This window comes from Dapis brunnea BLCC-M229 (assembly GCF_050015995.1).
Lineage (GTDB): Bacteria > Cyanobacteriota > Cyanobacteriia > Cyanobacteriales > Microcoleaceae > Trichodesmium.
In genome coordinates this window covers 32,530-90,200 of record NZ_JBNHEP010000085.1, presented here as the reverse complement: position 1 = coordinate 90,200, position 57,671 = coordinate 32,530, and the positions used below count along the sequence as shown (strand labels likewise).

General features: G+C 35.3%; 42 protein-coding genes (1 of these 42 running past the window's edge). 19 read left to right on the top strand and 23 right to left on the bottom strand.

The annotated features are described in order from the left end of the window. Together ACP6PM_RS09735 and ACP6PM_RS09730 are read left to right on the top strand one after the other, a co-directional pair. Window positions 1–873 carry the 3' portion of a serine/threonine protein kinase gene (locus ACP6PM_RS09735; protein ID WP_426584075.1) on the top strand. It extends 513 nt beyond the left edge of the window, so the window shows 873 of its 1,386 coding nt (coding positions 514–1,386); its start codon lies off the left edge, out of view; it ends in the stop codon at window positions 871–873. Between the two features lie 114 nt (window positions 874–987). Beyond that, window positions 988–1,836, top strand: a complete 849-nt coding sequence (locus ACP6PM_RS09730; protein WP_426584073.1) for an alpha/beta fold hydrolase — start codon at window positions 988–990, stop codon at window positions 1,834–1,836. 990 nt (window positions 1,837–2,826) lie between these two features. Here ACP6PM_RS09730 and ACP6PM_RS09725 read toward each other — a convergent pair. Next, a complete protein-coding gene (locus tag ACP6PM_RS09725) occupies window positions 2,827–3,840 on the bottom strand; it encodes a patatin-like phospholipase family protein (protein WP_426584071.1) in 1,014 nt (337 codons plus the stop codon). A 132-nt stretch (window positions 3,841–3,972) separates the two neighbouring features. On the opposite strand from ACP6PM_RS09725, the gene ACP6PM_RS09720 reads away from it, so the two are divergent. From ACP6PM_RS09720 to ACP6PM_RS09705, 4 genes are all read left to right on the top strand, one after another. Beyond that, window positions 3,973–4,767, top strand: a complete 795-nt coding sequence (locus ACP6PM_RS09720; RefSeq protein WP_426584070.1) for an SDR family NAD(P)-dependent oxidoreductase — start codon at window positions 3,973–3,975, stop codon at window positions 4,765–4,767. Between the two features lie 424 nt (window positions 4,768–5,191). Then, on the top strand, window positions 5,192–5,635 hold the full coding sequence (gene psbQ, locus ACP6PM_RS09715; protein WP_426584068.1) for a photosystem II protein PsbQ: 444 nt from the start codon (window positions 5,192–5,194) through the stop codon (window positions 5,633–5,635). Between the two features lie 739 nt (window positions 5,636–6,374). Continuing rightward, a complete protein-coding gene (locus ACP6PM_RS09710; RefSeq protein ID WP_426584066.1) occupies window positions 6,375–7,544 on the top strand; it encodes an NAD(P)/FAD-dependent oxidoreductase in 1,170 nt (389 codons plus the stop codon). Between the two features lie 420 nt (window positions 7,545–7,964). Then, window positions 7,965–8,531 carry a Uma2 family endonuclease gene (locus tag ACP6PM_RS09705; protein ID WP_426584064.1) on the top strand — a complete coding sequence of 189 codons (567 nt, stop codon included), beginning with the start codon at window positions 7,965–7,967 and terminating at the stop codon, window positions 8,529–8,531. A 115-nt stretch (window positions 8,532–8,646) separates the two neighbouring features. Here the strand turns inward: ACP6PM_RS09705 and ACP6PM_RS09700 are convergent, their stop codons facing one another. Both ACP6PM_RS09700 and ACP6PM_RS09695 read right to left on the bottom strand, forming a co-directional pair. After that, complete coding sequence (locus ACP6PM_RS09700) at window positions 8,647–9,606, bottom strand: 3'(2'),5'-bisphosphate nucleotidase (RefSeq protein ID WP_426584062.1); 960 nt, start codon at window positions 9,604–9,606, stop codon at window positions 8,647–8,649. A gap of 331 nt (window positions 9,607–9,937) precedes the next feature. Continuing rightward, the gene (locus tag ACP6PM_RS09695) at window positions 9,938–10,219 is read right to left on the bottom strand and encodes a hypothetical protein (RefSeq protein ID WP_426584060.1); all 282 of its coding nucleotides are present in this window, start codon (window positions 10,217–10,219) and stop codon (window positions 9,938–9,940) included. A gap of 6 nt (window positions 10,220–10,225) precedes the next feature. Here ACP6PM_RS09695 and ACP6PM_RS09690 point away from each other — a divergent pair, with 6 nt between their 5' ends. From ACP6PM_RS09690 to ACP6PM_RS09675, 4 genes are all read left to right on the top strand, one after another. Further along, window positions 10,226–11,809, top strand: a complete 1,584-nt coding sequence (locus tag ACP6PM_RS09690) for an nSTAND1 domain-containing NTPase (RefSeq protein WP_426584058.1) — start codon at window positions 10,226–10,228, stop codon at window positions 11,807–11,809. Between the two features lie 46 nt (window positions 11,810–11,855). Then, window positions 11,856–11,996, top strand: a complete 141-nt coding sequence (locus ACP6PM_RS09685; RefSeq protein WP_426584056.1) for a hypothetical protein — start codon at window positions 11,856–11,858, stop codon at window positions 11,994–11,996. Window positions 11,997–12,048: 52 nt separating this feature from the next. Continuing rightward, window positions 12,049–13,131 carry an RNA-guided endonuclease InsQ/TnpB family protein gene (locus tag ACP6PM_RS09680; RefSeq protein ID WP_426584054.1) on the top strand — a complete coding sequence of 361 codons (1,083 nt, stop codon included), beginning with the start codon at window positions 12,049–12,051 and terminating at the stop codon, window positions 13,129–13,131. A gap of 98 nt (window positions 13,132–13,229) precedes the next feature. Beyond that, a complete protein-coding gene (locus tag ACP6PM_RS09675; protein WP_426584052.1) occupies window positions 13,230–13,415 on the top strand; it encodes a hypothetical protein in 186 nt (61 codons plus the stop codon). Window positions 13,416–13,814: 399 nt separating this feature from the next. On the opposite strand, the gene ACP6PM_RS09670 is transcribed toward ACP6PM_RS09675, so the two are convergent. From ACP6PM_RS09670 to ACP6PM_RS09635, 8 genes are all read right to left on the bottom strand, one after another. Continuing rightward, on the bottom strand, window positions 13,815–14,603 hold the full coding sequence (locus ACP6PM_RS09670; RefSeq protein WP_426584050.1) for a Uma2 family endonuclease: 789 nt from the start codon (window positions 14,601–14,603) through the stop codon (window positions 13,815–13,817). 161 nt (window positions 14,604–14,764) lie between these two features. Then, a complete protein-coding gene (locus ACP6PM_RS09665) occupies window positions 14,765–16,105 on the bottom strand; it encodes a 16S rRNA (cytosine(967)-C(5))-methyltransferase (protein ID WP_426584048.1) in 1,341 nt (446 codons plus the stop codon). 152 nt (window positions 16,106–16,257) lie between these two features. Then, a complete protein-coding gene (locus ACP6PM_RS09660) occupies window positions 16,258–16,452 on the bottom strand; it encodes a hypothetical protein (protein ID WP_426584046.1) in 195 nt (64 codons plus the stop codon). Window positions 16,453–16,549: 97 nt separating this feature from the next. After that, complete coding sequence (locus ACP6PM_RS09655; RefSeq protein WP_426584044.1) at window positions 16,550–16,708, bottom strand: hypothetical protein; 159 nt, start codon at window positions 16,706–16,708, stop codon at window positions 16,550–16,552. 553 nt (window positions 16,709–17,261) lie between these two features. Continuing rightward, entirely contained in the window at window positions 17,262–17,486 is a 225-nt protein-coding gene (locus ACP6PM_RS09650) for a hypothetical protein (RefSeq protein WP_426584043.1), read from the bottom strand. Between the two features lie 21 nt (window positions 17,487–17,507). Next, entirely contained in the window at window positions 17,508–17,633 is a 126-nt protein-coding gene (locus ACP6PM_RS09645) for a hypothetical protein (RefSeq protein ID WP_426584041.1), read from the bottom strand. A 34-nt stretch (window positions 17,634–17,667) separates the two neighbouring features. Beyond that, the gene (locus ACP6PM_RS09640) at window positions 17,668–17,841 is read right to left on the bottom strand and encodes a hypothetical protein (protein ID WP_426584039.1); all 174 of its coding nucleotides are present in this window, start codon (window positions 17,839–17,841) and stop codon (window positions 17,668–17,670) included. A 380-nt stretch (window positions 17,842–18,221) separates the two neighbouring features. Further along, window positions 18,222–21,857, bottom strand: coding sequence for a DUF3574 domain-containing protein (locus tag ACP6PM_RS09635; RefSeq protein ID WP_426584037.1), 3,636 nt, complete (start codon window positions 21,855–21,857; stop codon window positions 18,222–18,224). 149 nt (window positions 21,858–22,006) lie between these two features. On the opposite strand from ACP6PM_RS09635, the gene ACP6PM_RS09630 reads away from it, so the two are divergent. Then, entirely contained in the window at window positions 22,007–23,212 is a 1,206-nt protein-coding gene (locus tag ACP6PM_RS09630) for a Coenzyme F420 hydrogenase/dehydrogenase, beta subunit C-terminal domain (RefSeq protein ID WP_426584035.1), read from the top strand. Window positions 23,213–24,446: 1,234 nt separating this feature from the next. Here ACP6PM_RS09630 and ACP6PM_RS09625 read toward each other — a convergent pair. After that, window positions 24,447–25,646 carry a calcium-binding protein gene (locus ACP6PM_RS09625; protein WP_426584033.1) on the bottom strand — a complete coding sequence of 400 codons (1,200 nt, stop codon included), beginning with the start codon at window positions 25,644–25,646 and terminating at the stop codon, window positions 24,447–24,449. Window positions 25,647–27,073: 1,427 nt separating this feature from the next. On the opposite strand from ACP6PM_RS09625, the gene ACP6PM_RS09620 reads away from it, so the two are divergent. Continuing rightward, window positions 27,074–27,682, top strand: a complete 609-nt coding sequence (locus tag ACP6PM_RS09620) for an IS607 family transposase (RefSeq protein ID WP_426584032.1) — start codon at window positions 27,074–27,076, stop codon at window positions 27,680–27,682. 140 nt (window positions 27,683–27,822) lie between these two features. Here the strand turns inward: ACP6PM_RS09620 and ACP6PM_RS09615 are convergent, their stop codons facing one another. Beyond that, window positions 27,823–30,273 carry an ATP-binding protein gene (locus ACP6PM_RS09615; RefSeq protein ID WP_426584030.1) on the bottom strand — a complete coding sequence of 817 codons (2,451 nt, stop codon included), beginning with the start codon at window positions 30,271–30,273 and terminating at the stop codon, window positions 27,823–27,825. A gap of 523 nt (window positions 30,274–30,796) precedes the next feature. Next, window positions 30,797–32,167, bottom strand: coding sequence for a diguanylate cyclase domain-containing protein (locus ACP6PM_RS09610; protein WP_426584028.1), 1,371 nt, complete (start codon window positions 32,165–32,167; stop codon window positions 30,797–30,799). Between the two features lie 1,417 nt (window positions 32,168–33,584). On the opposite strand from ACP6PM_RS09610, the gene ACP6PM_RS09605 reads away from it, so the two are divergent. From ACP6PM_RS09605 to ACP6PM_RS09580, 6 genes are all read left to right on the top strand, one after another. Next, window positions 33,585–34,154 carry a transposase gene (locus ACP6PM_RS09605; protein WP_426584126.1) on the top strand — a complete coding sequence of 190 codons (570 nt, stop codon included), beginning with the start codon at window positions 33,585–33,587 and terminating at the stop codon, window positions 34,152–34,154. Window positions 34,155–35,014: 860 nt separating this feature from the next. Next, the gene (locus ACP6PM_RS09600; protein WP_426584026.1) at window positions 35,015–35,755 is read left to right on the top strand and encodes a hypothetical protein; all 741 of its coding nucleotides are present in this window, start codon (window positions 35,015–35,017) and stop codon (window positions 35,753–35,755) included. A gap of 509 nt (window positions 35,756–36,264) precedes the next feature. Next, window positions 36,265–37,008, top strand: a complete 744-nt coding sequence (locus ACP6PM_RS09595; RefSeq protein ID WP_426584024.1) for a hypothetical protein — start codon at window positions 36,265–36,267, stop codon at window positions 37,006–37,008. Between the two features lie 146 nt (window positions 37,009–37,154). Beyond that, complete coding sequence (locus ACP6PM_RS09590; RefSeq protein ID WP_426584023.1) at window positions 37,155–37,871, top strand: hypothetical protein; 717 nt, start codon at window positions 37,155–37,157, stop codon at window positions 37,869–37,871. Window positions 37,872–37,956: 85 nt separating this feature from the next. Next, the gene (locus ACP6PM_RS09585) at window positions 37,957–38,232 is read left to right on the top strand and encodes a glutaredoxin family protein (RefSeq protein ID WP_426584021.1); all 276 of its coding nucleotides are present in this window, start codon (window positions 37,957–37,959) and stop codon (window positions 38,230–38,232) included. A 357-nt stretch (window positions 38,233–38,589) separates the two neighbouring features. Further along, a complete protein-coding gene (locus ACP6PM_RS09580) occupies window positions 38,590–40,089 on the top strand; it encodes a UDP-N-acetylmuramoyl-L-alanyl-D-glutamate--2,6-diaminopimelate ligase (protein ID WP_426584019.1) in 1,500 nt (499 codons plus the stop codon). 272 nt (window positions 40,090–40,361) lie between these two features. On the opposite strand, the gene ACP6PM_RS09575 is transcribed toward ACP6PM_RS09580, so the two are convergent. The 8 genes from ACP6PM_RS09575 to ACP6PM_RS09540 form a co-directional block, all read right to left on the bottom strand. After that, entirely contained in the window at window positions 40,362–40,970 is a 609-nt protein-coding gene (locus tag ACP6PM_RS09575) for a molybdenum cofactor guanylyltransferase (protein WP_426584017.1), read from the bottom strand. A gap of 633 nt (window positions 40,971–41,603) precedes the next feature. Next, window positions 41,604–42,362, bottom strand: coding sequence for a uroporphyrinogen-III C-methyltransferase (gene cobA, locus ACP6PM_RS09570; protein WP_426584015.1), 759 nt, complete (start codon window positions 42,360–42,362; stop codon window positions 41,604–41,606). 396 nt (window positions 42,363–42,758) lie between these two features. After that, on the bottom strand, window positions 42,759–43,685 hold the full coding sequence (locus ACP6PM_RS09565; protein ID WP_426584013.1) for a FeoA family protein: 927 nt from the start codon (window positions 43,683–43,685) through the stop codon (window positions 42,759–42,761). 885 nt (window positions 43,686–44,570) lie between these two features. Beyond that, window positions 44,571–46,391, bottom strand: a complete 1,821-nt coding sequence (feoB, locus tag ACP6PM_RS09560) for a ferrous iron transport protein B (RefSeq protein ID WP_426584011.1) — start codon at window positions 46,389–46,391, stop codon at window positions 44,571–44,573. 1,076 nt (window positions 46,392–47,467) lie between these two features. Next, window positions 47,468–48,385, bottom strand: a complete 918-nt coding sequence (locus ACP6PM_RS09555; RefSeq protein WP_426584009.1) for a FeoA family protein — start codon at window positions 48,383–48,385, stop codon at window positions 47,468–47,470. Between the two features lie 36 nt (window positions 48,386–48,421). Continuing rightward, window positions 48,422–48,811: a FeoA family protein gene (locus tag ACP6PM_RS09550; RefSeq protein ID WP_426584007.1), complete on the bottom strand. Its 390-nt coding sequence runs from the start codon at window positions 48,809–48,811 to the stop codon at window positions 48,422–48,424. Window positions 48,812–49,800: 989 nt separating this feature from the next. Further along, window positions 49,801–51,345 (bottom strand): AAA-like domain-containing protein, encoded by a 1,545-nt coding sequence (locus ACP6PM_RS09545; protein ID WP_426584005.1) that lies wholly within the window; start codon window positions 51,343–51,345, stop codon window positions 49,801–49,803. A gap of 1,269 nt (window positions 51,346–52,614) precedes the next feature. Further along, entirely contained in the window at window positions 52,615–53,982 is a 1,368-nt protein-coding gene (locus ACP6PM_RS09540; protein WP_426584003.1) for an NCS2 family permease, read from the bottom strand. A gap of 674 nt (window positions 53,983–54,656) precedes the next feature. Here ACP6PM_RS09540 and ACP6PM_RS09535 point away from each other — a divergent pair. Further along, entirely contained in the window at window positions 54,657–55,613 is a 957-nt protein-coding gene (locus ACP6PM_RS09535; protein WP_426584001.1) for a DMT family transporter, read from the top strand. A 172-nt stretch (window positions 55,614–55,785) separates the two neighbouring features. Here the strand turns inward: ACP6PM_RS09535 and ACP6PM_RS09530 are convergent, their stop codons facing one another. Further along, a complete protein-coding gene (locus ACP6PM_RS09530) occupies window positions 55,786–57,213 on the bottom strand; it encodes a phospholipase D-like domain-containing protein (RefSeq protein ID WP_426583999.1) in 1,428 nt (475 codons plus the stop codon). Between the last annotated feature and the right edge of the window lie 458 nt (window positions 57,214–57,671).

Genomic DNA, 57,671 nt, shown 5'->3' with positions numbered 1-57,671 from the left:
TATAGAAATACGATTTCTTTGAGTAGAACTTTTGTGGGAACTATTGGATATATGCCTCCCGAACAGTTAAAAGGAAAAGCTAATTGTACTTCAGATTTATATAGTTTAGGCGGAACTTTATTGTATTTATTGACTCATCGTTTCCCAGATGAACTACCTCAAAAAAGAATGAAGATTGATGTTCGTTCTTGTGTAAAAATTTCACCTAAATTTGCTAATTGGTTAGAAGTAATATTAGAACCGATGTGGGAAGATAGATTTAAGTCGGCAAGAGAAGCTTTGAATCTACTTAGTAATAAGTCAAAAATTGTTTATGATGATTATTATGGAGTACAATCTTCTCATACAAAACCTGTTGGAAGTCGAGTAACGTTGGAAAAAACACCTACTAGCTTAATTATTAATATTCCCTCTGTACCTTCTCAAGACAATATCCTTCCCTTATTTGTTTATATCATAATCGTTCTATTTATTATCTTTATATCAAGGTCTTTGATTGTAAGTTTTTTTCTTGTAATTTTATATTTCTTCACGGATGATTTTTTGTCTTTATTTAGCAAAATTCAAATCCAAATAGATAAAAATGAGTTTTTTATTCACTGGAAATTTTTGGTATATAGTCATAAAAATCGAGGAAAAACAGCAGATATATACAAAATTGAACTTGATTATGGAGATATTTATTATGAGCTAGATGATAAAGAATATAGAATAATCAAAAGCTGCTCTTTGTTTGTAGATGCAGAAAAAGGTGTAAAAAACTATAAGTTTGGTGGCTTTCTCGAATCAGAAGAAAATGAATGGTTATTTGGTGAAATTAGAGATTTTCTGGAAGAATTAAAAACTCAGGAAAGTCTCAAAAAAACAGAATAAAAATTATTGAATTAGGGAAAAGTAAACAGGAAATTTATATTCCCCGCCCCCTGTTATCCATAAAATGATATAATCACCAAAATTCGTATATTAGTCAAAAAATTCAGAAAACAAGTGTCAATTGAGAAAAAAAATATAACAGTCAATTCCCTAGAATGGTTTTATCGAGAAGCTCAACCAGATAACGAAACAGATAAATTACCAGTTTTACTATTACATGGCTTACCTTCTCAAAGCCATAGTTGGACTGTAATTATGCCTGAATTAGCTCAAGCAGGTTATCGGGCGATCGCTCCTGACTGGATAGGTTGTGGTTTGTCTCCTAAACTAGATAAAAGAGATTTTCCCTACACACCAGAAGCTTTTATTAACGCTTTAGCAGAATTAATTAATAGTCTAGAAATTGAACGTTTTTATCTAGTTGTGCAAGGATTTTTAGGTTCGATAGGTTTACAATATGCGTTACGAAATCCAGAAAAAATTGAACGTTTAACTATTTTAAATACTCCTATTTCTACTGCTGCAAAATTACCTTGGCAAATGCAACAATTAGGGATACCTTTTGTTGGAGATATGCTGACTCAAGACCCTCTATTTGTAGATAGAACTTTAGAAAAAGGAAGTCGTTTAACAGTTTCCGATGAAGATTTAGATGTGTATCGTAGCCCTTATTTAAAAAGTTCTGCTGCTGGTAGAGCCATATTAGCAATTGTGCAAAATTTAGACTTAAAAAAATCAATGGCAGAAATTGAATCTGGCTTTAAAGGATGGCAGCAACCAACATTAATTATTTGGGGAATAAAAGATCCTTGGTTAGATATTAGTCAAGCTGAAAATTTAGCTAATATTTGTCAGAATGGAAAGTTAGTTAAATTACCAGAAGCAGCACATTATCCCCAGGAACATTGGTCAGGAAATATTATAGATGAACTCCTATTATTTTTGAGGCGAACAGAAGTTTAGAAAGAATTTATTTCAATTTCAATACTTCTTGGAATTATTAATACTCTAAAGGCGGGTTTTAAACATAAAATTATTCCCGTCTAACTTATACCATTGCTCAAAAACTTTTCTATATTTTGTTGAGTAGGGGAGTGGGGGAGTAGGGGAGTGCTTACAAGGGTATGTTTTTTAGAATTATGCCATTGGGTGTGGGAAGGGTGGGGAGAAATTTTCCGCCATTTAATTGTATAAAAAAGAACGCTATTTTGTATATTTTATACTGAATAAAAGTGATTACTCGCCTCTTTGTTCAAAACATACCCTTGTCAGATAGGGGAGTAAGGGAGAAGTAAACATAAGAAGATAACACGCTCCTGGAATGATAATTATTAAAAAAGGTAATTCCACCTGTATTAATTACTTAATAATTGAAGTTTCACCTAAGTGTAGAATTTTTTCATAAGACTTTACTTTAGTCAGCCTAAAAAACAAGAAACTTCATAAATTTAGGTATAGTTATCCTTGTTTGTGAGCTTCCCTTTGTCATCTTCGATTTAATTGGAGATAACTTTACCTATAAACTTTATAATTCAGTTGATTTGTTTTTGTGTAAGCATTCAGGTATAGGGGTTCCATTATCATTTATTTTGTGCATATTCAGTCGTTCAAAACCAGTCTCTAAATAAGCCTAAACGGTTTCTGGAAAGGGATAAATACATATACATGATAATTTGTCAACCAAAGCACCTAAATAGTTACGTTTTTGTTAAACATATATTAATATCAAGCTACAAATTTAACTTATGAATTTTGACTTTTAACTTTATATCAAGTCTCATTAATTAGTAATAATTAAAATGTTTTTCTCTTTTAATAGAGTATCTTTTCAAGGGGAATTTTGGGTAAACAAATTTCCCCCTATTCCCTACTCCCTACTCCCTACTCCCTACTCCCTACTCCCGAAAGTTTTTATTTTGGGTATTCAAACAGACATAATATTAGCTACAAAAGCTACCAGTTAGCCAACAATTTTTCTAACTTTTCTTGTACCTCTACCTTATTAATATAGGCATCTGTCTCATTCAAAAGTGCCCACAAATTTTTTGGCCGAGCATCATCCATTTTCAGCAATGGTTCCTTGAGAGGTAGTTGTAGGCGAATATAGCGTGGTTGAGTGTCATTTTCTGTCCCACCGATGATTTGTTCAGCAACATATCGATGTACATCAGGGGGAGCATCCATAAATACGTCTGCAATACGCAACCCCCACTGAATAAGTCCCCATCCTCGGACTTGCTCCCAGGGTATTGGAGATGCCGGATCTCCAGTACCAATAGATATTACTTTAATTTGCTCAATAATATCTCCTACAGATTTATTAGAAGACTGGCGTAATAACTTGATAGCCTCTGCCACAGCACAAGAAACAGGATTATTAGCACAAACCCCTCCATCAATCAAGGAGTATTCCTGCCCATCTTGTTCGATCCGGTGGGCTGGGAAATAAGTAGGGGCTGAGGCAGAACAAAGACAAATTTCCCACAGTGGGACTTTAGCATACCAGTGATCGTGAAGCCAGCTCTTAAATATAATGGGACTACGGCTAATAGTATCGTAGCTAGGAATAAGAATTTTTAGCGAATCCATTAATTGATCGGGATGGGGTGTAATGTCAGGAAATTTTTTCTCTCCATATTGTTCCCGAAGTACTGCCATCAAGCCTTTGTCTGAAAACTTGGGAGCAGAAAGACCATATTGGAAAATTAATGGTAGCCTTTTGAGTGAGAAAAGAGATTGATAGGGAAATATTTGTAAACCTTTTTCTAGATATAGATTTAGCAATTCTTCAGGGCTTTTCCCTAGTCCAATTCCTACAGCTAATATCGATCCTGTTGAAGTACCAGCTATTAAATCAAAGTGGTTTTTTAAAGGACTACCAAGTTGCTGCTCAATCTCCTGGAGAATCAGAGTAGGCATAACACCTCTAATACCACCACCATCTAAGCATAAAATGCGAAAACTCATAATACTTTCTCCAGTATTAGTTTTGCAATACTAAAAATAATTAGAGGTAAACTAAATAGTAATTTTACATTACTTTTTACTAAAGTTGGCTGATGAAGTATAATTAATTTACAAAATATGATTTTAAGCTAAATGAAAACTGCATTAATTACAGGTGCTTCTTCTGGAATTGGTGAAACTTTTGCTAAAGAATTAGCAGCAAGAAAAAACAATCTAGTATTAGTTGCTCGTTCCGAAGATAAACTACAAAAATTAGCAAATCAGTTGCAAAGTCAATATCAAATTCAGACTGATGTAATAGTTCAAGATTTAACAGCACCAGCAGCAACAAAGTATGTATTTGAAGTAGTTTTACAAAAAGAATTAACTATAGATTTATTAGTTAATAATGCTGGTTTTGGTGACTATGGAAATTTTGCCGAGAGAACTCTAGAAAAGCAAGTAAATATGATTCAATTAAATATTACTGCTTTAGTAGAATTAACACATTTATTTTTACCCGGAATGCAACAACGCAAGTCCGGTGGAATTATTAATGTTGCTTCAATTGGTGGATTTCAACCTTTACCTTATATGTCTGTTTATGGTGCAACTAAAGCATTTGTTTTAAGTTTTAGTGAGGCTTTGTGGGCAGAAAATCAAGATTCAGGAGTGAAGATACTTGCCCTTTGTCCTGGACCAACAGAATCAGATTTTTTCCAAAGAGCAGAATTTCCAAGGTCTGGTGGAGAAACTTCAAAGCCAAAATTGACCTCTGCAGAAGAAGTAGTACAAAATGCTCTTCAAGCATTAGAAAAAAATCAATCTAATGTTGTTACAGGAGGTCTGTTAAATCAAGTAATTGTGAATACTTCTCGTTTCTTCCCAAGAGAGACTTTAGCTAGTCTAGTAGAAAAACAGTTTAAAAGTTTTGAGCAAAATAAGTGAGTAAATATACTTAAAACTTTAGAGAAAAATTAAGTAATAGGACATAGGAATTTTTAAAGAAACATTAGGGTCTGAGATTGCTTCCTATCCTCCCAATGACATGAACCTATCCCACTATTCTTGAAATCCTCATATTTAGGTAATATAAAAATCGTGAAATCCACAAAAATCATCTCAGTGGAATAGACTCATTAACTATTTAGGTTTTGCCTAAGTCTTGAGTAATAGAACTTACGCTTTCCCAACCAAAAAACCGGGTTTATTTCCCAATTATTGTCTTTCAAGCCACCAATTTTGCTTGATAAACCCGGTTTCTGCGTAAGTCTTGAGTAAGTAAATATACTTCCTATTGCCAAAATGGTCATTTCCATCTTAAATCTAAGAATAGAATACTAAAATTAGCTTTGGCAAATAAAAGGGGATTATGTTAAACAAACGGTCGATAGTAGCATGGGTAATGGCACTATTAGTAGCATTTTTGGCAAGTTGTGGTTCTCCGACACCACCGCCAACCTACTCAGATGCTCAATTACAGAAAATAGAACTCTCTGCTTCTGGAATACAAGCTTTGCGCGATCGCATGGATGAACTAGAAAGCCTAATTCAACAAGGTGAATGGGTAAACGTGCGTACATTTATCCACGGACCTTTGGGAGATTTACGGAGTAAGACTACTTATCTGACCCAAAGTCTATTATTACCAAAAGACAAAACACCCGTGCTGGATGCAGCAAAAGAAATATTTGAAGACTTAGAAGATATTGATGTAGCAGCAGCAGAAGGGGATAAAAAGCAAGCTCTGAGTGAGTACAAAGAAGCAGTAGCTGATTTTGACACTTTCTTAGCTTTAGTGCCAAAAAATAGTTAAAGACCTTTCAGTAGTTATAGCTTTCAGCATATGAGATTAGAGTAGAGATGTTCTATTGAATATCTCTACATCTATATTAGACATCTCCAGAAAATAAAATTGCCCTTTATTTAGGATGATATATAGTTGTAAAAATTCCTCACAAAATTCTTTTTAGTACCTTTTTCCTAAAAATATATTACCTGTTCCCAGTTAAGTGTTCCCTGTTCCCTACTAGATGCAAAAAGTCTATATCTTTTTCGGAGATGTCTATTTTAGAGATTTTAATTAGTGCTGTGGTTAGGCATCTTGCCTGCACCCATCTTACCCATATTGCTCATCTTGGCTGCCACCCATCTTGTCTGCACTGTATTAGCGCGTCTAGGTTGAGAATTTGGGTAAGTTTGCTGTAAATTAAGACCTCTCCCCCAAACCCTCTCCTACTCCGAGAGAGGGGTTTTTTCTCCCTTTTCCCTCCTCCCCCCCTTTCAAAGAAGCTATGCTTTATAAACATCTTTCTTAACATAAAACTTAGACATTAGAAAAAGGTTATGTTTATTACCATTCAATGGATATGATAGGAGAGTAAATGTATTTAATTAGAGGCTAAACTCCCCCCATCTCCCTATCATCAAAGCATTTTAGGAGTTCCTTATCAGGGATAGCTTTCACGCGGGGGGCAAGGGGGATAGTTGTGGGGTAGGGGATTAGGTTTTTACGCCTAGACGTTCTAGTAAATTGATATTTTAAATTATTAAAAATGACTCATATAGTAATTATTGGATGTGGAATAGTTGGAGCGGCGATCGCTTATCAACTCAGCAAAATAGAAGGTTTAAAAATTACAGTATTAGATAAACAAATGCCAGCTCAAGCATCTACGGGTGCTGCTCTGGGTGTTTTGATGGGAATCATTAGTCAAAAAGCTAAAGGCAGACCTTGGAAAATGAGGCGCATGAGTGTGCAAACTTATCACAGTTTAATTCCTGAGTTAGAGGCAAAAATCAATCGCTCTATTTCTCATAACCGTCAAGGTATCTTACAGTTGTCTTTGCCTGGGGATGATCTGGATAAGTGGCAAAGATTAATAGATATTCGGGAAGCAGACGGTTTACCATTAGAAATGTGGGATGTGGAACGACTGGACGATCGCTGCCCCCAACTCCAAACATCCGAAGTAACAGCAGCTATTTATTCTCCCCAAGATTTACAAGTTAACCCTGTGGAGTTAACTTTAGCTTTCGTTGAAGCTGCTCAACAAAATGGTGTCAAGTTTCATTTTGGAGTCACAGTTGCCGAATATAAGACTATTTCTCTACCAAAAAATGAATATCGTTGTCGCCAAGTTCATATAAAGAGCTTGGATGAGACAAAAAAAGCTCCTGCGTTACCAGATGTAGACTGGTTGGTTGTTGCTGCCGGGTTGGGTTCATTGCCATGTTTGCAAGGAATAAAAGGGGGTAAACTACACTCCCTGCAACTGAAGCGCAAATCTAATCTTGATAATAGATTTACCATAGTACCTGTATTAGGTCAAGCATTACACCTGCAAGTGCCAGCGCCTTTAGGAAACCGAGATTTTCAGCCAGTGATCACTGGGAATGACGTGCATATTGTACCAGTAGCAGAAAATGAATATTGGGTTGGATCGACAGTTGAATTTCCCAGCGATATTGGTGAAGTGGTAGCTGACTCCAGTTTATTAGATATGGTGATGGCAAGAGCAATTAGTTTTTGTCCAGGTTTAGCAGATGCAACTATTCTTAGGAAATGGTCTGGTTTGCGACCTCGCCCAGAAGGTCAAGCTGCTCCTGCTGTTGGTTATTTAGAAGGGTTTAAAAATGTGTTGTTGGCAACTGGTCATTATCGGAATGGAGTATTGTTAGCTCCAGCGACAGCAGAAGCAGTTGAGAAAATGATTGTCAAATGAATTGAGAATTGAGAAGTTAAATTCTTGCTGTTACCATGTTCATCTATTCTTATTTTCCTTCCTTTTATGTAATTATTATAATTACTATATTTTCTTTCATAATAGGTTTTTACTTAATTTAGAGTGGTTTTCCTGCACAGTAGTAGTGCGTCTAGCTTGAAAAGGTGGGTCAAGAGCGAGTCAATGAAGACCTCTCCCCCAATCCCTCTCCTGCAAGGAGAGGGGAGAAAACTCCCCCTTCCCTCGTAGGGAAGGGGGTTGGGGGGTTAGGTTTTTTTACCCACAATTTTAGTCTAGACGCGCTAGTAGGGAGGTTGCATGCAACCTCCCTACTTTAAATGAAAAACACTGTAAGACATTGGTTCGTCAAAATCAGCTCGTTAATGATAGAATTATCATAATATCTCTATCTCTAAAACTATGATTGTCAACCCAAATACAAATGACATTTCTCCTGAAGAATATTTAGCAGGAGAGGAAGTCAGTTCCGTCAAACACGAATATATTAACGGACAAGTATACGCAATAGCAGGTGCTAGTGATGCTCATGTCACTATTTCCCTCAACCTAGCTTCAGCATTAAGAAGTTATCTGCGAGACAGTGGTTGTCGCGTCTATATGTCGGACATGAAAGCTCATATAGAAACTACCAATACATTCTACTATCCTGATGTTATGGTAACTTGTGATGCTAGAGATAAAGCCTTAGTAAATCATAAAAAATATCCTTGTTTAATTGTGGAAGTTTTATCCGAAAGCACAGAAGCATTTGACCGGGGTGATAAATTTGCCAACTATCAGGAATTACCAACCCTGCAAGAATATGTTTTAATTAACCAAAAACGCCAACGTTTGGAATGCTTCCGTCGAAATACTGAGGGACTTTGGGTATTGCACACCTATACTCAAGGCAGTGAAATTCACCTAGCAAGCATCAACTTTCGCACTAGCATTGATAATTTATATGAAGATGTCACTTTCGCATAAACATAGTTGTAGTAGACCGACACATCTAAAAAGGTGCGTTACGACGGATTGTTAAATGCCACCCGCAATCTAAATTTTAGCCGTCTAACGCACCCTACTAGATTTCTAGAGATGTCTATTCTTTTAAAGCAGATAAAACCTGGTCATGAATTATCCCATTACTAACAACCACACCCCTGTTATCAACCATTTTTGAGCCATCTGCAAAATTTAACGGTTTGCCATGAATATCAGAAACGCGCCCCCCTGCTTCCTCCACGACGATCGCTCCGGCAGCATGATCCCAAATATTTTCCCGATAATTAGGGGACTTCGGTGATGGCAAACGTAAATATAAAGCAGCTTTTCCAGATGCCACAATACCATATTTCGCCTGTGAGTCTACCCTAACTGATGGTTCAGTAATACCTGCTGCCTTTGCTACAGCATTCTGGCGGTCTTGGTCGCCGTGAGAACTTTCCACACTCTCAACGAACCGGAGATTAGCAGTATCATCTGCCTGCACAACCTTTATAGGAGTTAGTTCGCCCCCTACTATTGGCATCATTGCTGCCCCTTCACCCCGCACGGCTACATATAGCATTCCTGGCTGATTATTTTCCACTGGCATCGCCGGACAAGCTAACACCCCGACCTTAACTTCTCCTGCTTCCACCAATGCTAGTGCCACTGCATATTGGTCTTGACGTAAGAACCCTTTTGTGCCATCAATAGGGTCTAACGTCCAATAACGAGGCCCAACTTTACCGTTACCTTGGTTAATCCACTGTACCACCTGTTCTGGGGTAGCATCTGCGATTTGTTCTTTGACATAATTTGTCACTTTTGTCAAATTTTCTGCCATTTCCGGGGTCTGTAACTCAGTTGCATCTTCTTCTCCCACCACTGGATCATCCGGAAACACCTCAGCTAAAGCTTTGCAAATTAACGCCTGAGCGCCATAGTCAGCAATAGTTACAGGGCTTTTATCTCCCTTTTCCATTGCGGGGGGAATATTGCCACGCACTTGTTCGCAGAGTTTAGCTGCTGCTAGGGCAGATTCTATTGCTATTTGTTTTTCGCGTTCGTAAGCCATGAATAGTTTTAAATTAGGTACTATTCATAGCATATATTAGATTTGTCAAGTTAAGAAATAGATGAAATTTTCCGGTGCTGTTTGAGTAAGGTCGCGATCGCCATAATGCTACTTACACCTGTAACTGGAACTCCAAACAAAGGAATTATACCAATTTAAAAAAAGAATGTTACGAATAGTAAGGGGAATAAAAAGACAAATGCAGGATATGCCCTTTGATTAAAAGGATAATTTCCGGCCTAAACAATGGTATTTAAGTCATTCATTCTGACTCCTGACTCCTGACTCCTGACTCCTCAGAAATATCCTAGCTATTTGTAGAAAACATTTATCAAACTGGTATTAGGACAATGGGATAAGTGGCAATGTTTTCCATAAGTGGAATTTGGAGTAATGTAAAAATTAGACCTGTTCCAACAGCTAAAACAAAATCCAAAAGACTAAAGATATGAAAAGCAATGTACTTGTTGTTGTGTTCTGGCAGTAGCAAAATCAGAGGAACTAAAAATCCCACAACTAAATCTCCATATCCTGCATTAAGAACAAATTGTTCGGGCAATAAACCCTGACTCCCATAATGTAAAAAAGCAAATCCAGCTAAAATACGCCACAAGTGAAAATGGGAAGGCGTTTGTCTGGTAGTGAAAGTTGGCAGATTAAAATATTTCAGCCTGGCGAACATCCCCTCAATTCTTTGGCACTCGCTTTTTTAGCTTCTGAGTTATCTGATATTGAACGCGCTACCCAATTAGCTCAAGCTGAGGAATTGATAAAAAAGGGTTCTGAAGGTTTGAGACAAATAATTTCTGTGGCGGATACACCGAAACTGGTGCTGGTAGTAGATCAGTTTGAAGAAGCTTTTACCTTATGTCAGGATACCTCAGAACGTCAGCAGTTTTTTGCCTGCTTGTTTGATGCTTTACCGAAAACGGATAAACTCTGTTTAGTCTTGACAATGCGGGCAGATTTTTTTAGTAAATGTATTGAACAGGAATATAGCGGACTGGCACAACTTATGCAGCAACATGGTGTTGTTGTGATGGGAATGTCATCAGAGGAGTTAAGAAAAGCAATTGTCGAACCAGCAAAACAGGTAGAATTGGAAATTGAGCCAGCACTTGTGGAACAAATTCTGGCAGATGTAGCGGATGCTCCTGGATATCTGCCATTGTTACAATATACACTGACACGGTTGTGGGAGGAAAGAACTGATAATTGTTTGCAGCTCAACACTTATGTTCAATTGGGTGGTGTGATGGGAACATTGCGTCAACGTGCTGATGAGGTGTATGAGGGATTTTCTGAAGAGGAAAAAGCAGCAGTACGACATATTTTTCTGGAGTTAACGCAGTTGGGAGAAGGTACAGAGGATACCCGCAGAAAAGTATTGCAGCCGAATTTAGTTAATGAGCGTTATGGAGAAAAACTGATTGAGACTGTAGTTCAGAAGTTGGCTGATGAAAAGTTGGTTGTTACGACTGAAATAGTAGCAAAAGCAGGAGGAGCAGAGAGAGTAGCAGTGGTGGATGTGGCACATGAAGCTTTGATTCGTCACTGGAGTCTATTGCGGAGTTGGGTGAGTGAAAACCGCGATGCCATTAGAATTAAGCGTAAGATTGAGATGGCGGCTGAAGAGTGGGAAAGTAAAGGGAAATTGAAGGATTATTTGCTTGTGGGGTTAAAGTTGACGGAAGCAGAGAATTTTTTGGGGAATTATGAGAAGTTAGGTTTGCTGTCTTTGTTGGGGAAGGAATTTATTGAGCGCAGCATTCAGCAACGCAACAGAAATAAATGGTTCAGCGTTGGGGTATTTGCTGCTTTTATTGGTGTGGTGGCGGCAGGTTTAGGTTTCTCAATTTATTTTGGCTTAGAATCTCGTAAATTGGCACTTAACTCAGAACTGCAAAGAGAAGCTACCAGTATCAAGGATCGACTCTCGGTAAGAACTACTGCAGAAGAATTGAACCGAGCTATCGCAGTAGTAGCCAAGAGTCAAAAACATCACAAAGACTTAGAAACAAGGGTAATCAGAGAAGTTAATTCTAGCTTGTTGGCAGTTTTAAATAAGATTGGAGAAATTAATAAATTAGAAGATGATACAAGTTCTATCATTGAGATTGATGCAAGCAATTTTGCGCCCTTGTTGCAGGCAGAGATTGATGCAAGCAATTTTGCGCTCTTGTTGCAGGCAGAGAGAGACTGAAGCAACCATTCTGTTGTCCCTCTTTGCCCAGTATAAAGGGCAAAGTTTGTTAATAGACGGATGTCATTACCTACAATTTATTAAGCTTAAAAATAAAGATGCAGCAGAAGCTTGTCTTAAGTATGCAGGTTGGGATGATAAAGCCAAAGCAAAATTTCGGGAGCGCATTGACTTAATCAAAGAATAACGATACAATACCTTAAAAAGCATACTATTAGACAGGTTGCACTTACGCATACATGAAATCCATCAGAACCAAGCTCAAACTGAATAACAAACAGAAAACCCTGATGGCTCAACACGCAGGTTATAGGAGATGGTGTTATAATTGGGCTTTAAGTTTATGGAATCAGGCATATAAAGATGGTTATAAACCAAATATTCGTAAGCTGAGAGAAACTTTTACCAATCACACAAAACCACTTTATCCCTGGATGAAAAACTTGTCATCTAAAGTCTATCAATATGCTTTTATCAACTTGGGTGAAGCATTTGAGAACTTCTTTCAAGGATTAAGTAAATATCCAAGATTTAAGAAAAAAGGTAGGTCTGATTCTTTCACAATTGATAATTCTGGAAGACCCATAGAATTAAATGGATGGAATCACAAATTACCTTTTATTGGTATTGTCAAAACTTATGAACCTATTGAGGCAACAACCAAAACAATCACTATTAGTAGACAAGCAGGTGATTGGTATTTAAGTTTTAGCTACGAATTTACTCCAACTCCAACACCTAAAAAGACCGAAGTTGTAGGTGTAGATTTAGGAGTAAAAACTTTAGCAACCTTAAGCACTGGAGAAGTATTTGAAGGAGCTAAATCTTACAAGAAATTTGAAGGCAAGCTATCTAGACTACAATATCTGAACCGCAATAAAAAAATTGGTTCAGCTAATTGGAGAAAAGCACAACTAAAGATAGCGACATTACATAGACGGGTAGCTAACATCCGTAAAGACACACTTCATAAATTGACAACTTACTTAGCCAAAAACCACGGCACTATTGTCATAGAAGATTTGAATGTTCGCGGAATGTTAGCCAACCATAAGCTAGCGAAATTAATCGCAGACCAAGGATTTTATGAATTTCGGAGACAGCTAGAATATAAGTGCCAATGGTACGGTTCAGAGCTAGTAGTAGTAGATAGATTTTTTCCATCGTCAAAGACTTGTTCTAACTGTGGTCATGTCCAAGATATGCCCTTAAATCAAAGGACTTATGATTGCCCAGAGTGTGGCTTGTCAATAGATCGAGATTTAAACGCCAGTATTAATTTGAGAAATGCGGTCGGCTCGATCGCGAATGCCTGTGGATGAGTAACCGCCGACGGACTCAGTAGAAGCAGGAAGTAAACATCAGATTGTCACTTTATGTGGCGTTTGTATCAGTTTTATAGAGCAGTTGGGACAACACTTTGCATTTGTGGCTCGGTTTAGATGGGCAAAATTTGTTAAAAGAGGGGTGTAATCAGCTACAATTTCATCCTGACCTCGTTAAGCCTGAAAATAAAGATGCAGGAGAAGCTTGTCTCAAGTATGCAGGTTGGGACGATAAAGCCAAAGCGGAATTTCGGGATAGACAACGTTTGTCTAGAGAATAAAGACCCGTTATCAATTATTGTAGGGGCGAACAGAGTCTAGTAGTGCCGTGTCAAGACTAAAATTGTGGGTTAGGAGTGAGCAACCTTGGAGACCTCTCCCCCAACCCCTCTCCTGCAAGGAGAGGGGAGAGTTCCCCCCCCTTCCCTTGCAGGGAAGGGGGTTGGGGGGTTAGGTTTTTTAACCCACATTTTCAAGCTTGACACGCTAGTAGGGTGTGTTTCGCTGCGCGACATGAAAAGCGTTTGCGCAGCATTCCGCAGGAAAGCGTAACGCACCATCTTTTAGAAACACTTAACCCACCCCGCAGATTACTTGATAATTATTATGTGATTTTTGAATTAATAGTGGTGCGTTAGGCGCTAGCCGTAACGCACCCTACTGGACTAACGGATTTGATATTAGACAGAATCAGGATCGACCCCTAACTCTTTTAATTTAGCAGCCAGACGTTCAGCCCGTTGCTGTTGTTGTTCAGCTCGTTGCTGTTGTTGTTCAGCCCGTTGACGTTCTTGTTCAGCCCGTTGACGTTCCTGTTCAGCTACTTCTCCTGGTAATAATACCAAATTTCCTTCGGGGTCATAAAATCGTAACCATACTGCCGACTCTTGCAGAATAGTTCCTTCCCAAGTACCCATCCATAACTCTAACTCCTCGCACCACAACCATCCCCGATCGTTCCGCTGTAGCTCCTGATATTTCTTATTTTCCAGATGCCATCCCTTTAATGACTTCCGATCAAATGGATTAAAAATAAAATAATTTGGAGTACGGAATGTTCGCTCGTAAATATCCTTTTTTTTGCCAATGTCTACACTAGCAGTTGAAGGAGATGTGAGTTCAATTATCATATCTGGATAACGACCTTCTTCTTCCCAAACTACCCATCCTTGACGATCTGTCTTGCCATCAACATCCAAAACCACAAAGAAATCAGGGCCTTTGTAATCGCGATTTCTCGCTTGAGTGCTACTGTAATAAATAAACATATTGCCACCAGCAAAAAAGTCGGTGCGGTCTGACCAATGTTGATACAAGGAATCAATCAGAAGATTCATGGCAATACGGTGACGTTTGCTTTCCAAGAGTTCTCCATCATCAAAGATTAAGTCTGTAGGTGGCATGGGTGGTTCCCAGTCCGGAGTTACTTCGGTTGGTAACTCGGTTTTGGGAGATGTTTCTGTAGTCATTTTTAGCCCCCTCCAATTGTGTTTTCATTATTTAGAATAGCATCGATTAAATAATATCAGTCCAGTAGGGTGTGTTAGCGAAGCGTAACGCACCATTTTATAGGGAAACTTAACCCACCCCACAGATTACTTGATAATTAATTCCTTATGTGATTTTTTAATTAACTTCCTTCTTCCTTCTTCCTTTTTAATTTCACCATAAAAAATCCATCCATTTGTTCTCTATGAGGCCAAACTTTTATCCATCCTTCTGTACAAGGTGAAACAATAAAATCAACAGTTGGCGGTTCAATTTCCCACTCAGAATTATTGCCTAAAAATTCCTCAATAACTCGCTCATTTTCTAAAGGATAAATTGTGCAAGTCGCATATACTAAAACTCCTCCAGGTTTCACCCATTTAGCTGCAGTTTCTAACAACTCACTCTGAAGTTTTGCTAGTTCTTGAATATTCTCTAAGGTTTGTCTCCACCGCGCATCTGCTCGACGGTGTAAAGTACCTAAACCAGAACAAGGAACATCTAATAAAACTCGGTCTGCCTGGTTAATAAATTTTGGTAAATTTCGACTATCACCTGTAGAAATAGAAATAGATTTTAACTGCAATCTCTCGGCATTTTGCTCTAATTTTTTCAGCCGAGAAGCAGCTTTATCAATAGCAAAAATTTTACCATTATCTCCCATTAATTCTGCTATATGAGTCGTCTTACCTCCAGGCGCAGCACAGGCATCAATTATTATTTCTCCTGGTTGAGGATTTAATAAATAACTAACTAACTGAGCGCTACTATCTTGAACTGACCACCAACCTTCGTTATAACCTGGTAATTTTTGAATTTGCCCTATTGCTCCAGTTAATCTTAAAGCTTGGGGAAATTGGGAAATTCTGTTAACAGAAATACCTGTATTTTTAATTGCTGTTTCTACTTCTTCAAGAGAAGTTTTGAGGGGATTAATTCTTAAATCAATGCTTGGGGATTGATTGAACCACGAACATAATTTTTCGGCTTCCGTTAAACCTAATTTTTCTATCCAATATTCAATTATCCAGTCAGGAAAACTATAGGATATTCCTAATTTTTGTACTGGATTTTCTGGCAGATTTATAGTCAAGTCGCGCCGAATATATTCTCGGAGTAAACCATTAACAAAACCTGCTAATTTAGCAAATTTATTTTGTTTGGCTAACTCAACTGTTGTATCAACTGCTGCTGATTCTGGAATTTGTTCTAAATAAGATAATTGATATAAACCAATATGGAGAATTATGCGTAAATCTGGGTTTTGTTGGTGAGACTTCTTTTTTGCTAATTCGTCGATAATAGCATCAAGCGATCGCTGTCTTCTGACACACCCATAAACTAATTCTGTAACTAATCGTCGGTTAGCATCAATTAAGTCATTTTTTCTCAGATATTTATCTAAAGCAAAATCGGCAAAAGCTTGTTTTCGATGTATTTCTTGGAGAATTATAAAAGCTAATTGACGGGGGTTATTATTCACTGGAATTAACTTGAACAAATTTTTGAGGATGGATCAAACCTGCTCTATAAAACTGATATAACCTGAAAAGTTAGTGCATAATTCTGTGAAAACCCCAGAATTATGCACTCAAGGCGAATTATAGTTTCCCATTTACCAATATTTGACAATGATTATTTCCCCAACTCGCTCCACAACGAAACTGGATGAGGGATAACATTTGATTCTGCTTGAGCATTTACTGGTGATGAGTCAGCTAGATAAACACGGGTTGCAGTGTAACTTACCATGAACATCGAAAAGGCTACGAGAAAACTAGCGACAACTCGGTCTAAAGCGGATTTATTCTCAGAGTGCTGAAATTGCATAATTCTAAGTATCCTCAATTACTTACACCTCTATTATCTCAGATATTTCTGTATAAGTAGATACTGTTAATAAAAATTAGATACTCTTAATCAATATTTATTTTTCCCAGGATTGATTAATTTGTAGAGGTAATTGAAGTTGGTCAGTTAGGGATATTGGTAAATCTGCTTGATGGGAAACGATTCCGTGACCTACTCCTGTTATTAGTCCTAAGATTGCTGGAAATATTAGGGAAGCCAAGCTAAAGCTGTTCATTTGGTGGCCAATAAAATTACCTAAATAGTATCTCAATTTACTTCAGTTGAATTCTGTAACAAAATTTACTTTTAACTTAACTTTTCTTAAATAATCCGGCAGAAATGCAAATTTTTGTATTCTAAAGATACAGAAAAAGGAGTCAGTAGACAGGAGTCAGGAGTCAAAATGAATAAATTTGAGACTATTTTTTATGTTGTAATTGTCTTTTTTGTCAAATAAACATTTACCGTAAATTTAATAGTTGTTATTATTCCTAACATTCTTTTTTTAAATTGGTATTACTGGGAAAATTGTCAGTATATTCCCCTCTTGAGAGGATGTCTTGACATATAGCATTTTCAATTAATTTATTCTTTTTTTACCGAAAAATTTTGGTTTAAAGCCTCCCCTTGGATAGGGGATAATAAGCGGTCGTTTGCGGAGCAGTCCGTTAGGATGGGATGGCGAGGTCTCCTCGCCATATCCAATCGACCAAGAGAATAAAAATTTTCATGATTAGTCAATCCTATCCGTTTTCAAGGAGAGGTAATTATTAATTATTAATTATTCATTATTCATTATTGAAAACCTTTTGGTTGGGCAAATTACTATTAATTCCCAGGGATAAAATTCCCAAAATTTTCTCTAAGTTATTAATAAAGTATTCAGTTAGATCGATGTGAACTTCTGCATTTTCTAATTGTAAGAATTTCCAAATATTTCCAGTTGTGACGACGCCGTAAATGGTGGAAATTTGATTGCCTTGTTGCTGATTAAATATTTGTCCTGCAATCATTTCTGCGAGACATTTCCCTAGTCAGGCGTTTAAGTTTTCTTTTTTAGCTTCGACAATGGCAAAAACTGGATATTTAATAAATAGTTGTTCTGGGTCTAGACTGATGAGAAAGTCACAAGTACCATTTAATTCTCTGGCAGTATCCACGTTAAATTCTGTTCCTGAAAACAGGCTAATTTGATTATTCAGGATTTTTCGGAATTCTATTAAAATCGGGGCAATAATCATTTCTGTTTGCGGAGCATTCCGTCAGGAAACGGGCTTTTTCTGTATTAATTGCTAAGGCTAATGGTAAGTTATTTTGTAATGTTTGTTTTAAAAAATCACTTGGTTGAACTTCTGGAATATTGGCCAAAAAATCGATTTTTTCATTGATGGTTAAAGAAAATTATTGTTGGATTTTGGGTAATGTGAAATCGCTGTAAGGCACTTAATTTTTTCTCCTTGAATGTGTAGTTATATCATCTCTGGTTGAATAGTTATAATTAAAGCTTGTAGTAGGGCTTTAGCAACTTCTATAATTTGGGGCTAAAACCCTACTACAAACAAAAACTTTAAACAAAAACTTTTTTATCGCTGATTATCCAGACATGGTAAAAATGGGTCAATAGAATTCGGGTAATTAGTTACCAAACAAGAAACCGGGTTTATTGCCCTGATTACTGTTTTTCACCAAGTTTCGTAAGTAAATAAACAAGGTGCGAGATGCGTTGCAACGCAACCTACAGATAGATTTTATGCTCTAATTAAGAAATCATCCACTGTTGGAAAAACTTCATCAGAAATAGTCGCAAATAAACCACCATTTCCGAAACCATCTTCGCTACCATTAGCATTATAATACAACCCGTTATCAATCGAATTATAAACAATTATAGCTTCACTCTCAGCAACAAGACCATCAACTGAAGCAAATTCATCACCCAGACTAGCACCCGCTTCAGTTGTAATGGCAGTAAATGTTGTCAAGTCTAGTAGAATCATATCCTGACCGGGTACAAAATCGGTAATTTCATCCACACCTAATTCTACTTCGCTGAATGCTTGATTAGCAGCAAAGATAAATTTATCTCGACTAGCACCACCAGTCAAAATATCATCACCTTCACCACCATTGAGGCGATCGCGACCTTGACCACCACTGAGATTATCATTTCCACTACCACCTAATAATGCGTCAAAACCTATCCAACCAATCAAACTATCATCACCACTACCACCCTTGAGAGTATCGTTTTCATAACCACCCTTGAGAGTGTCATCACCAGCACCGCCACTAATACTGTCGTCACCTCGGTTGCCAAGCAGTTCATCATTGCCAGCAAAACCTGCAATAGTATCGTTGCCACCAAGACCACTGATAAGGTTATCACCACTATCACCTTCGAGGTTATCTGCTCCCGAAGTTGTTGCATCTAAAGAAGTTTCAATATCCTCATCAATTACCTGTGCGACACCTGCACCGTTGAATTCCTCCTGATAAGTAGTTAGCACGTCTTGAATTGCGGTTTCGTTAGCTTCGGTATCTTCTAACAGTAAGGTGACAACTTTAGAGAGTTCTGCATCATCTCCTACTTGTCCTTGAGCATCGAACTGAGTCAAACCTGGAAAACGGGATATAATCTCATCAGTTACAAAAGATTGAAATTCCTCGTCTGAAACCTCTCCTCCCTCAAAGTTGCGACCAAAATATAAGTCTGCTTGAATTACTTCCGGTGTCGGATCGTTTTCAATTATATCCTCTACTACTTCAAAAGCTATCGCTACATCTTCATTAACAGTTTGTGCTACCCCACTACCAGAAAACTCTTGTTGGTAAATTCCCAATACTTCTTGAATTGCGGTTTCGTTAGCTTCGGTATCTTCTAACAGTAAGGTAACAACTTTAGAGCGTTCGCTCAAAATGTTGTCATCCGAGTCACGCACTCGTCCTTGAGCATCGAACTGAGTCAAACCTATAAAACGAGATGCAATTTCATCAGTGACAAAAGATTGAAATTCCTCATCGGAAACCTCCCCTCCGTCAAAGTTGCGACCAAAATACAAATCTGCTTGAATCAGTTCTGGAGTCGGATCATTTTCAATTATATCCTCTGCCACCCCAAAACTCACCTGGAAGTCATCTTTATTCACGACTTCTAGAACACCCGCTCCGCCAAACTGTGCTGCATATTCACTCACAACTTGATTGACAGCAGCTTCGTTTTCTGCGGTATCTTCGAGCAGTAAAGTCACCACCTTAGAAGGTTCTGTGAGGATGGTATCACCATCTCGTACTTGTCCTTGAGCATCGAACAGAGTTAAACCGGCAAAACTAGGTGCAATGACATTATTTAAAAAGGTTTCAAACTCTGCTTCAGAAACTTCACCACCATCAGGGATGTTCAGTCCGAAGTACAAATCTTGTTGAATAAAAGGCGCAGTTGGTTCCAAAGTTGTTGCATCTAAAGAAGTTTCAATATCCTCATCAATTACCTGTGCGACACCTGCACCGTTGAATTCCTCCTGATAAGTAGTTAGCACGTCTTGAATTGCGGTTTCGTTAGCTTCGGTATCTTCTAACAGTAAGGTGACAACTTTAGAGAGTTCTGCATCATCTCCTACTTGTCCTTGAGCATCGAACTGAGTCAAACCTGGAAAACGGGATATAATCTCATCAGTTACAAAAGATTGAAATTCCTCGTCTGAAACCTCTCCTCCCTCAAAGTTGCGACCAAAATATAAGTCTGCTTGAATTACTTCCGGTGTCGGATCGTTTTCAATTATATCCTCTACTACTTCAAAAGCTATCGCTACATCTTCATTAACAGTTTGTGCTACCCCACTACCAGAAAACTCTTGTTGGTAAATTCCCAATACTTCTTGAATTGCGGTTTCGTTAGCTTCGGTATCTTCTAACAGTAAGGTAACAACTTTAGAGCGTTCGCTCAAAATGTTGTCATCCGAGTCACGCACTCGTCCTTGAGCATCGAACTGAGTCAAACCTATAAAACGAGATGCAATTTCATCAGTGACAAAAGATTGAAATTCCTCATCGGAAACCTCCCCTCCGTCAAAGTTGCGACCAAAATACAAATCTGCTTGAATCAGTTCTGGAGTCGGATCATTTTCAATTATATCCTCTGCCACCCCAAAACTCACCTGGAAGTCATCTTTATTCACGACTTCTAGAACACCCGCTCCGCCAAACTGTGCTGCATATTCACTCACAACTTGATTGACAGCAGCTTCGTTTTCTGCGGTATCTTCGAGCAGTAAAGTCACCACCTTAGAAGGTTCTGTGAGGATGGTATCACCATCTCGTACTTGTCCTTGAGCATCGAACAGAGTTAAACCGGCAAAACTAGGTGCAATGACATTATTTAAAAAGGTTTCAAACTCTGCTTCAGAAACTTCACCACCATCAGGTCTGCTCAGTCCGAAGTACAAATCTTGTTGAATAAAAGGCGCAGTTGGAGGGACAGGAATTTCCAATAAATCTTCACTAACATCCTCAGCTAATTCTAAAGCTGATTCCCTGATAACATCCTGTTGAGATTCAATTTCACCTGATTCAAAAGATTCTATCAGGAGGTCGCTAGTTAAAACACCAACTAGAGAATCATCTTCGGCAAAAAAGGGAATAGAATAGGTTGTTAGAAATATATCCTCACCTGCACCAGTTACATCAAAGTAGGGAGAACTCCAAACAGCTTCTCCTGCTTCAACTGGTTCTGCATACCAAACAGTTGTAGTATAATCAGTTCCTGGAGGAACATCAGTTCGTTCTAATCCTTCCTCACCTCGGAAAACAAAAGGGGCAGCACTCTGAACCTCTGGGTTAAAGGCAAAAGCACCACCAAAAACAGTAGAACTACCTTCATCATTCAGATAGGTTTCTAAATCCTCGAAAATACCCTCAATATCCTGGTCATCCAAGACTCCATCATTATTTGCATCTGGATTAAATGTTTCTGCAAAACTATTAAGAGCTTCACTAATAGGAGTTTGTTGTCCTCCCAAATCATCAATACTTGCCAATAGCAAGTCGTTAGTAACGATCGCCACAAATTCGTTATTTTCATATAGGGGAATAGAATAAGTGGTTAGAGCTATATCCTCACCTGCACCACGAATATCGAAATATGGCTCGCTCCATAAAGCTTCCTCCATTTCCACAGGTACTTGATACCAAATTGCTTCAGTATAGTCAAAATTGTCAGCAATATCAACTCTCTCTAATCCTGTTTCGCCTCGGAAAACAAAGGGTGAAGAATTTTCCAAATCAGGATTATAGGCTAAAGCAGTTCCGAAAACTGTAGAGTTTTCCTCATCGTTAAGGTAGTCTTCTAGAAATTCGTAAACATCATTGATTGGGGGTATGGTGGCCATTTTTGTCCAGTTATCCTTAATTATCGATTTAGATGGCTAAACCAGCTTTATCTATAAGCTGATAATTGATTTTGAAACTATACAGTGAGATTGATTTGATGACAAGGTATCCTAGATAAAAGTCACTCACTTTAACAAATCAACTTTCTATGACTATTTCAACTCCAAACACTCCCAAACATAAGAAAGCCAAAGCTCTCAGACCAGGTGCCCGTCGCCCCGCCAAAGAACTCTGTAGCGAATGTGGTCTTTGCGATACATATTATATCCATTATGTCAAGGATGCTTGTGCATTTCTTAACCAACAATTCGACAACCTCGAACAACAAACTCACGGACGCACCCGCAACCTGGATAATGATAATGAAACCTATTTCGGCGTTCATCAGGATATGATGGCAGCTCGGAAAAAACAACCTATTGAAGGCGCACAATGGACTGGTATTGTAAGTACGATCGCCTGTGAAATGTTGAACCGAGGTATTGTTGAGGGTGTAGTCTGCGTGCAAAATACCAAGGAAGACCGCTTTCAACCAATGCCAGTTATTGCCCGTACTCCAGAGGAAGTATTGGCGGCAAAAGTTAATAAACCGACTCTTTCTCCTAATCTTTCAGTATTAGAAGAAATTGAAAATTCTGGGCTGAAAAAATTATTAGTAATAGGGGTTGGTTGTCAGATTCAAGCATTACGAGCTGTAGAAAAAAAATTAGGTTTAGAAAAGCTCTATGTTTTGGGAACTCCCTGTGTGGATAATGTGACAAGAGATGGTTTGCAAAAGTTCTTGGAAACTACAAGTAAGTCACCAGAAACTGTTGTGCATTATGAATTTATGCAAGACTTTCGAGTACATTTTAAACATGAGGATGGAACTATAGAAAAAGTACCATTTTTTGGTTTGAATACTAAAAAGCTGAAAGATATTTTTGCCCCTTCTTGTCTGAGTTGTTTTGACTATGTAAATGGTTTAGCAGATTTGGTAGTGGGATATATGGGAGCGCCCTTTGGTTGGCAGTGGCTTACTGTTAGAAATGAGACGGGAAAACAAATGTTAGATTTGGTGATGAATCAATTAGATACTCAATCTGTAATGTCTCAGGGAGATAGACATCAAGCTGTTCAACAAAGTATTCCAGCTTATGACCAAGCTGTAACTTTACCAATGTGGGCAGCAAAATTAATGGGAGTTGTAATTGAAAGAATTGGTCCTAAAGGTTTGGAATATGGGCGGTTTTCTATTGATTCCCATTTTACTCGCAATTATCTTTATGTAAAGCGGAATCATCCAGAAAAATTAGAGGCTCATGTGCCAGAGTTTGCTAAGAAAATTGTCGGACAATATAAGTTGCCAGAATAATTTTTTTATGTTGGGTTTTCAGGTAATATTTTCTCAATATCTACGTTAAGTAGGTAGGGGCAAATCAACCAAACTATGTAACAAAATAGAGCATCAACAAAAACTCTTGATATTCCTTGCTTTTTAAACTATTTAGTGACAAACAAAACATGAATAGTAAAAGAATAAACAGACCTAAAAACCTTATTAGAGTTAGTTGAAATAATAATTATTTGAGGTTTTGTGAATCATTATAAACACCAAAATAAGGATTAACGGAACCTCTTACCGAAAAATTAAGGTTTAAAGCCTCTCCTTTAAAGGAGAAACAAGAAAAATTTTTCCTTTGAGTCAATCCTCTTCTTTTCAAGGAGAGGTAATTATTAATTATTAATTATTGAACTTAGCAGTAATTTTACTATTACAGGACTTAGGCAAAGGCAGTAATTGTAGTAAAAATATCTGAAATAATCACCAAAATACACTATATATACCGGTACTGCGTAAGCCCTGCGTTATTAATTTTATACTCTTTAATTTTACTATTACGAGCATAATAAAATCGCTACCCCAAACGATTTGAATCAGTGAAATTTGTAGTGTCTCTGTAAAACGTTTTTTCATATAGAATCCGGTTATATATAGATAGCGTTTCCCAAGCTAATGAGGTACAGTTGTTTTTCTTCTTTATTTATTCCTACGGAACCAGAATTACTACTCCCTACTTCCTATTCCCAGTTAAGTGTTCCCTAAAACCAGGGAATTTTGTATCTCACGCTTTTTGGGAATTGCTATAGTATATGTTTATTTTATAACTATAACTTCAATATTCAATCTCCCCTACTCCCCCAACTATATAATAAGTATTCAACCGGATTTGATATCACACTAAGTTTGACTAAAGTTTGCTATATTAACTCCTATAGTTTTTGGGAATAATTTTTTTGTTGTTATAATATCAAAAAAGGGTGTTGGTGAATGATTGTATGATTTTTAGTAGGCGAGATTCGCGAATCGTCCGTACAGTAGTCAGTAGTTAAAAGAGCTTTTTTTCTTACTAAGTTCCTATGCAAAATTAATTACACATCCTATAGACTTCCTGTTCCCTGTTCCCTGTTCCCTGTTCCCTCTCTCAACTAGGAAATTCCTAAAAGCACAACTATTTATCAATCTTACTTCGATACGAATTTCATACCTTATTTCACCAAGACTCAAAAAAGATTGGATTGACTCAAATGATTTTTTTACTGGTGTTTTAGATAATTTCAAAGTCATCTGTAGTAAGAATATCTTGAGCAGATGGAATTTCTAAAACTGCGTACTGTTGTAGTGTGTTACTTAAGTCAACAAAGTAAAGATTACCTGTATCTTCTTCGTAGACTATATTACTAACACCATTAAATTCTCCAATATCTTGAACTATTTGTAAGTCCGCAGTGCTACCAGAAATTATCGCATCATCTATCTGAATAATATCCCCCTGTGTAGTACCTTGGAAATTCGTGAGAGTATCAACATTTCCTGGAGCATTATCAAAGATGTAAAAATCTGCCCCACTGCCACCATCAATTATGTCATTACCAATGCCACCAATAAAGGTATCTGCACCTTCACCACCTCGGAGAGTATCGTCACCATTCCCACCTAGGAGGAAGTCAGCACCAATACCACCCTCTAAACAATCATTACCAATATCGCCGAATAATGTATCATTGCCATCATCACCTAATAAAAAATCATTATCAACTCCACCATCCAGGATATCATTTTCTTTTCCACCTCGGAGAGTATCCCTACCCTCTTCCCCAAACAGGATATCATCTCCTTGGTTGCCTTGGAGAAAGTCATTAGCATCACCACCTCTAAGGGTATCATTGCCTAGATTGCCAAACAGGATATCATCTCCTTCGTTACCTTCAACGAAGTCATTATTTTTTCCACCGAATATAGTATCATTACCAAGTCTACCAGCGATGGTATCAAGACCTTCGTTACCCTGAATATAATCATCTCCATCACCTCCATCCACTGTATCATTGTCTTCATTACCATAAATGGTGTCGTTGCCATTTCCACCAGAAAGGTTATCATTATTTTTTCCACCATAGATAATATCGTTACCATCCTCTCCTGTGATGGTATCATCGTCCCGGTTGCCCTGGAGTTCGTCGTTGCCACCCCCACCTCGGAGAACATCATTCCCGTTTTTTCCTTGAAGAAAATCATCCCCTTGACTACCTATCATTGAGTCATCACCATCTCCTCCACAGATGGTATCATCACCCTCTAAACCAACCGCTACATCATTCAGAGAACCTAGTTGGATTCGATCGTTATTAATAGTGCCATTTAAGCGGTTTGGGCGATCGTTGAATCCTTCGATGATTACTGTACCTGTATTAGCATCAACTTGTATACTTTCAGGTAAGGTAGGATTAATTATTATTTCTGACATGGTAATTTTTATTTTGTAGTTTATGTTGACTATTAGTAAGTTATGAAAGAGTTGTTAAATACTCTAGACATCTGGTGAAAATTAAAAATCAAATCAATTGTGATCCAGAAATTATCAATTACTCCCCTCCACCGGAGGGGTTAGGGGTGGGTTAAGTGTTCCCAGTTAAGTGTTCCCTGTTCCCTCTTTTCCGGAGATGTCTTCTGAGTATTTTTTGATAAAAATTGATAACTTTGACTCTAAATTGGCAATAAATTGACAAAAAAATACTATGCTTTTCTGGTTTAGTATTCCTTGTTAAGGAGTTGATTTTGTTAATTTGGTTGTTATATCGAATCCGTCTGAATCGTCATAACTACTAAGTCAAAGTGATTCTCTCTCCTCCTGAATTCTGAATTCTGCCTCCTGACTCTTTTTGACTTAACCAATCTATGACTGTTTAACCGGATTTGATATTAGATAATAATTGCCTTACTTGACAATTTATCTGTTTGATATTAAATAAGTATTTCAACTATCTAGTTTTACTAATTTGAGTTTTTATATCAGGAAAATAATTCTAAAAAATCTTGAACTTTATAATTTGATTGTTCCTGGCTCCGGACTAATATTTTCGATAATAGTTCCTGGATATTATAGATTTATTTATGTATAGCAAATATAACTTGTATTTATCATATTTTTTTGCTAGTTTTTACTTAAGTAAAATCATTTATTGATTGTTTAAAGCCAAAAGTAAATAGTCTAAAAGTAAGACTAAAGCCGTATATTGGGGGTTTTTAAATCATCTCCAATCTCAATTATTGCATAAGTTTATATTGCCTATTTCTCTCACTGAATGGAGTTTATAAATAATTTTAAAATAGAAAAAAATTTATCGATATATCCAACTGTAAAAACATCCGTAAAAATACACAAAATAGAATATTGGTTTTGTTTATTGTGTCATTTCAATCTAAAAGTTTAAGTATAAAATTCAGCTAAGTACAGGACAAAAAATTGCCAAAGTTTTAGATACAAATGGTTTCATTTAAATAGTAGCACTTTAGTTGATTTTTACAACAACTGTTGCGCAACAGTTGATTATTAATTCAATTATGTTTTGAGAGCTTTTTCCCAACTTTCCGTTCCCCATACCTCATTGATGCGCTTTGGTATTAGGTCTGTAGAAGAGGGTAGTCAACAGTATTAAAATAATTATAGCGTTTCTCAGGCTAATGAGGTACACTTATTTTTATTTCTTTTCTATTCCCTATTCCCAGTTAAGTGTTCCCTATTCCCTAAAACATGGGAATTGCTATATTAGACATAGGCGTGATAATTAAAAATCAAATCAATCCCATACGCAGAAATCATTAATTCTTTCCCCTACTCCCTACTCCCTACTCCCTCTTTTCCGGAGAGGTCTATTGTGATATACTAGATTCATGTCTAACTTATTAACCGTATCTCAAGCAGCAGAACTGCTAGGAGTGTCAACAAAAACAATTAGACGATGGGAAACTGAAGGACGGATCAAATCAATCCGTACCGAAGGTGGTCATCGACGATTTACTGTCTCTAACTTAATCGGTAACAAACAAGATAATTCTTTGACCGTTGCCTATGCTAGAGTCAGTAGCCATGACCAAAAAGATGACTTAGAGCGCCAAAAAATAGTTTTAGAAGCATATTGCGCTCAACAAGGTTGGTCTTTTGAAGTCATATCAGACTCAGGTAGTGGTTTAAACTATCGCAAAAAAGGATTGATTAAGTTAATCAAACTGATCTGCTCAGAGCAAGTAGAACGATTAGTCTTAACTCATAAAGACAGATTGCTGAGATTTGGTAGTGACTTAATATTTACTTTGTGTGAAATATTTGGTACAGAAGTAGTAATCATTAATCGTTCGGAAGATTCTACCTTTGAAGAAGTTTTGGCTGAAGATGTGCTCGAAATAATTACAGTATTTTCTGCCAGACTCTATGGTTCAAGAAGCGATAAAAACCAGCAAATTGTTAAGCAATTGAAAGAGGTAGCTAACCAGTTAAAATGAAATCGTTTAAGACTAAACTCAAAGTCAATAACAAACAAAAAACACTGCCCTTAACCTTAAGTAGGTAGGCAAAATTATTTTCGATCTACTTATTAAGTATACAAGTATATTTTTTCCCCTAATCCCTACTCTCTTAATTTTCATAAAATTAATTCGATGATTGTTTTAATTTGCTTGAGTTTAAAATTCTCAACTAAAGAAGTTAACTGATTAGCTAATAAAGAATGTGTTTCTGGTATTTCTGCAATTAGCCCTAAAGCCATATCATCATTTAAAGCTTTACTCGCATAATACAACTTTTCTAACCATTCTGGAGGCATGATAATTAAATCCTCTGGTTTTAAAGCTTCTATTTTATTTGTTTCAGCTTCTTCCTCTTCTTCTGCATAAATATATTCAACTCCTAAATGTTTTTTCATTGTTTCAAAAATCATAGATTCTCGGAAAGGTTTTCTCACAAAATCATCACAGCCTGCTGATAAAATCATTGATTTTTCTTCTTCTAATACACTCGCGGTTAATGCTATGATTTTCGTTTTTATTCCTTGTATTGTGCCTTTAATATATTGAGTTGCATCATAACCATTCATTACAGGCATTTTCATATCCATCCAGATTAAGTCAGGATGCCAATTATGCCATATTTCAATTGCTTCTTGACCATTTATAGCTTCTTTTAGTTCAAATTTTAATGGCTCTAGTAATTTGATTAATAATTGACGATTAATTTCTATATCATCTACGATTAGTATTTTGTAAGTGGGCTGATTCGATTTTAATCTAATGGGATAATGCTCTATTTTTTCTACTTTTACTTCTGTGGAATTAACTATATTTACATTAATATTAAATGCAAAGATAGAGCCTTTTTGGAGTTCACTTTTAACAGTAATATTTCCTCCCATCAATTTGACAAAAGTACGGGTGATAGACAATCCTAGACCTGTGCCTTCTTGACTTTTTTTTCCTGATTCTGTTTGAGTAAATATTTCAAATACTTGATTTAATTCTGCTGCTGCTATCCCTACTCCTGTATCTTCTACAGTAAACAGTAATTTTGAGGTATTGATTGTTTGATTTTTAATTCCTAATACAGATTTTTGAGTTTCTAAAACAGGCAATATGTCTGTGCTACCCTGAGTTTTTACTTTCACAAATATTCTACCCTCAAAAGTAAATTTAATTGCATTATTAAGTAAATTAATTAAAACTTGACGTAATTTTGTTTCATCAGTGCAGATATATCTGGGAACAGTTTCATCTATTTCAAAAATTAATTCTAATCCTTTGTCTTTAGCTTTTATTTCAAAAAGAGTCTTGATTTCATCTAAAATAAAATATAGGTCAAAATTATTAGGTCTGAAACTTTGTTTTCCTGCTTCTATTTTGGCTAATTCTAAAATATCATTAATTAAACTCAGTAAATATTCCCCACTACGACTAATAATCTTGATATTTTCTTGGACTTCTTGACTTAAAGAACTCTGACGTTTCATAATTTGAGAAAAGCCTAAAATTGCATTTAAAGGTGTGCGTAATTCATGGCTCATATTCGCAATAAAACGACTTTTGGCAAGATTGGCAACTTCAGCTTTTTCTTTGGCCTTTCCTAGTTCAGCAGTACGTTCCATAATGCGTTGTTCCAATAGTTCTTCATTTTTTCGTAGTGCCACCGTGGCTTGTTTTACTGCTTCTCGCAAACGTCCTGGTGCGCTTACTAAAATATACATTAAGATACCAACCAAAATAGCGACAAGACTACTACCCAACCATAATCTTCTAGATATGGGGTTATTCTTTTGCCATCCTCCTAGGGGAATTGCTGCTATTTGCCATGAACCATTAGGCAATTTAACGTCTAAAATTACTGGATTTTTGGCAAAAATATCTTTATTTCCCCAAAATACTGCCCCATCTTTTCCTAGTCCATCCTGACCTCGAATTGTGTACTGTAGTTCTCCTTTAGGATTAACTATTCCTGCTTCTTCCAAGAGGATATCGAAATCAATGCCAATACTCACCATACCCCAATATGCTCCACTTTCAGGTTTTTGACCAAAAGGTGTGAGAAAAATGGGTGTGCGGGTAATTAAAACCCTACCTCCTTGAGGAAATAAATCAACTGGACCTGAAACAACCGTATTTCTAGTATTAATTGCTCTTTGGAATGCTTCCCTTTCATTTGGTACTTTTAGAGGTTCAAAACCTAAAGCTTCTTCTTGTCCAGCAAGGGGATAAAGATGAGTGCAAATGGAATCTTTAAATAGAGCAGCACTAGGAATTCCTGGTTGTTTCGCTACAATTATCCTAGTTAGATTTTCAAATTCTGCTTGGCTAATATCAGGATTAACTGAGGAAATATAAGCAACTAAACCCCGCATTAAGAAAAGTCGCTGATTTAAAGCTGCTTCTAAGTTAGCTCGCACCGTGCTAAGTTGATGGAGAACATTGGCACGATTTTGTTGTTGAAATCGCTTTTGTTCGGAACGATCCAGAATCCAAGCGATCGCAAGTACCACAAGTATAGCTAAGAATGTAGCCACATAGGGAAAAAGACTAGCTGTACTATTTTTTTTAGATTGTATTAGCATTAGTTTAGGGAGCTTTGACAGCTATAATCTAAACTGTGAAAGGATTTTTCCGTTTTATTCTAAGTTATTGGTTATTCCATTAGACATAGGCGTGAAAATTAAAAATCAAATCAATTCTAATCCATAAATTATCTATTCTTTCTTCCTGTTCCCTGTTAAGTGTTAAGTATTTCCTCTTTTCCGGAGATGTCTATTATATAGAATCCGGTATATAGTATATGTATGTGATATCAAATTCGGTTGAATACTTACTGTATAGTTGGGAGTGGGGAGTAGGGTAGTAGGGGAGATTGAAGTAATTTAAGAAATTATCAACATATATTATATAACCGGATTCTATGTTATACAGTAATTGCACCCATTACTTCCTCTTAATACAGATGTTCTATTGAATAGGAATTTAAAAATTCATGCTCTTCAAATTCTTTCTTGATACTGAATTCTGAATTCTGAATTCTGACTCCTAAACTCCTAACTCCAACGCGATACGATAACTAATTACCCGGATTCTATATTACAACCTTCAGGAAGAAGTATAGGCGATCGCCAGATTTCGCCCCTGGTGTTTCGCCGTATACATCGCTCGATCTGCCATATCAAACAAAATCTTCGGTGAACTTTCTGCAGTAGGAATCACACAGGAAATTCCCAGACTAACAGAAACAAGAGGACTTACCTCTGAGCGCTCATGGGGAATTGCTAGCTCTTTAATCTGTTGTTGAATCATATTAGTAATAGCGATCGCTCCTTTGCGATCTGTATTGGGTAAAATGATGGCAAATTCTTCACCTCCATAACGAGCAACAAGATCCCTGGGGCGTTTGATAACTTTAGAAGTTGCCTGTGCAACACGGATTAAACAATTATCACCCTGTTGATGACCATAGTAATCATTATATTTTTTGAAGTAGTCAATATCCATAATAATTAAGGCCAAAACTTGTTTTTCTCTTTGACAAGTTTGCCATTCTTTCCCTAAAGTTCGATCGAAAATACGGCGGTTACTAATACCTGTTAAACTATCTATACTAGCGAAATTATTTAATTCTAATTCCTGTTTTTTTCTTTCAGTAATATCTCTAACTGTAACGCTAAAACCATCATCTAACTTAACTGCTATACAAGAATACCATCTTTTCTCTCCCTTGTACTCATAACTAAAATCCTTTTGCCAGGATATTCCTGTTTCTACAACTCCAACAAAATCATCAAATGAGTTAAGCTCAACTTTATTAATAAATCTTTTGAAAACCAACTTGCCAATTAAATCTTCTGATTGTTGATTGAAAATTTTAGCCATAATAGGATTAACAATTAGACAGCGAAAATCTTCTATATTTCCTGTCCTAGGATTTCTAACTGCCTCCAAGGCAGCAACCCCATCAAGGGAATTATTTACAATACTAGAAATCAATGCTCTAGATTGATATAAACTTGCTTCTATTTCTTTTCTTTTTTCAATTTCTTGCTTGAGTCTTTCTTTTTCTTTTTCTAAGAGCTTTTGTTGTTGTTTAATCGTTAACTGACTTTTGATTCTTGCTAATACTTCTTCTTCCTGAAATGGCTTTGTAATATAGTCAATTCCTCCTACCTCAAAGGCTTTTACTTTATCAAATACTTCATTTAAAGCACTAATAAAAATAATCGGAATATCTTTAGTTGCATCGTTTAATTTTAAGGATTGACAAACTTCATAGCCATCCATACCTGGCATTTTTATATCTAAAATAATTAAATCAGGAGGTTCTATTTCCACTGCTTCAATTGCAGTTTCACCATCAGTAGCTTTTCTAACTTGATAATTTTTTTCCTTTAACATAGCTGTTAAAACTCGTAAGTTAGGAATTTGATCGTCAACAATTAATATATTATTTGCTATTATATCTGATTCCATTATCTTTACCTAATTATTATATTTAGTAATTTGCCATTTTTCACATAAGTTAATGATTACAAGCACCCTCTTATTTTATGTCGAACATTGACCAATAATAGTATGGAGCACAAATAATTCTTGATTGCACAACTAGTTGATAAAAATTATCCCATTTTTTGTTTTCTTTTTGAGATGATTTGTTCTATATTTGCCATTTTTTGTTTTCTTTTTGAGATGATTTGTTCTATATTTTCTATTTTTTGTTGACTATAATATTAATTCCAGATAATTATACTAAATTAAAGTAGAGACATTCCATAGAATGCGTCTACAAGGGTTTCAGTTATAATATTGTAGGTCTAGTTAAGCCTAAAGCTTAAACAGTAAGGCATCTGGCTTGTTTTACAGGTAGCCATCGGGTAATAGCATTTCACAAAATTCTGAATTCTGAATTCTGAAGTTAGATTGGATAGGCTAAAAACTTTGACAAGAGAAAGGTTTGAGGCAATTATTTGACATTTAAAGTTTGAAACTATTTGTGACATCTTTAAAGTGAATTGGTATAACAATTTTACGAGTGAAATCATATCCGGTAGCATCAGTATTACAAAGTTTAGGCAAAGAAGTAGGAAGTATGAAGAAGTAATACCGTTTCACGAAAGTCAGAAGTCAGAAGTTGGAAGTCAGAAGTTGGAAGTCAGAAGTTAAATTTGATAGACTAAAAACTTTAACAATACAATAGTTTCAGGCAATTATTTGACATTTAAAGTTTGAAACTATTTGTGATATCCTTAAAGTGAATTTGTATAACAAAGAAGGAAAAAACTATTACTTGAGCAGATATTTTCCCTAGGTTTATACAAATAATACCAACGAACTTGATATACAGCGCTTTTGATAATTAGTAGAGGACAAATGAAAAACTGGAAGCGAGCGGACTAGAACTTGTAGCGATATAGCTGCCGCTAGGCTCCGCCAACGCATAGATTAGTATACGCTATATATAGTGTATTTGCGTAATTCCTGACACTAAAAAGAGAACTAGGATCACCTAAGCCCTTTTTAAGGGTGGCATGGGATGTAGACGACATACTGAATCAAGTTAGTATCAATCCAAATCTTAAATGGAGAGATATTGATATCATGTCCGGTAGCATCGGTATTGTATAGCAAAGGTAGGGAACAGGGAACAGAGAAGAGGGACGAGAGGGAGGAAGGTTTAAGAGCAAGAAAAAACTTAAATTTCCTGTTGATATTTACGCTAACTTTTACACAAACGATATAAACGGACATGATATGACTGGAGACGGGTGTAGATTTAGGTGTAAAATCTCTAGCCACGTTATCCACTGGTGAGGTTTTTGTTGGTGCGAAATCTTACAAAAAGTGGCGTTACTCAATCAAGGGATGAAACTTTTGGGAATAGGTAAATCCCATCTTTTACTTCCTCTTTCTCCAAAACTACAATTCATCCCACAAATATGCAACGCCCAAAAAGTTAGAAGCTAAACTCTCTTGGTTGCAATATTTGAACCGAAATAAAGTCAAGTTTTCTAATAATTGGAAAAAAGCGCAACTCAAAATAGCTCAGTTATACAACAGGATAACTGACATCAGGAAAGATACATTGCATAAACTAACTACTTACTTGGCACTTAACCACAGCCAGATAGTAATAGAAGACTTAAATGTATCAGCTATAATGTCAAATCACAAGCGAGCTTTGACTGCTCTAGTCTATGGGCGAAGCTTGTATCCAATTTTGGCGCTCAAGAGCTACCCAAAATTTAATTTCAGAACTTACTCAGGCGAGGCGTCGTGCCCAATCCAGTTTTTTCGTAGATGTCTATTAGACATCTCCAATAAGAAAAAATCAAATCAATTATCGTACAGAAATCATCAATTATTTTCCCCTACCTCGGACCTACTCCTTCTTTTCTGGAGATATCTATTGTTCAAACCAAGGATTTGTCCCAGAAACCCGATTTCTTTGTATGTCTCCTAAATTTAACACTCTATACTAGATTATATCCGGTAACATTAGTATTTATTAAGTATTAAGTAATAAGGAGGAAATAGAGGTAGATATTGACCCAAGTTTACAGTAAGATTCTCAAGGAATTGACACTTCACGGACTAAAGTGGGGTGGATTTGCGATTAGGAGTTTTCATTAATGGATAATTGATAATTACCTCGGGTTTTAACCCTACGGGAATTGAATATAAGGAATATTTTCTTTTCTCTTGGTCGATTGGAGACTAGCGTTTCGCTGCGCGACATGAAACGCGTTTGCGGAGCATTCCGTAGGATAGCGTCCCGGAGGGAACGGAGACCTCGCCATCCCATCCTAACGGACTGCTGCCTCTTGCAGAGGAGCTGCGCTAACGCAAACGACCGCTTTTTCCCCTATCCAAGGGGAGGCTTCAAGGCGCGAATTATTTAATTATTAATTATTAATTATTCGGTAAAACTGGCTCAAGCCAAGTTTTTCACATTGCCCGTTTACAAAGTATACCATCAGGCAAAACGGCCACATTGCCAGTACCCTACCGTAGTAGGAATACAGCACTCAGATCCTAAGGCGCTTTCTATAGCGCTCCGCGCTAGGGAATAGGGAATAGGGAATAGGGAATAGTAAACTGTCAAAGGATTTCAGGATTTAGAGATGTCCTAACCTTTGCTTCGACTGCTATATCGCCACTACTCTCTCCGGTCACTGACCATTGAGGCTGCTTTTTCAGTACAGGATGGTTTCCCACATACCGAATTTTTATGATCATATTATTTGCCGTCTAGCATCATTTCAATTACCACAATTTTCTTCCTTATGTGACTACTCTCAAAATATTAACAAGAGGTTTTTTATGCATAAAAAACTCAATTCAATGCTATTTTTTGTATCATTAATAATAGCATTTTTCGGAGCTTTATTCATAATAAAAACACAAAATATTCCCGAAATAAATCATACTAAAGATCGGTGGAAAAAAGTTTTTAAAGATTCATTTTATGAATATTCAGAAGACCCACCAGTAACCCCTAAAGAAGGTATTAGTCGGGGTAAGTGGTTGTGTTTAGTTTCTCCTGGTTTAATAGAAGTCGAGGAGAAAATTTCGGATACTCGTCCGACATTAATTTGGAATACTCGTCCGACATTTATTTGGCAAAGACAATTGCAGCTAATTGAGATTCATCTAGTAGCTAATAATGAGGAGGTTTTGTGGGCTGAAAAAGTTCAAGGTAATCAGCAAATAATTATTTACAATGGGGAACCATTACAACCTGGTAATACTTATTATTTGAGAGTATTTGATTCAGAGGAGACTTTTCCTAATGTACTAGCAGGAGAGCGTTTTAGAGTTATGGATGTTCTAGAACGTGAGGTGATTACTCAAGAGTTAGAAAAACTTGATACTCGTTTAAAACAAGCGAAAGCTACACCAGAAACTATTGCTTTGGCTAAAGTTAAATTTTGGGCTGAACGTAATTTATTTTCTGATGCTTTATCGGAAGCATTTACAGTTAAGAATCCCTCGACTGAATTGCAGGATTTTCGTAGTAATATTTTGCAGCATTTTTGCTCAAAGCCAAAAAGGAGTAGGTAGAAAAAAGAAGATAAAGCGAGAAAGGGTATGGTATTAAGTATATTTGAATGGGTTTGTCGAGGTAATACCAATTCCCAAAAAAGATGCTATACTTAACTTGCTCAGATTACCTATTAAGTGATTAGTAGGATTCAGTAATCTTTTTCCAGATGTTAGTTAATTTTAAGATATTAAGAGCAAATTTTTCCTCCTCTCCCTAATCTCTCATATCGTCTCCGGATAATTAGTCAGAAAAAACTCGATCATATTAATATCTTCAAACTCTATCCTCTTCTCTCCTAAGGACTGAGGAGTGAGGACTCGCTTGTTATTTATAACTATTCAACCGGACTTGATATCATACCATACACAACTCCTCCAGAATCTAAGACCCACTCAAGATACAGGATGCTTTCTCACTTACCGAATTTTGATTATGATATTATATTATTTGCAGTATACCATCATTTCAATTACCACAATTTTCTTCCTTATGTGACTACTATCAAAATATTAACAAGAGTATTGTTATGAATAAAAAACTCAATTTGCTGCTATTTTGCCTATCATTAACAATAGCAATTTTCGGAATTTCATCTATAATTAAAGCACAAAATATTCCCGAAAATAATAATACTAACGATCGGTGGGAAAAAGTTTTTCAAGATTCATTTTATCGATCGGATGAAGACCCACCAGTAACTCCCAAAGAAGGTGCTACTCGAGAGGGAAGTAGTAGTTTCTGTTTGGTTTCTCCTGGTTTAATAGAAGTCGAGGATAAAATTTCGGATACTAGTCCGACATTTATTTGGAATACTCGTCCAACATTTATTTGGCAAGGACAATTGCAGTTAATTGAGATTCGTCCAGCTAATAGTCAGCAGGTTTTGTGGGCTGAAAAAGTTCAAGATAATCAGCAAATAATTATTTACAATGGGGAATCATTAAAACCTGGTAATACTTATTATTGGAGAATATATGATTCAAGTGCTTCTGAGTATTCTTTTCCTACTTTACGAATTACTTTTAGAGTTATGGATGTTCTAGAACGTCAGGTGATTACTCAAGAGTTAGAAAAACTTGATACTCGTTTAAAGCAAGCAAAAGCTACACCAGAAACTATTGCTTTGGCTAAAGTTAAATTTTGGGCTGAACGTAATTTATTTTCTGATGCTTTATCGGAAGCATTTGCAGTTAAGAATCCCTCGACTGAATTGCAGAATTTTCGCAGTAATATTTTGCAGCATTTTTGCTCAAAGCCAAAAATGCAGTAGGGAGTAGGTAGAAAAAAGAATATAAAGCGACAAAGGGTATGGTATTAAGTATATATGATCATATTATTTGCAGTATACCATCATTTCAACTACCACAATTTTCTTCCTTATGTGACTACTATCACAATATTAACAAGAGTATTTTTATGAATAAAAAACTCAATTCACTGCTATTTTGCCTATCATTAACAATAGCAATTTTCGGAACTTCATCTATAATTAAAGCACAAAATATTCCCGAAAATAATCGTACTAACGATCCGTGGGAAAAAGTTTTTCAAGATTCATTTTATCGATCGGATGAAGACCCACCAGTAACCCCCAAAGATGGTGCTACTCGAAATGGTAGTTTCTGTTTGGTTTCTCCTGGTTTAATAGAAGTCGAGGGAAAAATTTGGAATACTCGTCCGACATTTATTTGGCAAGGACAATTGCAGTTAATTGAGATTCGTCCAGCTAATAGTCAGCAGGTTTTGTGGGCTGAAAAAGTTCAAGATAATCAGCAAATAATTATTTACAATGGGGAATCATTAAAACCTGGTAATACTTATTATTGGAGAATATATGATTCAAGTGCTTCTGAGTATTCTTTTCCTACTTTACGAATTACTTTTAGAGTTATGGATGTTCTAGAACGTCAGGTGATTACTCAAGAGTTAGAAAAACTTGATACTCGTTTAAAGCAAGCAAAAGCTACACCAGAAACTATTGCTTTGGCTAAAGTTAAATTTTGGGCTGAACGTAATTTATTTTCTGATGCTTTATCGGAAGCATTTGCAGTTAAGAATCCCTCGACCGAATTACAGAATTTTCGCAGTAATATTTTGCAGCATTTTTGCTCAACATCAAAAAGGAATAGGTAGTAGGTAGTGGGGAATAGGAGGAAAAAAGAAGATAAAGGATATAGAATAATTAAACTAACAAATTTTCCAGAATTTAATCTAAATTATGAACCTAATCTTATATAGTAAACCAGGCTGTCACCTCTGTGAAGGACTTCAAGAAAAACTCGAAGAAATACTGAAAGACCCCGAAAACCTCTGTAAATTCAAGTTAGAGGTTAGAGACATTACCACTCGTGATGACTGGTTTCAAGCCTATCAATATGAAGTACCTGTACTTTGCGTATCACAGACAGATACAACAACCGAAAAGCTCATACCACGCCCCTCTCCTCGAATGCCAGTGAGAAAATTGCAGCAAATGTTACAAAAATATTTGTAAATTTTTGCTATAGATAACAAAAAAATCCTTATGGTTGTTAAGCCTAATTTATTGAATAAATCAAAAGTTCAACTGGCGGGTTAAACAACAAGATTTCTTGGGCTGCCATTAATAACCAGAAGACAAAACCCGCCCATAAAAAAATTGATGATGGTGCATAGTAATGGTATAGGAAGTGTGGGGGGTGTCAGAAGTGTTGGGAGTGTGGGAAGTGTGGGAAAAAAATATATATTCTCATCATTACGCGAGCAGGAGAACCAAATTTTGTTGAGCAAATATTTTATAGATTTCATTAAACAAAAATAAAGTAAAAATTCTAGATAAAAAAACTTAAAAAAAACTATCGGAGTTACTAATATGAAATTGAGAGAATTATTAGCAAAAGTTCCAAGTATTTCACTTGCCAATAATCATCAAGCTTTAGAAACAGAAATTCAAGGTTTAGCCACAAATTCCCATGCTTGTCAACCAGGGGATTTATTCTTAGGAATGCCAGGCACCCGCGTTGATGGGGGAGACTTCTGGTCAAGCGCGATCGCTAATGGCGCCGTGGGAGCTATAGTTTCTCATTCGGCAGCTCAAAAACATCAAGCAAAAAATGAGTGTGTTATTCCAGTTGCTGACATGAGTCAAACTTGCCCAGAAATTGCTGCTGCTTTCTATGACTACCCTGGGCAAAAAATGAAAATGGTAGGTATTACCGGTACTAACGGCAAAACCACCACTACCCATTTAGTCGAATTTCTTCTCAATAATGCTCAACTACCTACCGCTTTATTCGGCACCCTTTATGCGCGTTGGCCAGGATTTGCAGAAACGGCAGCTTACACTACACCTTTCCCAGTAGAATTGCAAAAGCAACTAGCACAAGCATTAGTAGCAGGTAGTAAATATGGAGTGATGGAAGTTAGTTCCCATTCTCTAGATCAAAAGCGAGTTTGGGGTTGTACTTATGAGGTGGCAGTATTTACTAATTTGACGCAAGACCATCTCGACTATCACAAAGATATGGATGATTACTTTGAGGCGAAAGCGTTGCTGTTTAGTTCAGACTATCTCAAGGGTAGGGCGATAGTTAACGCTGATGACCCCTATGGCAAAAAGTTAATTGCCAGATTAGAGTCGGAAAAGGTTTGGAGTTACAGCACGAGTGACACTTCCGCCGATTTGTGGGCATCAGATTTAGAATACAAACCTACAGGAGTTAAGGGAATTTTGCATACTCCCCAGGGCGAGATTCCTTTTACTTTGCCATTGGTAGGACAGTACAATTTATCTAATATGTTAGCTGCGGTGGGAGCAACTTTACATTTGGGTTTAGATTTGCCAATGACGATCGCTCAGTTATCAGAATTTTCCGGAGTACCTGGTCGGATGGAAAAGGTACAGGTTAGAGAAGAGCAAGATGTAAGTGTAATAGTTGATTATGCTCATACTCCTGATAGTTTAGAAAATTTGTTAAAAGCAGCGCGACCTTTTATTCCTGGTCGGATGATTTGTGTGTTTGGTTGTGGAGGCGATCGCGACCGCACTAAGCGACCAAAAATGGGTAAAATTGCTGCTGAATTATCAGATTTAGCTGTGGTTACTTCTGATAACCCCCGCACTGAAGACCCGGAAAAAATTTTACAGGATATCTTGGAGGGAATATCCCCAGAAGTTAAACCTTTGGTAATAGGCGATCGCTCTCAAGCTATTCATGCTGCTATTATGGAAGCTCAATCTGGAGATGGGGTATTAATAGCAGGAAAAGGTCATGAAGATTATCAAATTCTCGGTACAGAAAAAATTCATTTTGATGACCGGGAGCAAGCAAGGGATGCTTTGATAGATAAGTATGGTTTAAGTGAAAAGTAAAGTAGACGTGGGTTGGGTTTCGCCCTTCGCTTAACTCAACTGAATAGCTGTTTTTACCTCTTTTACAAATTAATAATTAATAATTATTAATTAAATAATTCACCCTTTAAAGCCTCCTGTTTCAAGGGGAGAGAGCGGTCGTTTGCGGAGCATGACCTAGGATGGGATAGATGGGTTATCTAACCATATCCAATCTCCCCAATTGAAAAGTGCTAGGATATTTCCTTATATTCAATTCCATTGCGGTTTTAACCAGAGGTAATTATCCATTATCAATTATCCATTGATGAACGATCTAAGTCTGAAGGAGTATTACAATTAAACAACATTTTTGCTATCTCGGAATCAATAGATAATGGTTGAACTGGAATTTGAGCAAGTAATTCTTGAAACGAGTTTTCACCCTGATCAATAGTTTTTTCTAACTCTATTTTTATCTGTTGCCGATAGAAACCACATAATGGTTCCCACCCTTGATATTTTTGAGGAACTAAAGCTAAAATTTCTGGAGAAAGTTGGTTTAATTTAGTTACCCAAGTTTGAATAATATCTGAGTTTAACAGAGGTAAATCACATCCCAATAATAAAATCCAATCACTATTAATTTGAGCTAATCCCTGAGCAAAAGCAACTAAAGGACCTTCAGTTTTTAACTCAGTTAACCATTCACATTCTGTAGGTAAAATTGGCTGATATTTTTCCGGCCAGGGAGTCATAATATAAACTTTTTCTGTACATTTATTTGCTACTTGATAAACCCTTTTTAACATTGGTATCTTTTCCCAAGGAATTAAGGCTTTATCTTTACCCATACGGGAACTTTTTCCACCTGCAAGAATGAGTGCTACTAGATTATTTTTGGCGAGTGAAAATTTATTCATACAGTTTTAAAAAAGATGTTTGGTTGTAGGTATTAGGTATTAGGTATTATTTCAAGTTCAGAAATTACTTAGGGCTTGCTGATTAACTCACAAAGCATTTACAGATAAAGGCTAAAGTCTTTATTATGAGGAATAGTGATATCCCTATCGACTGTAACTAAGATAATTAGCGATAGAACTCCGTTCCGCTACGCCACATATAACGCGGAGTGAAACAAAAAACTTTCTCCTTTTTATACCCTCTTTTTCCCCCTCCTCCCTCTTCATTTATAACTATTCAAGCGGACATGATATAACTCCTTACCGAATAATTATTAATTAAATAATTCACCTTTTAAAGCCTCCCCTTTCAAGAGGAAAAAGCGGTCGTTTGCGGAGCATTTCGTCAGGATGGGATGGGGAGGAAACCTCGCCATATCCAATCGACCAAGAGAAAAGTGCTAGGATATTTCCTTATATTCAATTCCCGTACGGTTTTAACTAGAGGTAATTATCCATTATCCATCATCCATTATCCATTATCCATTAATGAATCCTAATATTTTTTCAGCAAACCCTACTGATAAATAAAACATCAAGTTCTTTCTACCGAGGAAAAAGAGACCTGATGTATTTCAATTTCTCCTCCACTACCTATTCCCTACTACCTAATATTTGATGCAAATTAACTACATTGCCAATAACAGCAATAGCTGGCGCTTCAAACCCACTGGCTTCAATTTGTTCTACAATATTGTCGAGAGTGCCAATTAATTCTTTTTGTTCAGGTCGAGTTCCCCACTGAATTAAAGCGATGGGTGTTTTTGGGGAACGCCCGGCGATGATAAGTTCTTTGATAATATTGTGTAAGTTATGAACACCCATATAAATCACTATTGTTTCTGAACCGTGGGCGATCGCTTGCCAATTGACTTCTGGTCGATATTTGCCTGCTGCTTCGTGACCTGTAACAAAGGTAACTGAGGAACTATAGTTTCTGTGGGTTAGGGGAATACCAGCATAAGCAGGTGCAGCGATACCGGAGGTAACACCAGGAACAACTTCCACAGGTACTCCTGCTTGCATTAAGTCTTCCATCTCCTCTCCACCCCGACCAAATACAAAGGGGTCGCCTCCTTTTAAACGTACTACAATTGCATGAGTTTTTGCTTTTTCAATTAGTAATTGAGTTGTTTGTGTTTGCTGTAGGGAATGGCGACCGCGACGTTTGCCTGCGTTAATTTTTTCGGCATTGGGGTTAATCATTGTCAGGATGGCAGGACTCACTAGAGCATCGTAGATCGCAACATCAGCTTGTTCTAATAGCACTTTGGCTTTGAGTGTCATTAGTCCGGGGTCTCCCGGTCCTGCTCCTACTAAATATACTTTACCTAAAAATTTTGGCTGATTCATATTTATTATTTTAGATAATTATGCAATATAGTTAAGTAATTCTATTAAGTTATTGAGCTGTTATTAGAACTATTGTATCTAATCATACAAATAGTCTAATTTCATGTCAATATTCGATTTTTTTATCCATTTTATATAGATAATTAGGTTATAATAAAGTTGCAATATTTGAGGTTGGGATTTGTCGCGTTGGCGGAGCAAGTGCGGCGCTATATCGCCTGTTCATGCAACAAAACCAAAATACTATAATATTTTATGGAGAATTTTTATTAGTCAATTGAAAGTCTAAGTAGGGATTTGGTAAATAAAGACCTACTTAGCTAAAATATCTTCTCTTTTCCTACAAAAAGCTGCGAGACATGAAACGTGCAGCGAAACGAAAGTAGGGCAGTTAAATTACTGTGGTTGTACCTCTAAAGTACCATTATCATAAAATAAAATTGTAAACTCAGCCCACTCTGTTTTGAGTGATTCTTTTTTATTAGTAGCGTCAGAATTAACTAGGCTGGGTATAGGTGTCTTTTCCAAATTATCTGCTGCTATTTGATTGAAAGGTTCGTAAGCAGCGATCGCTCCATTTTTATCTACTTTAACTAGGTATATTGAAGTTACATTTATGGGGGTTTTCCAGGTTTGATCGATAGTATTGTATAGTTTTTGTTTTAATTCTAATAACTCTGTTTTGTTGGTAATCTTTTTAGCTATTGGCTGTATATTTTGGGGTGGAGAATGAGTTGTTGCTCTTACATGATTGTTGGTATTTTGATTATTTTTTTTCGCAGCCTTCTCTGAGAATTCAGATTTCTTATTTACTGTCTCAATACTTCCGACCATTGTTGGTTGAATTTGACTTTTATCTATTGTCTCTAATGTTTGATTTTTTGTCCCTGTTGAACTTGAGTTGTAAACAACATTAGCCACAACTTTTGTTTCATTTCCTTGATGAATATCTCCAGTAATCAGAATGCGATAAAATCCAGAAATAACAACTAGAATAATAGTAGTTAATGAAACTAATGATGCTGTTTTAACTTGTTCGGTTAATTCTGTTGTACTGTCAGAGATCATATCTTTAGCTGAAATATCTGTTTTAACAATTATCATTTCGGCTTCCTGGGGTTGAATAGTTATTTCTTTGCTTGAACCGACTCTAATATGCAACGGACTAGAAAATTTGGCTTTCCGCAAGACTTGCACTGGTTTATTAGAAACTACTCCCTTTTCTTCTAGTTTCTGAACAATTCTTCTTGTATCGTCACTGCTGATAATTCGATCGACTATTGCTATTTGCCCTGTTTTTAAATCCGATAAATTCATCATCATTACTTCTTATTAATATATTGTTATTATCTTATCCGAGATATTATATTATATCCAAAATATAATTTCAAGCTTTAATACTAAATGTAACATAGCTCTACAAAAATTAAAATTTGCCCCTTGCGAATCAACAAGGGATTTACATTCTACTTAGAGAAAAGAATAAAGTTTTCAATTCATACAATCTTAGTTTGTCAGCATTTCCTGGGAAATACGGAGTTAACACCTAGCTCGCTGGTCAGCTCTCAAGTATGACGGCAATAACTGCTAAGATTAGGAATTTTTATAATTACTTTTAATTCTCCCTCAATACTATCAATACTAATTCCACTTCTGGCTGACAATAAATTAATCGCGCTATGGCTAATAACTGATGGCTAAATGCTTATAGAACTCGAAGCAAAGGTTAGAACATTTATAAATTATTAAACTCACTCAGGGATGACTTTTGACTTTTGTAGAGGCGAATGGCCATTCGCCCCTACTTCCCCTCCTGGGAGGGGTTAGGGGTGGGTTGACTTTTGACTTGCACGTAGCACTATACCTTAGTTTCAACTTTCAACTTTTGAATACATGACTTTTGAATTCTGTTGACTCCTAAAAAATAGCCTAGCTATTTGTAACAAACATTTATCAATTTGGTATTAGGTATTATACAAAAGCAAAAGTAGGAGAAGGTTTTTAACTTACTCCTAAAACTTACAGCAAATTCGGTGATTAATTTGGTACAACTTAAAGGTGAATATTTTTTTGCCTGTTCCCTACTCCCTACTCCCTATTCCCTAAAAATAAATATATGTAATGCACAAAGTAGGAAACTGTTGTATATAGCATTTATCAAAAACTGTGAGGTAGAACTATAAACTAACTTTTCACCTAACATTTATTTCAGAAACCTAAAGCCAAAGCTCCTTGGTAGAAAATAAAACTCGATACCCAAGCTAAAACTAATGGAAATACCAAAGAAAGTAGGGAAAATTTCCATGATTTTGCCTCTTTGACTAAAGTAGCTAAAGTAGATAAACATGGGGTATAAAGTAAACAAAAAATACAGAAACTATATCCTTGAATAAAAGTAACTGTCTCTGCAATATTACTACTAACACCCTGTTCGCTCATGCTATAGATAACTGCTAAAGAACCGATAACAATTTCCTTAGCAATAAATCCAAAAAAGAGGGATAATGTTAGATAAGGATTGATGCCAATAGGGTCCATAATAGGACTCATAAATTGACCAATTTGACCGCCAATTGTATCTAATCCTGTTGCCCCTGGAGGTAAGCTTGTGAGTATCCAAACTGCAATACAACCAACAGTAATAAAACCTGATGCTCTAACTAAAAATTCTCTGACTTCTCCCCAACTTCTCAGAAAAATTTGTTTCAATGTAGGGAAACGATAAGGAGGTAGTTCTAAAACAAAAGGTTCTTCATTTTTATATATTCCTTGAAATAATGCTGCGGTGATAATAGCAACCAGAAAACTGAGGATATATAGAGAGAATAAAACAAAGGCTCCATTGCCATTAGGAAATACTGCGGCAATAATAAATACAAATACTTGCAGTCGCGCCGAACATAAACCAAAAGGAATAATTAACATGGTTAAGAGTCGTAAAGCACGCGATCGCATTACCCTGGTTCCCATTAATGCTGGAACATTACAACCAAACCCCATTATGTGCAGTACAAAACTACGTCCATCTAAACCTAATCTTGCCATAAAGGCATCTATTAAATAAGCGGAACGTGATAGATATCCACTATCTTCTAACACTGCCATAATTATAAAAAATACGATAATTAATGGTACAAAAGAAGCAACTGTAGTTACTCCTGCCCAAACACCATTAATTAGAAAGTCTTGAAGTACCTGTGGAAAAGGTTGAACTAGAGGTTCAACAATTGATGATTGTATCCATTCAATCACAATTTCGAGCAGGTCTATTGAAGGAAGTGCAATATTCCAAACTGCCCAAAAAACTAGGAACATTCCCAGGAAAAATAAGGGTAAACCCCAGACAGGATGAAGCACAATTTTATCAACTTGAGCTGTGAAATTTTTTGCCATTTCGGAAGGCATAATCACAGTTCCATTTAAGACAGCATCTATTTCGTTAACAGAAATATTTTCCTCTGCTTTTAAGATATCTAATTTTGTAGGATTTTTGCTTTCTTTTAACTCTTCGGAAATTGCCATATATGCGTTCATATAGCCTTTGCCATATTTAGCACTTGTTAGAAAGACTGGCATTCCCAAACGTTTAGATAATTCTTCTGTGTCTATTTTAATCCCATATTGTTTGGCTTCATCTGACATATTGAGCATCAAAACTGCAGACAAACCAAAGGCTTTTACCTGCAATGGTAGAAGAATTTGACGGTCAATTTGTGAGGCATTAATAACTACTAGTACTAAATCAGCAGGATTATTTTCTAGGAATCTTTGAACGACTTTTTCATCTTCGGAAAAACCGTTTAGATTATAAACTCCTGGCAAGTCTACAAATTGTATTGTTTCGTTATTTATTTTGACCTCAGCTTGCAAAATATCGACTGTTATTCCTGGCCAATTTCCTACATGGGCAGAAACTCCAGTAATCCGATTAAAAAATGTGGATTTTCCTGTATTTGGCATCCCTATTAAAGCAACTCTTTTTGTTGCATTAGATTTGGGGATTGTTGCTGTATTATTATGACAAGTCATTTCAGTTATATGTTATTAATTATGAGTTATCAGTTAACAGTATTTTCTACTTCAGTAGAAGCTTAGAAATACTGAATTTTATTTTTCTTATCCCCTTTAAAGGCTATCCCTTATAAGGAACTCCTGAAAACCTCTGTGGAGGGGGGGGTGGCGAGATGGCGAGATGGCGGGAGCGGGGGAGAAAAGCCTAAATACGAAATACGTTTACTCTCCCGAAATATCCGTTAAATGGCAAATACATAACTTCTCTCTAATGTCTACGTTTTATCTTAAGAAAGATGTTTATAAAGCATAGCTTTAAAGGAGAGGTTGGAGACCTGATTTTTTGGTCATTTTTTTCTACTATAGCAATCCTAAATAGGTTGTGAAAAAAACATCTGTTCAATAATTAATTATTAATTATTAATTATTAATTATTATCTCTCCTTAAAACGGATAAGATTGACCAAAATGATTTTTTTCTTTTTTCTCCTTAAAAGGAGAGGCTTTAGACCTTAATTATTCGGTAAAAAGTCAACAACTAACAAGGGTAAGAGTTTTAAAGTTTTGATCTATTTTTTAATTTCTTACAAATGATTTAGGGTTGCTATATTTATCTTAAGTTCGTGAGACACAGTAGATTCCAAGTAAGTAGCTTGGTTTAATTAAATTTCACTATGTCATTGCGACTGGAACGGAGTGGAAGGAAGCAATTTCAATGGTTTTTGCTGATTTATATTTTGTTACATAGTTAGGTTTATTTATATCTAGCTACTTATATGCAGTACAAATATTAAAGAAGAATCTGCCTTTAAGACCAGAGTTTAAATAAAACCTTTGTCGCCTGTAAAACTGTACCTCACTCAGATAAAATTCACTGTATTTTTTTATATAGCAATCCCAAATAGGTTGTGACAAGTTTGATAATAGTTAATCTCAACTGAAAGCCTTGGAAATTATGACTCCTGTACGGGCGATTCGTGTAATTAGGAGCATGACAAACGGAAATCGTTCCTACCACCAAAATATTACAACTAAAACAGGATTGCTATAGCTTTATTATCAACCATAACCTTTGCACAATAAAGACTATAAAATTACTTTGGTTCTATCTCTAGATTACCATCTTCATAAAGTAATATAGCAAACTCAGTCCATTCTGTTTGATTAGTAAGATTATTAGGCTTAACTAAATTTGGTAATGGTGTGCTGCTCAGATGATTTTTTGCTATTTGATTAAAAGCTTCGTAAGAAATAATAACCCCGTTTTTATCTACTTTAACTAGATAAATTGCAGTTTGTTTTACTGGTTTTTTCCAGTTGTTATCAATATCGGTATAGAGATTTTGTTGTAACCTAGCGATTTCTTGTTTGTCGGTAATTTTTTTACCAATTGACTCTACAGTTTCGCTACTAGAATTAGTTGTTGTTGCTAGTTGGTTGCTGGTATTTTCAGTAGTAGCTTTAGTTGTCGTTTCAGGGGAGGCAGATTTGTTATTTGCTGTAGCTATTGTTGGTGCAACTTTGTCTACATCTACTGTCTCTAATGTTTGATTTTCTGTTAATTCTGAAGTTGAGTTAGGAACTAGATTGGCAGCAATTTTTTGTTGATTAGCTTGATTAATATTCCCGTTATTTAGGAATTGATAAAGCTCACTAATAAGTAATAGAATAATAGAAATTAATATCATTACTGATATACTTTTGACTTGCTCCATTAACTCTATTACAGATTTGGGAATCATTTGAGAACCTTGATAGAAATTAATCTCATCATCCTCATCTGTTTTAATAACTATCATTTCTGCTTCATGGGGTCGGATAGCTATTTCTGTGGTTGCTCCGACTCGAATGTGTAACGGTCCATTGAATTGAGCTTTTCGTAAGACTTGTACTGGTCTATCAGAAACTACTCCCATTGCTGCTAGTCTCTGAACTATTCCTTGTTCGCGACCAATGTTTAGCACTTGATCGACTATTGCCATTTCCCCTGTTCTTAAATCAGCTAAATTCATTTCTACTACCTCTGATGTTATTGTTATGATGTTATGTTAGCTACTGTCTCCTATTGTAGTTATGGAAGATACGATAATATTCCTAGCAGGGTTAGATCCTAAGCCAATATTTTGCCTTTCTACTGCAACGATCTTTGAACCACTGGGGTTGTGACTGAGTACCTCTAGCTCTACTCCTACAACCAAACCCATTTTTTTCAAGCGACGAGTCATGTCACCTTCAGCATTTATAGCAACGATACATAAGCGATCGCCTCGTTTTGCTTGTGTGAGTGGGAAGTTAGTTTCTGCTACTGATGGTTGAGCAACTTCATGGTCTTTCTCCTTTTCCGAGATGTAGCTACTGTCTCCTAGAAATGTAAATTCCCATGCTTTCTCTTTTTTATCTACATTTTTGCATAAGCTATCTTCATATTTTTTCTCCATAAATATTTCTTAACTATTGAGAATTTTTATTAACAGTTAATAACTTAAAGAACTAAATATAATTTGTCAAGGTCTATTTGTCAAGGTCTATATTAATTTACTTTTCTTAACTAGAACAAATTGCTATATCAAATTGTATTTAATCCCCAATCTAAAGAATTAATTAAGTTGTGATTAGATTTAGTAAAATAAATGTAAAATTATATTTTTTTTGTCTTGCATAAATAATAAGGGAATAGCAAAAAATAAATTATCCAATTTTTGAACTAGACCTGGAAAGTTTTGCTGCCTAATTTCTCTACTCCCTAAATTCAGGGTAATTGTATATTGTAATTGTATATTTTTTTTATTTGGAAGTCCCTAAGTAGGTAGACAAAATTATTTGTATGTTTTGTTCTGACATATTTTCTGTTCCCATATCTGGCATTCTCTACATTTACTAAATGTTAAATGACAGCAGTTTTACAGTTGATAAATTATAGAGTTTTAGGGCAATAAGGAAAATAACAACTATAGATAAAACTCTACCTAAGTATCCATTAGTTTTGAACTTTAAATGTGAAATAATTTCCTGAAATTACTGTATAGTAACAGTTTTTATCCTATAAAATCTAACTTTTAACTTTTGACTTCCGTGAAACGGTATGAGGTACAGTTGTTTTTCTTCTTTTATATTCCCACCGAACCAGAATTACTACTCGCCACAGATAGGAATTGTTATAATATAGAGAACAGAAAATATGGAATTATTTTGTAGAATTATTCCTACCTTTTCATGTCGCGTAGCAACAAAACTCTACACAAAGGCTTAATTTTTTATTTGTCAAAATAATTGGGTCTAAAACTAAGCCTTTTAAGAAGAAATGTTTTTGTATGGTTGCTCTCAATCCCCGTTACAAAAACAACCTCTAACTTCTAACTTCTAACTTCTAACTTCTGACTTCTGACTTCGTTAAAGATAGCCTCTACTAACTACTGAATATTAACTACTAAAAATTTGAATTTTCCAGACGATCTCTAAAATATAAATTATATAATTCACAACGTGGTGTAGCTTGATTTCCTTGCAAATTTACTAATCCTATACTGTGTAACTTTAATCCTTGGATTCTTTCTAATTTTACTGGTTGATGACAATTTATTACTGTTTTAGCTGCTTGTACTAATTCTGGATATTGTTGCAAGTAGCACCAATGTCGTTGTAAATGAGCTGCATAACACCCTATATCTGTTGCTGCTGTTTTTAACAATTCATATATGGTAATATTATTTTGAGAAAGTTGATATAAAGCTAATTTTATTAAGTAAGGATTTCCCCTAACAATTCCCATTAATTTTTCTATTTCAGACATATCTAGTTGCAATTGATAATGGCTAGCTAAATCTTGAATTTGATCTGCACTTAACTCTGGTAAATCAATTGGTAAACCAACATTAAAAGGCGATTGATTAATATCTATAGGCACATAAGCTTCTGTTGAATGTACAACTATTAATCGCATATTTTTCCAAAGGTCACGATTTTTTGCATCTTCATGCCAAGCTCGTAATAAACTAAAAAAGTCTACGGTAATTTCTGGATATTGAAAAATATGATCTACTTCATCTAGTGCCAATACGATGGGAGTATCAATACTTTTCAAAATATATCTCTCAAAATAAGATTTACAGGATACTTTACTGCCAAAAATTTCGTTCCAATAATTATCTAAGTTGGTTGCTAAATTCAATTCTGAAGCTACCGCAGCACAAAACCATCGCAAAAATTTATCTAAATTGTTAAAAATTTGACTGTCAACTAATTGTAAATTTAATACTGCTGTTCGATATCCTAATTTGGCAGCACGATCTAAAATTCTTGCCATTAAAGATGTTTTTCCCATCTGTCTGGGTGCTTTAATTCTAATTAAAGCACCTGGTTTAGTAATTTCTTGATAACAATTTTTTTCAATGGGAGGACGCTCAATATAAAAACTAGCAGTGTAATTATCTTGACTTTTTGGTAATTTTGGTGGTGAAGATGGCAAAGGCTTTCTATAAGTAAAATTCCTAGCAGAATCATTGATAAATTTTGATTCTATTATCATTTCTGGTGTTGATTGAAATACTGGTTTTTCTATATAGTCAATAATTTTGACAATTAATTTTTCAGGTTCGTCAGTATTTTGCCATTCCCATTGTCTAATTTTAAATAAATAACTATATAGATTATAATCCCAAGGTGAATCAATGGGAATATTAGTTTTAATAGGTATTATCCATGGCTTTTGCTCTGGATGATAATCTTGATTTTTTTTTGCTATCCTGACTGTTTCAGTTGCCATCTCATTGAGAATTGATTTGACAGTTAATAGTAAAATTAAGTAATCTGATTCCTTTAATTTTTGATGATTTTCTTTAATACGTTGATTTTCAGACTGACTATAATTTGCGATAAAATACTCATAGTTTTTACTGTTAAATTTTTCAATCAGATTGGCAAAAAAAATGTTACTTGAGCTTTCTTGTTCTGTAATTACAAATAATTTTGGCATAACTAAACTGTTTGATTAACGATCTAGCAATTCCCAAAAAGCGTGAGGTAGAAAATTTTAGCTTTTCAGGAACAGGGAACATGAAATAAAAAAGACAACTTTACCTGAAGCTTACTGATAAATGATATATATAGCAATCATATTTCAGTTGTAAGATTTTAGTGGTAATTAGGAGTCAGAATATAAAACGATTTTGATTGTTCTTAATTGTTCTTAATTGTTCTTAAATATTTCATAAATTATTTCATAAATCATTCCTGATTGCCATATATATGAGTTTAATAATATCATATATATAGCAATCTAATTTGAATTGTGAGAGATTGTAAATTTTTAGGAAATAAGGAATAGGCACTCTTACAATAGATAAGAAAGAAAAAACAGTATCTTCTCAAGATGATAATCCCTAGATTCTAGACCTTTTCAGGAATAGTCAAATCATTAAGTCTGATTTCTAATTGCTATAGTTAAAAACAAATTAATATATTTATTTTGGTGTCATTATTAGTTAAAATAAATCATCAATTTCTTAAACTAACCTATATTTAAAGGCAACAAAGATTTTAATCTAGCAATTCCCATGCTGGTTAGGTACAAAATTCGTTAGTTTTAGGGAACACTTAACTGGGAATAGGGAATAGAATACAAATAAAGATAGGTATACCTTATTAGGCTGAGAAAGGCTATAAAATATTTAGTTAATAGCTATAAAAAAATAAGCAAAATTTTCTCTTGAAGAAAAATTTTTTCAGTTATAGAAGCGATCGCCCTCTTGCCTTTTGAGGCGAGTATCCTATCTCAACAAGTTAAGTAGTTATACTGCTACGCGGAAGGCACTCATCCTAAAATTTATTATAAAATGTTTTGAACTTATACTAATTTCCTAACATATTTGCGTAGTGCTATATGCGAGATTATTTACATATCTCATTTACCGAAAAATTTTGGTTTAAAGCCTCCCCTTTTAAGGGGATAATAAATAAAAATTTTCATGATTAGTCAATCCTCTTCTTTTCAAGGAGAGGTAATAATTAATAATTAATTATTAATTATTGAACTACGTAGCTTATCTAATTTCAATTGTGAGAAATTGTAGATTTTTAGTGAATAGGTACTCTGGCAATAGACAAGAAACAAAAAACAGTATCTTCTCAAGATGATGACCCCTATATTCTAGATTTTGATTTTTAAGGAATAGTCAAATTCTCACATCTGATTCCTGATTTATATATAACTTATGTAGTGCCTGCTGATTAACTCTAAAATTTTTTATTGACCTACAAACAAAAACTTTAAGACAAAAATCACTGTTAATATCCACATAAAAAGAGTAATTTCATGGAATTTACCTTGAAAACTTTTCAGAATAGGATAAGTAATTAAACCCATAGCTAATCCATCGGCTATAGAATAACTTAAAGGCATAATTATAATTGTTAAAAATCCTGAAATGGATTCGGCTGGATCGTCCCAATAAATATTACGAACACTACCCATCATTAATACTCCAACAATTAATAAAGTAGGTGCAGTTGCCACAGAAGGAATTGCTGATAATAAGGGAATAAAAAATATAGATAAAATGAATAAAAATCCGACAACAACAGCAGTAAATCCACTACGCCCTCCTTCAGAAACACCCGCAGCAGATTCAATATAACTTGTGACTGTAGAAGTACCCATTATTGCGCCAAATGTTGTGCCGAGCGCATCTGCCATAAATGCTTTATTTAAGTTTAATGATTCTCTTGTTTGATTAAAATATCCCGCTTTTATTCCTAATCCTGTTAAAGTACCTACTGTGTCAAATAAATCAACAAATATCAAAACAAAAATAATAGTAATTAACTCCCAAATATTAGTTTTGACTATATTTTCTAAACCAACAAATGCTTGACCAAATAAATTTATTGGTAACTGTGGTAAACTAATAATTCCTTGAGGAAAAGGTGCAATTCCTAAAATCCAGGCTAGTGATGCTGTTGCTAATATTCCCCATAGTAATGCTCCAGTAATCCGCCGAGCAACAAAACCTGAAGTAATTATTATTCCAGCGATCGCCACTAAAGTTTCTGGTTGATTGAGATTACCTAAAGTAGTAGTTGTAGCTTCGTTACTGACAATTATTTTGCTACTTGTTAGACCTATATAAGCAATAAATAAACCTATTCCGGCTGTTGTAGCTTGTTTAATACATTCTGGAATATTATTAACTATTTTAGTGCGAATTTTGCTAGTAGTTAAACCAATAAAAATTAAGCCTTCTATAAAAACAGCAGCTAAGGCAACTTGCCAAGAAATTCCTAACTGCAAAACTACTGAAAAAGTAAAATAAGCATTTAATCCCATACCTGGTGCTAAAGCATAAGGATAATTTGCATAAACTCCCATAATTAGAGTTGCAAATGCTGCTGATATTGCTGTAGCAATTACTAATTCTCCAAATAGATCGCCAGAGCTTTCTAAAAAAATTGCTTTCGATAATATGTCAGGATTTACTACTAAAATATATGCCATTGTGACAAAGGTAGTTATTCCTGCGATTATCTCTGTATAGAAATTAGTTTGGAGTTGATTGAATTGAAAAAAATTAGCAATAATTCCTAATGTATTTGAATTGCCATTCTCTGGAATCATATTGCTACCTAACAATTGATAATTTGGATGCTAATTATATCTTTTTTTGTCTATTTTGTCAAATAAAAAATATTTTTTCTGCGATCGTAAAGACTGTTTTTATCAACCGGGAATACTTTGATATATAAGTGTTTCAATATTTTGAAAATAGCATAGTACCTCCACTTTAGTAATATTTAGCAATTTTTGATTTGTCTTTGTATAAATACATAAAGCTTCGTATTACTATCATTTTTTTCACATTTTATTTTTCAAGATAAAATTACTGTTGTCAAAACCATGCTGTATAATTATTTATATATTCATAATTTATTTAGAATTGTTGTAGCAATTAATTACCAGCAGATTCTAACAATTGATTAGGCTGGGACAAACTAATATTTTTTTGACTACCTCCTTATACCATAAAAGTTCTTTTTTGCCAGGAGTAAATCAACAAAATCTTTAGTTAAAGGTTACTTGAATAAGACTTACACAAAGCAAGACTTTTCTGTCATTACAAACAAAAGTAAAGCAATCTTAAACTCATAGTTTGCAATACAGATTCGTAAATATTTTTGAATTCTCATAGCTAAAAATATGAAATAACTAAATAAGTTTTAGTTACTCTAGAAAATCGGTAAAATACTTAAGTTGAGTTTATAACTAGTACAAAATTCAAAGGTAAATCTAATATGACAACTCAAATAGAATTACTACCTCAAAATTCAGCACAAAAATCTACATTTTTCTCTTTAATAGCATTATTAATAGGATTATTAGCTGTATCCTTAGCAGCAATTTTCATTCGATTAAGCGAAAGAGAATTAGGACCTGCTAGTACAGTATTAGATCGTTTTGTTATTTCTGGTTTTGTCTTGTGGTTTTGGGGTAATTTCCAAGCTCAAAAAAATCAATCATCAACTAATAAAAACGAACAATATTTGACTTACACATTTCGTGAATGGATTTGGTTATTAGCTGGTGGTTTTACTTTTGCTCCTAGTTTACTTCTTTGGGCATGGTCTTTAACCCAAACTAATGTAGCGAACTCTACTATACTTCATAATATGATTCCCATCTTTACTGCTCTAGGAGGATGGATATTTTTAAGTATTCGTTTTGACTGTAGATTTTTAATAGGAATGGGAATAGCTATAGTAGGAGCAATTACTATTGGAGCAGATGATATACAAGTAGATGTAAAACATTTTACTGGCGACTTAGCAGCATTTGCATCTGCAATTTTATTTGGTGCTTACTACTTATTAATTGAACAACTTCGCTCCAAATTTTCTGCTACAACTATCTTATTTTGGACTTGTATAAGTGGTAGTTTATTTACTCTTCCTATTGCTTTGTTTACGGAAGATCATATTTTGCCTTTTTCTTGGGAGGGATGGTTATCAATTATTGGTTTAGCAGTAATTGCTCAAGTTTTAGGTCATGGGTTCGTTACTTATAGTCTCAAAACTTTTTCCTCTGGTTTTGTTGCTTTATGCTTCTTATTAGAACCTGTAATTACTGCTTTAATTGCTTGGGGATTATTCTCAGAACAACTTACTATAATTAGTTGGTTAGGATTTTCTATCGTATTATTAGGATTATATTTAGCTCAATCGAGTCCTTCAATTCAGAAAGCTAGTAATTGAAATAACAGTCAGCTATCAGCTATCAGCTAAATACTTACCAAATATCTAGTGAAAAATAATGTAGGGACGTTCCATGGAACGTCCCTACAAAGTTTGAAGAAAGAGTTGATTTATTTGATATTTTTGGAGATTTATAGTATATAAATTATTGATTTATCAATTATTTGTAATTTTAACTAATTAAATTAATGCCACTGTTAAATAAATCTTCAATTGTTTGTTTATTTCTGAGAATAACTCCTAGTTCATCTCTATATGTTAAATTGGGGTCTGCTCTAAATGATAAAAAGTTAAAGCTGGTTACTATGGCAAATTTATCATCACAAATAATTTGTTTACGATGACTATTTTCAGTTTTTTCAAATTGGATATTTTTGTAATTTGCTTTTAAATTCTCTAATTGTTTAATAGACTTATCATCATTTTGAGAATTTGAACCTTTAATTCCATAGATTATATGAACTTTAACTTTTCGTTTGAGGGTAGCTTCTAAAGTTGATAAAAATTCTTTATCAACTACATTTGCTTTAATCCAAGGAGAAACTATCATTAATCTATTTTTGGCTTCTGTTAAAGCTTTAAGTAAATATTCGCGAATTTGATAAGTATGAATTACTTCTGAAATTCTAGTTTGAGATTTTATTTGTTGTAGCTCTTGCTTCAGCTTTTTTATTTCCTCTTTTAGTGAATTATTTTTGGTTTCGACAAAATTATCAGAGTCATTAAGAGAGTCAATTTTTGTAGTTAACTTTTCTACAGTTTTAATATCCTCCTCTTGAATATTAGAAATAACTTCCTTGACTGAACTTTGAGGAGGTTTATCCTCTTCGATTTGTTGAAAAATTGGCTCCAGTATTTTTTTCCCTTCAGCATACAATTCTTCTATAGTTTTCCGATATTCTGGTTGGATAAAACCTCTAGAAAAAATCTCATATTCAATTTCGCGATCGCCAGGATTACTTTTATACAAAACCAGCAAAAGTTCATGCCATTGAGAATATACATTTTCGATGTTATTAACTTGTACTAATTCTATGGAATTAGGATTATTAGGATCGGAATTTTGTAAAAGTTTTTCAATATCTGGATAGTAATCAACTAAATCTTCTATATGACCTTTCCTTGGTTTTTTGAGAATTTTATTTATGGCACTATTTTGATGAATTTTACTGTCAAAAATTTTCAGAGAAAAGGAGTTGGTTAATTTTCCATTTAGAGCGTCTAGATAAAATGTCTGAGTTTCAGAAATAGGTGCTAAAACTGTTTGTTGTTCTAAAGCATCTAAACCTACTTTTGTTAACTCTAAATTTTCTTCTTTTTTGACTAAATCTCTAGAAATTAATTCTGATAAGATTTTTTCTATTTGATAATTTTCCATACCAATAAAACTAGAAATTTCTTTTGGTTTTACCAACCCATGAGTAATACATTTCAACACAAACTCTTCTAATAATTGAAATTCTCTATTCGCCAAATAAGTTAAGTCAAGACGTAAGACATAGAAAGGATAACCAACTGGTTTAGAGTCAAGCACTATTGCTTCAGGATTTGAATAATTTTTTCTGATCTTATTTTCCAAGTCTTTAATTTCGTTATTCATTATTAAGCTCCTCAAAAAACTTATATCGCAGTTTTCTCTGGTATCTTTACACATTATTTTTACTTTTTCTAGACTGTACTTTGAGCGGGAAGTTGTAAATATCTGAGTGAAGAGTATCATATATTTTTTCCCAAATTTTCATCTGTCGGGGTTTGGTTTGGCAACTTCTCTCAAAGGTTCGTTGCGCCAAATTTATTAATCACTCCTTTTTCCGACTTTTCCCAAATTTTCATCTGTCGGGGTTTGGTTTGGCAACTTCTCTCAAAGGTTCGTTGCGCCAAATTTATTAATCACTCCTTTTTCCGACTTTTTCCAAATTTTCATCTGTCGGGGTTTGGTTTGGCAACTTCTCTCAAAGGTTCGTTGCGCCAAATTTATTAATCACTCCTTTTTCCGACTTTTCCCAAATTTTCATCTGTCGGGGTTTGGTTTGGCAACTTCTCTCAAAGGTTCGTTGC

Bases quoted from the DNA above. Each gene is read 5' to 3' on its own strand.
- ACP6PM_RS09725 (WP_426584071.1), bottom strand. From the start codon at position 3,840: ATGAGTTTTCGCATTTTATGCTTAGATGGTGGTGGTATTAGAGGTGTT.
- ACP6PM_RS09720 (WP_426584070.1), top strand. From the start codon at position 3,973: ATGAAAACTGCATTAATTACAGGTGCTTCTTCTGGAATTGGTGAAACT.
- psbQ (WP_426584068.1), top strand. From the start codon at position 5,192: ATGTTAAACAAACGGTCGATAGTAGCATGGGTAATGGCACTATTAGTA.
- ACP6PM_RS09710 (WP_426584066.1), top strand. From the start codon at position 6,375: ATGACTCATATAGTAATTATTGGATGTGGAATAGTTGGAGCGGCGATC.
- ACP6PM_RS09705 (WP_426584064.1), top strand. From the start codon at position 7,965: ATGATTGTCAACCCAAATACAAATGACATTTCTCCTGAAGAATATTTA.
- ACP6PM_RS09700 (WP_426584062.1), bottom strand. From the start codon at position 9,606: ATGGCTTACGAACGCGAAAAACAAATAGCAATAGAATCTGCCCTAGCA.
- ACP6PM_RS09690 (WP_426584058.1), top strand. From the start codon at position 10,226: ATGGGAAGGCGTTTGTCTGGTAGTGAAAGTTGGCAGATTAAAATATTT.
- ACP6PM_RS09680 (WP_426584054.1), top strand. From the start codon at position 12,049: ATGAAATCCATCAGAACCAAGCTCAAACTGAATAACAAACAGAAAACC.
- ACP6PM_RS09670 (WP_426584050.1), bottom strand. From the start codon at position 14,603: ATGACTACAGAAACATCTCCCAAAACCGAGTTACCAACCGAAGTAACT.
- ACP6PM_RS09660 (WP_426584046.1), bottom strand. From the start codon at position 16,452: ATGCAATTTCAGCACTCTGAGAATAAATCCGCTTTAGACCGAGTTGTC.
- ACP6PM_RS09655 (WP_426584044.1), bottom strand. From the start codon at position 16,708: ATGAACAGCTTTAGCTTGGCTTCCCTAATATTTCCAGCAATCTTAGGA.
- ACP6PM_RS09650 (WP_426584043.1), bottom strand. From the start codon at position 17,486: ATGATTGCAGGACAAATATTTAATCAGCAACAAGGCAATCAAATTTCC.
- ACP6PM_RS09635 (WP_426584037.1), bottom strand. From the start codon at position 21,857: ATGGCCACCATACCCCCAATCAATGATGTTTACGAATTTCTAGAAGAC.
- ACP6PM_RS09630 (WP_426584035.1), top strand. From the start codon at position 22,007: ATGACTATTTCAACTCCAAACACTCCCAAACATAAGAAAGCCAAAGCT.
- ACP6PM_RS09625 (WP_426584033.1), bottom strand. From the start codon at position 25,646: ATGTCAGAAATAATAATTAATCCTACCTTACCTGAAAGTATACAAGTT.
- ACP6PM_RS09620 (WP_426584032.1), top strand. From the start codon at position 27,074: ATGTCTAACTTATTAACCGTATCTCAAGCAGCAGAACTGCTAGGAGTG.
- ACP6PM_RS09615 (WP_426584030.1), bottom strand. From the start codon at position 30,273: ATGCTAATACAATCTAAAAAAAATAGTACAGCTAGTCTTTTTCCCTAT.
- ACP6PM_RS09610 (WP_426584028.1), bottom strand. From the start codon at position 32,167: ATGGAATCAGATATAATAGCAAATAATATATTAATTGTTGACGATCAA.
- ACP6PM_RS09600 (WP_426584026.1), top strand. From the start codon at position 35,015: ATGCATAAAAAACTCAATTCAATGCTATTTTTTGTATCATTAATAATA.
- ACP6PM_RS09595 (WP_426584024.1), top strand. From the start codon at position 36,265: ATGAATAAAAAACTCAATTTGCTGCTATTTTGCCTATCATTAACAATA.
- ACP6PM_RS09590 (WP_426584023.1), top strand. From the start codon at position 37,155: ATGAATAAAAAACTCAATTCACTGCTATTTTGCCTATCATTAACAATA.
- ACP6PM_RS09585 (WP_426584021.1), top strand. From the start codon at position 37,957: ATGAACCTAATCTTATATAGTAAACCAGGCTGTCACCTCTGTGAAGGA.
- ACP6PM_RS09580 (WP_426584019.1), top strand. From the start codon at position 38,590: ATGAAATTGAGAGAATTATTAGCAAAAGTTCCAAGTATTTCACTTGCC.
- ACP6PM_RS09575 (WP_426584017.1), bottom strand. From the start codon at position 40,970: ATGAATAAATTTTCACTCGCCAAAAATAATCTAGTAGCACTCATTCTT.
- cobA (WP_426584015.1), bottom strand. From the start codon at position 42,362: ATGAATCAGCCAAAATTTTTAGGTAAAGTATATTTAGTAGGAGCAGGA.
- ACP6PM_RS09565 (WP_426584013.1), bottom strand. From the start codon at position 43,685: ATGATGATGAATTTATCGGATTTAAAAACAGGGCAAATAGCAATAGTC.
- feoB (WP_426584011.1), bottom strand. From the start codon at position 46,391: ATGACTTGTCATAATAATACAGCAACAATCCCCAAATCTAATGCAACA.
- ACP6PM_RS09555 (WP_426584009.1), bottom strand. From the start codon at position 48,385: ATGAATTTAGCTGATTTAAGAACAGGGGAAATGGCAATAGTCGATCAA.
- ACP6PM_RS09550 (WP_426584007.1), bottom strand. From the start codon at position 48,811: ATGGAGAAAAAATATGAAGATAGCTTATGCAAAAATGTAGATAAAAAA.
- ACP6PM_RS09545 (WP_426584005.1), bottom strand. From the start codon at position 51,345: ATGCCAAAATTATTTGTAATTACAGAACAAGAAAGCTCAAGTAACATT.
- ACP6PM_RS09540 (WP_426584003.1), bottom strand. From the start codon at position 53,982: ATGATTCCAGAGAATGGCAATTCAAATACATTAGGAATTATTGCTAAT.
- ACP6PM_RS09535 (WP_426584001.1), top strand. From the start codon at position 54,657: ATGACAACTCAAATAGAATTACTACCTCAAAATTCAGCACAAAAATCT.
- ACP6PM_RS09530 (WP_426583999.1), bottom strand. From the start codon at position 57,213: ATGAATAACGAAATTAAAGACTTGGAAAATAAGATCAGAAAAAATTAT.